Annotated in this window: 51 protein-coding genes and 1 tRNA gene (2 of these 52 cut by a window edge); 21 read left to right on the top strand and 31 right to left on the bottom strand. The window is 37.5% G+C overall.

The window, feature by feature from the left end; all coding sequences use genetic code 11:
- From HJC33_RS12340 to HJC33_RS12315, 6 genes are all read left to right on the top strand, one after another.
- A protein-coding gene (locus HJC33_RS12340) for a carboxymuconolactone decarboxylase family protein (RefSeq protein WP_246245548.1) crosses the window boundary here: on the top strand, positions 1-235 show its 3' portion. 35 nt of this gene lie to the left of the window's left edge; the window shows 235 of its 270 coding nt (coding positions 36-270); its start codon lies off the left edge, out of view; its stop codon occupies positions 233-235.
- Positions 236-385: 150 nt separating this feature from the next.
- Positions 386-781 (top strand): VOC family protein, encoded by a 396-nt coding sequence (locus HJC33_RS12335; protein ID WP_171659130.1) that lies wholly within the window; start codon positions 386-388, stop codon positions 779-781.
- A 16-nt stretch (positions 782-797) separates the two neighbouring features.
- Entirely contained in the window at positions 798-1,049 is a 252-nt protein-coding gene (locus tag HJC33_RS12330; RefSeq protein WP_216366698.1) for a DoxX family protein, read from the top strand.
- 260 nt (positions 1,050-1,309) lie between these two features.
- The gene (locus HJC33_RS12325; protein WP_171659129.1) at positions 1,310-2,701 is read left to right on the top strand and encodes an ankyrin repeat domain-containing protein; all 1,392 of its coding nucleotides are present in this window, start codon (positions 1,310-1,312) and stop codon (positions 2,699-2,701) included.
- A 21-nt stretch (positions 2,702-2,722) separates the two neighbouring features.
- The gene (locus tag HJC33_RS12320; protein ID WP_171659128.1) at positions 2,723-4,039 is read left to right on the top strand and encodes a serine hydrolase domain-containing protein; all 1,317 of its coding nucleotides are present in this window, start codon (positions 2,723-2,725) and stop codon (positions 4,037-4,039) included.
- A gap of 153 nt (positions 4,040-4,192) precedes the next feature.
- Positions 4,193-5,221 carry a bestrophin family protein gene (locus HJC33_RS12315; protein ID WP_246245547.1) on the top strand — a complete coding sequence of 343 codons (1,029 nt, stop codon included), beginning with the start codon at positions 4,193-4,195 and terminating at the stop codon, positions 5,219-5,221.
- 81 nt (positions 5,222-5,302) lie between these two features.
- On the opposite strand, the gene HJC33_RS12310 is transcribed toward HJC33_RS12315, so the two are convergent.
- From HJC33_RS12310 to HJC33_RS12300, 3 genes are all read right to left on the bottom strand, one after another.
- Positions 5,303-6,562: a cysteate-C-fatty acyltransferase gene (locus HJC33_RS12310; RefSeq protein WP_171659126.1), complete on the bottom strand. Its 1,260-nt coding sequence runs from the start codon at positions 6,560-6,562 to the stop codon at positions 5,303-5,305.
- A gap of 124 nt (positions 6,563-6,686) precedes the next feature.
- Complete coding sequence (locus HJC33_RS12305; protein ID WP_171659125.1) at positions 6,687-7,727, bottom strand: cysteate synthase; 1,041 nt, start codon at positions 7,725-7,727, stop codon at positions 6,687-6,689.
- Between the two features lie 72 nt (positions 7,728-7,799).
- Positions 7,800-9,938, bottom strand: coding sequence for a S9 family peptidase (locus HJC33_RS12300; protein WP_171659124.1), 2,139 nt, complete (start codon positions 9,936-9,938; stop codon positions 7,800-7,802).
- Positions 9,939-9,989: 51 nt separating this feature from the next.
- Between HJC33_RS12300 and HJC33_RS12295 the strand changes: the two genes are divergently transcribed.
- The gene (locus HJC33_RS12295; protein ID WP_171659123.1) at positions 9,990-10,316 is read left to right on the top strand and encodes a YbaB/EbfC family nucleoid-associated protein; all 327 of its coding nucleotides are present in this window, start codon (positions 9,990-9,992) and stop codon (positions 10,314-10,316) included.
- A 1-nt stretch (position 10,317) separates the two neighbouring features.
- On the opposite strand, the gene HJC33_RS12290 is transcribed toward HJC33_RS12295, so the two are convergent.
- Together HJC33_RS12290 and HJC33_RS12285 are read right to left on the bottom strand one after the other, a co-directional pair.
- A complete protein-coding gene (locus HJC33_RS12290; RefSeq protein ID WP_171659122.1) occupies positions 10,318-11,343 on the bottom strand; it encodes a threonine aldolase family protein in 1,026 nt (341 codons plus the stop codon).
- Positions 11,344-11,358: 15 nt separating this feature from the next.
- Complete coding sequence (locus HJC33_RS12285) at positions 11,359-13,761, bottom strand: zinc-dependent metalloprotease (protein ID WP_171659121.1); 2,403 nt, start codon at positions 13,759-13,761, stop codon at positions 11,359-11,361.
- An 85-nt stretch (positions 13,762-13,846) separates the two neighbouring features.
- Here HJC33_RS12285 and prfB point away from each other — a divergent pair.
- From prfB to HJC33_RS12265, 4 genes are all read left to right on the top strand, one after another.
- A protein-coding gene (gene prfB, locus HJC33_RS12280; protein ID WP_171659120.1) for a peptide chain release factor 2 occupies positions 13,847-14,942 on the top strand; the annotation gives its coding sequence in 2 pieces (ribosomal slippage) (positions 13,847-13,909 and positions 13,911-14,942; 1,095 coding nt in all).
- 10 nt (positions 14,943-14,952) lie between these two features.
- Positions 14,953-15,306 (top strand): arsenate reductase (glutaredoxin), encoded by a 354-nt coding sequence (gene arsC, locus HJC33_RS12275; protein WP_171659119.1) that lies wholly within the window; start codon positions 14,953-14,955, stop codon positions 15,304-15,306.
- An 86-nt stretch (positions 15,307-15,392) separates the two neighbouring features.
- Positions 15,393-15,893 carry a hypothetical protein gene (locus tag HJC33_RS12270; RefSeq protein WP_171659118.1) on the top strand — a complete coding sequence of 167 codons (501 nt, stop codon included), beginning with the start codon at positions 15,393-15,395 and terminating at the stop codon, positions 15,891-15,893.
- Positions 15,894-16,015: 122 nt separating this feature from the next.
- Positions 16,016-18,496 carry a TonB-dependent receptor gene (locus HJC33_RS12265; protein ID WP_171659117.1) on the top strand — a complete coding sequence of 827 codons (2,481 nt, stop codon included), beginning with the start codon at positions 16,016-16,018 and terminating at the stop codon, positions 18,494-18,496.
- Positions 18,497-18,537: 41 nt separating this feature from the next.
- Here HJC33_RS12265 and HJC33_RS12260 read toward each other — a convergent pair whose 3' ends face one another.
- Positions 18,538-18,711: a hypothetical protein gene (locus HJC33_RS12260; RefSeq protein WP_171659116.1), complete on the bottom strand. Its 174-nt coding sequence runs from the start codon at positions 18,709-18,711 to the stop codon at positions 18,538-18,540.
- 140 nt (positions 18,712-18,851) lie between these two features.
- Here HJC33_RS12260 and fumC point away from each other — a divergent pair, with 140 nt between their 5' ends.
- A complete protein-coding gene (gene fumC / locus HJC33_RS12255) occupies positions 18,852-20,249 on the top strand; it encodes a class II fumarate hydratase (RefSeq protein ID WP_171659115.1) in 1,398 nt (465 codons plus the stop codon).
- 76 nt (positions 20,250-20,325) lie between these two features.
- Here fumC and HJC33_RS12250 read toward each other — a convergent pair whose 3' ends face one another.
- Positions 20,326-21,213, bottom strand: coding sequence for a hypothetical protein (locus tag HJC33_RS12250; RefSeq protein WP_171659114.1), 888 nt, complete (start codon positions 21,211-21,213; stop codon positions 20,326-20,328).
- 167 nt (positions 21,214-21,380) lie between these two features.
- Here HJC33_RS12250 and HJC33_RS12245 point away from each other — a divergent pair, with 167 nt between their 5' ends.
- From HJC33_RS12245 to HJC33_RS12230, 4 genes are all read left to right on the top strand, one after another.
- On the top strand, positions 21,381-22,157 hold the full coding sequence (locus tag HJC33_RS12245; protein ID WP_171659113.1) for an MBL fold metallo-hydrolase: 777 nt from the start codon (positions 21,381-21,383) through the stop codon (positions 22,155-22,157).
- Positions 22,158-22,218: 61 nt separating this feature from the next.
- Entirely contained in the window at positions 22,219-22,902 is a 684-nt protein-coding gene (locus tag HJC33_RS12240; RefSeq protein WP_171659112.1) for a hypothetical protein, read from the top strand.
- 157 nt (positions 22,903-23,059) lie between these two features.
- The gene (locus HJC33_RS12235) at positions 23,060-24,265 is read left to right on the top strand and encodes a hypothetical protein (protein ID WP_171659111.1); all 1,206 of its coding nucleotides are present in this window, start codon (positions 23,060-23,062) and stop codon (positions 24,263-24,265) included.
- Between the two features lie 9 nt (positions 24,266-24,274).
- Positions 24,275-24,820: a DUF6705 family protein gene (locus HJC33_RS12230; RefSeq protein WP_171659110.1), complete on the top strand. Its 546-nt coding sequence runs from the start codon at positions 24,275-24,277 to the stop codon at positions 24,818-24,820.
- Between the two features lie 14 nt (positions 24,821-24,834).
- Here HJC33_RS12230 and ettA read toward each other — a convergent pair whose 3' ends face one another.
- The 3 genes from ettA to HJC33_RS12215 all read right to left on the bottom strand — a co-directional run bounded on the left by ettA (position 24,835) and on the right by HJC33_RS12215 (position 27,790).
- Positions 24,835-26,526, bottom strand: a complete 1,692-nt coding sequence (ettA, locus tag HJC33_RS12225; RefSeq protein WP_171659109.1) for an energy-dependent translational throttle protein EttA — start codon at positions 26,524-26,526, stop codon at positions 24,835-24,837.
- A 32-nt stretch (positions 26,527-26,558) separates the two neighbouring features.
- A complete protein-coding gene (locus HJC33_RS12220; RefSeq protein ID WP_171659108.1) occupies positions 26,559-26,741 on the bottom strand; it encodes a CAL67264 family membrane protein in 183 nt (60 codons plus the stop codon).
- Positions 26,742-26,806: 65 nt separating this feature from the next.
- On the bottom strand, positions 26,807-27,790 hold the full coding sequence (locus HJC33_RS12215) for a Gfo/Idh/MocA family protein (protein WP_171659107.1): 984 nt from the start codon (positions 27,788-27,790) through the stop codon (positions 26,807-26,809).
- A 66-nt stretch (positions 27,791-27,856) separates the two neighbouring features.
- On the opposite strand from HJC33_RS12215, the gene HJC33_RS12210 reads away from it, so the two are divergent.
- The gene (locus tag HJC33_RS12210; protein WP_171659106.1) at positions 27,857-29,485 is read left to right on the top strand and encodes an acyl-CoA carboxylase subunit beta; all 1,629 of its coding nucleotides are present in this window, start codon (positions 27,857-27,859) and stop codon (positions 29,483-29,485) included.
- Here the strand turns inward: HJC33_RS12210 and HJC33_RS12205 are convergent, their stop codons facing one another.
- The 15 genes from HJC33_RS12205 to HJC33_RS12135 form a co-directional block, all read right to left on the bottom strand.
- Positions 29,486-31,696 (bottom strand): TonB-dependent receptor plug domain-containing protein, encoded by a 2,211-nt coding sequence (locus HJC33_RS12205; RefSeq protein ID WP_171659105.1) that lies wholly within the window; start codon positions 31,694-31,696, stop codon positions 29,486-29,488. It abuts the gene before it with no gap.
- Between the two features lie 47 nt (positions 31,697-31,743).
- Complete coding sequence (locus HJC33_RS12200) at positions 31,744-33,543, bottom strand: carboxypeptidase-like regulatory domain-containing protein (protein ID WP_171659104.1); 1,800 nt, start codon at positions 33,541-33,543, stop codon at positions 31,744-31,746.
- A 126-nt stretch (positions 33,544-33,669) separates the two neighbouring features.
- On the bottom strand, positions 33,670-35,016 hold the full coding sequence (locus HJC33_RS12195) for a M24 family metallopeptidase (RefSeq protein ID WP_171659103.1): 1,347 nt from the start codon (positions 35,014-35,016) through the stop codon (positions 33,670-33,672).
- A 32-nt stretch (positions 35,017-35,048) separates the two neighbouring features.
- Positions 35,049-36,134 carry an AMP-binding protein gene (locus tag HJC33_RS12190; protein WP_171659102.1) on the bottom strand — a complete coding sequence of 362 codons (1,086 nt, stop codon included), beginning with the start codon at positions 36,132-36,134 and terminating at the stop codon, positions 35,049-35,051.
- Complete coding sequence (locus HJC33_RS12185; protein WP_171659101.1) at positions 36,112-37,050, bottom strand: CPBP family intramembrane glutamic endopeptidase; 939 nt, start codon at positions 37,048-37,050, stop codon at positions 36,112-36,114. The genes HJC33_RS12190 and HJC33_RS12185 overlap by 23 nt, the downstream gene beginning before the upstream one ends.
- Positions 37,041-38,093 (bottom strand): o-succinylbenzoate synthase, encoded by a 1,053-nt coding sequence (gene menC / locus HJC33_RS12180; RefSeq protein ID WP_171659100.1) that lies wholly within the window; start codon positions 38,091-38,093, stop codon positions 37,041-37,043. Before menC ends, HJC33_RS12185 begins: the two co-directional genes overlap by 10 nt.
- Before the next feature lie 67 nt (positions 38,094-38,160).
- On the bottom strand, positions 38,161-40,146 hold the full coding sequence (locus HJC33_RS12175) for a sensor histidine kinase (RefSeq protein WP_246245546.1): 1,986 nt from the start codon (positions 40,144-40,146) through the stop codon (positions 38,161-38,163).
- 505 nt (positions 40,147-40,651) lie between these two features.
- The gene (locus HJC33_RS12170) at positions 40,652-41,407 is read right to left on the bottom strand and encodes a LytR/AlgR family response regulator transcription factor (protein ID WP_171659099.1); all 756 of its coding nucleotides are present in this window, start codon (positions 41,405-41,407) and stop codon (positions 40,652-40,654) included.
- A 33-nt stretch (positions 41,408-41,440) separates the two neighbouring features.
- On the bottom strand, positions 41,441-42,349 hold the full coding sequence (gene menA / locus HJC33_RS12165; protein ID WP_171659098.1) for a 1,4-dihydroxy-2-naphthoate octaprenyltransferase: 909 nt from the start codon (positions 42,347-42,349) through the stop codon (positions 41,441-41,443).
- A gap of 1 nt (position 42,350) precedes the next feature.
- Positions 42,351-42,950 (bottom strand): SPOR domain-containing protein, encoded by a 600-nt coding sequence (locus tag HJC33_RS12160; RefSeq protein ID WP_171659097.1) that lies wholly within the window; start codon positions 42,948-42,950, stop codon positions 42,351-42,353.
- 140 nt (positions 42,951-43,090) lie between these two features.
- Entirely contained in the window at positions 43,091-43,945 is an 855-nt protein-coding gene (locus HJC33_RS12155; protein WP_171659096.1) for a CvfB family protein, read from the bottom strand.
- 76 nt (positions 43,946-44,021) lie between these two features.
- Positions 44,022-44,363: a DUF2853 family protein gene (locus tag HJC33_RS12150; protein ID WP_171659095.1), complete on the bottom strand. Its 342-nt coding sequence runs from the start codon at positions 44,361-44,363 to the stop codon at positions 44,022-44,024.
- Positions 44,364-44,400: 37 nt separating this feature from the next.
- Entirely contained in the window at positions 44,401-46,134 is a 1,734-nt protein-coding gene (gene menD, locus HJC33_RS12145) for a 2-succinyl-5-enolpyruvyl-6-hydroxy-3-cyclohexene-1-carboxylic-acid synthase (RefSeq protein ID WP_171659094.1), read from the bottom strand.
- A gap of 54 nt (positions 46,135-46,188) precedes the next feature.
- On the bottom strand, positions 46,189-47,193 hold the full coding sequence (locus tag HJC33_RS12140; protein WP_246245545.1) for an isochorismate synthase: 1,005 nt from the start codon (positions 47,191-47,193) through the stop codon (positions 46,189-46,191).
- A gap of 37 nt (positions 47,194-47,230) precedes the next feature.
- The gene (locus tag HJC33_RS12135; RefSeq protein WP_171659093.1) at positions 47,231-47,653 is read right to left on the bottom strand and encodes a PaaI family thioesterase; all 423 of its coding nucleotides are present in this window, start codon (positions 47,651-47,653) and stop codon (positions 47,231-47,233) included.
- A 60-nt stretch (positions 47,654-47,713) separates the two neighbouring features.
- On the opposite strand from HJC33_RS12135, the gene HJC33_RS12130 reads away from it, so the two are divergent.
- Entirely contained in the window at positions 47,714-48,352 is a 639-nt protein-coding gene (locus tag HJC33_RS12130) for an alpha/beta hydrolase (protein ID WP_171659092.1), read from the top strand.
- The gene (locus HJC33_RS12125) at positions 48,352-48,747 is read left to right on the top strand and encodes a VOC family protein (RefSeq protein WP_171659091.1); all 396 of its coding nucleotides are present in this window, start codon (positions 48,352-48,354) and stop codon (positions 48,745-48,747) included. The genes HJC33_RS12130 and HJC33_RS12125 overlap by 1 nt, the downstream gene beginning before the upstream one ends.
- Here the strand turns inward: HJC33_RS12125 and HJC33_RS12120 are convergent, their stop codons facing one another.
- The 3 genes from HJC33_RS12120 to HJC33_RS12110 form a co-directional block, all read right to left on the bottom strand.
- The gene (locus tag HJC33_RS12120) at positions 48,748-49,671 is read right to left on the bottom strand and encodes a hypothetical protein (protein ID WP_171659090.1); all 924 of its coding nucleotides are present in this window, start codon (positions 49,669-49,671) and stop codon (positions 48,748-48,750) included. It lies immediately after the preceding gene.
- An 83-nt stretch (positions 49,672-49,754) separates the two neighbouring features.
- Positions 49,755-51,011 carry an NAD(P)/FAD-dependent oxidoreductase gene (locus HJC33_RS12115; protein ID WP_171659089.1) on the bottom strand — a complete coding sequence of 419 codons (1,257 nt, stop codon included), beginning with the start codon at positions 51,009-51,011 and terminating at the stop codon, positions 49,755-49,757.
- 6 nt (positions 51,012-51,017) lie between these two features.
- On the bottom strand, positions 51,018-52,028 hold the full coding sequence (locus HJC33_RS12110) for a 4-hydroxyproline epimerase (protein WP_171659088.1): 1,011 nt from the start codon (positions 52,026-52,028) through the stop codon (positions 51,018-51,020).
- Positions 52,029-52,322: 294 nt separating this feature from the next.
- Between HJC33_RS12110 and HJC33_RS12105 the strand changes: the two genes are divergently transcribed.
- The gene (locus HJC33_RS12105; RefSeq protein ID WP_171659087.1) at positions 52,323-53,879 is read left to right on the top strand and encodes a M28 family peptidase; all 1,557 of its coding nucleotides are present in this window, start codon (positions 52,323-52,325) and stop codon (positions 53,877-53,879) included.
- Between the two features lie 50 nt (positions 53,880-53,929).
- Here the strand turns inward: HJC33_RS12105 and HJC33_RS12100 are convergent.
- A tRNA-His gene (locus HJC33_RS12100) sits at positions 53,930-54,006 on the bottom strand.
- Between the two features lie 487 nt (positions 54,007-54,493).
- Between HJC33_RS12100 and HJC33_RS12095 the strand changes: the two genes are divergently transcribed.
- Positions 54,494-56,392, top strand: a complete 1,899-nt coding sequence (locus HJC33_RS12095; RefSeq protein ID WP_246245544.1) for a tetratricopeptide repeat-containing sensor histidine kinase — start codon at positions 54,494-54,496, stop codon at positions 56,390-56,392.
- 3 nt (positions 56,393-56,395) lie between these two features.
- On the opposite strand, the gene bshB1 is transcribed toward HJC33_RS12095, so the two are convergent.
- Both bshB1 and HJC33_RS12085 read right to left on the bottom strand, forming a co-directional pair.
- Positions 56,396-57,118: a bacillithiol biosynthesis deacetylase BshB1 gene (gene bshB1, locus HJC33_RS12090; protein ID WP_171659085.1), complete on the bottom strand. Its 723-nt coding sequence runs from the start codon at positions 57,116-57,118 to the stop codon at positions 56,396-56,398.
- 9 nt (positions 57,119-57,127) lie between these two features.
- Positions 57,128-57,671, bottom strand: partial view of a trans-sulfuration enzyme family protein gene (locus HJC33_RS12085; RefSeq protein WP_171659084.1) — the final stretch only. Its footprint extends 626 nt past the window's final position; only the last 544 of its 1,170 coding nucleotides appear in the window; its start codon lies off the right edge, out of view — the gene reads right to left on this strand; it ends in the stop codon at positions 57,128-57,130.

The raw sequence follows: 57,671 nt of genomic DNA, 5'->3' as shown, positions 1-57,671 counted from the left end.
CCATTATACGGATAAGTCCATAAAAGAAATTGCTGTGGTTGCCGCTTTAACTGCAATGGGTACTGCCACACCTCAATTAAAGGTACACATCAATGCTGCACTAAATGTAGGCCTAACTCCAGAAGAAATATCAGAAATTATGATTTTAATGTCATTATATGCAGGATTCCCCGCTTCTTTAAATGGAACTTTTGCATTAAAAGAGGTTTTAGAGCAAAGAGGGTCGAAAAAATAGTATTTATAAAAATATGTCAAAAACATTAACGGTTCAGGTGTAAACTTGAACCGTTTTTGTGTTTAATTCTGTAAATTGAAATCATAAAGATGGTGAACACAATCCCAACACAAAACCTTTAACAACTATTGAAACAAAGACATACCTATTATGAGAGTCACCATTATAAGTATACCTGTTCTGGATCAAGAAAAGGCCCTTAAATTTTATACTGAAAAACTGGGATTTCTTAAGAAACATGACATTCCGTTGGGTGAAGGAAACAGATGGCTAACACTTGTTTCCAAAGAAGCACAAGATGGCCCTGAAATACTCTTGGAGCCTGCCCCTTTACATTTTGAGCCTGCGAAGGTCTATCAACAAGCACTGTCTGATGCAGGAATACCTTATACCCAGTTTGACGTTGACAATGTGGAAGAAGAGTATAACCGACTTACCAAAATTGGTGTAGAATTTAGTATGGAGCCAAAAGAAATGGGAACGGTAAAAGTTGCTGTTTTCAATGATACTTGTGGCAATAATATTCAACTCGTAGAAAATCTATAAATACCTTTCTTTGGAAATGTTCAGAAAGTTTATTGGGGAAATTACGTTCGCCGTGGGGTTACTCATCCCAGGTTATCGGCATCATAAGGCTTGGGCACTTATTGTTTTTCTCTTATTGATTTTGCCCGCTAATATTTATGCGGCAATGCACAACATAAATTATCAAACTGGGGCCTTGGATGGCAATGGACTGAGTTATCTATGGTTCAGAATACCATTGCAAGTGTTCTTTATCATTTGGATATATGTAAGTGCGATTCGATTTTAGCATGAAAATTATGATTTTTGAAAACGCCAATGGAGTTATTGAATTAAATGGACTCCCCTTGAAAAAGGTGAAAATCAACTACACTGCGTAGTCATTGATAAAGCAAATGGATGGAGTCTAATAGGCAGATTGGATTAATTTTCTTTAGTGGAAGTCTCACTATCATTTTGAACGAATTCCTAAAAGAAGCATAAAGATAATATTCTGAGCACCTCAAGAACGTTTAAAATGGCTATTTTCAAGGATTGACAATTCCTTGCATGAAAAAACTCATTTGCATTCTTACTATATTTCTATACTGTTCAAATATTGCTGCACAGGATATCTTCCGAACCGTTTGTAAGGGAAATTTGAGTAGATTGGACAGTTTGCTTCAAGACAATTCCATCAATATTTTGGATTCCAGAGGTAGAACGTTGCTGCATTGGTCCATCGGTTGCCAACAAAAGGAAGCATTCGACTATCTACTTAAAAAAGGCATTAACCTCAATCATAAGGACAATGACGGTAGAACCCCCATGTATGTTGCGGTGCTTCGAAATAATGAGGAATATTATGATGCTTTGGTCGATGCGCAACCCGATCATAGCTGGGTTGAACTATTTGGCTCCTCTTTGCTGGAAAGAGCCATCATAAACAGGAGTACTTTGTTTGTAAAAAAGCTTATCAATAGCGGAACAAACATAAATACTATAAACAAAAGGGGCAGCACACCTCTAGAAATTGCAAAGCGTACGGGCAATACTGAAATTTATGATCTACTTGTAACTGCTGGAGGCGACGAAAGTGAAATTAGAAGTTTCGCCATGAAGGGTGCATATATGGGACAACCCTTACCCAAAACAACTCCGCTATTATTTGCGCCAAATTTCATTTCTACAGAAGATGAAGAATTTGGTGCTATTTTCAATGCTTCTGGAACCGAGTTTTACTTTGCCGCTCACATCAATGGAAAATCTGAAATTAAATTTACCCAATTGGTTGGGAATGAATGGAGTGAACCTAAAACCATTCTATCCCATAAGACATACGGCTATAACGACCCTTTTTTATCCAATGATGAAAATAGACTCTATTTTATTTCAAAAAGAGCTTTGGATGGTCTAGGGGAACCGAAGGATGTAGACATTTGGTATGTACAAAAGCAAGAAAATGAATGGTCAGAACCAATCAATGTAGGTAAAAATATCAATTCAGAAAGAAATGAATATTACATTTCATTCACGAATGATGGAACAATGTATTTTGGTTCCAATGCCAACGCTCCTGAAGAACGAAAAAGGTCAGATTACGACATTTATTACAGTAAATTCATAAATGGTGAATTTCAAAAAGCAATTCCGCTTGGTAAATCAGTGAACACACCAGCCTATGAAGCGGACGTTTTTGTAGCACCGGATGAATCCTATATCATTTTCTGTTCCACACGTGAAAATGGTTTTGGACAAGGGGATTTGTACATAAGTTTCAAAAAACCTGATGATACTTGGACAAAAGCAGTTAGCATGGGCAACAAAATAAACACCTCTTTTTATGAATACTGCCCATTTGTGACCAAAGACGGCAAATATTTATTTTATACCAGTAATCAAGATATTTATTGGGTAAGTACTGAGGTATTGAAGGAATTGAAAGAAAACAATCGGAAATAAACTAAAGTTGAATATCGTGATATGAAAAACATACTTACACTATTGGGCATTTTAGCCTTTGGAAACCTAGCTTTCCCACAGGATATCGATTCTAATAAATTGGATACTTATTTGTCTTCTTTAGAAGTCAATGACAAATTTATGGGAAGTATAGCTGTGGCAAAAAATGGAAATATCATTTATTCAAAAGTCATTGGTTATTTGGATGTAGCAAATGAGGTTAAAGCAAATGAAAAAAGTAAATATCGAATTGGTTCCATATCGAAGACATTCACCACTGTTTTAGTTTTAAAAGCAGTTGAGGAAAATAAAATTAATTTGGAGCAAACCATTGATGAATACTTCCCTTCCATTAAAAACTCAGACAAAATAACCATTGAAGATTTACTTTATCACCGCAGCGGCATTCATAATTTCACCAATGACAGCGACTATATTAATTGGAATACGGAACCCAAATCTGAGCAAGAGATGGTAGCGATCATTGAAAAAGCCGGTATTGATTTTGAACCAGATAGTAAATCGGAATATAGCAACTCAAACTATGTACTGTTGACCTACATTCTTGAAAAAACATTTGATAAATCCTATGCTGAGTTATTGAAAGAGCACATTGCGAAACCTTTAGAACTTTCCGATACCTATATGGCAGGTAGAATAAATGTTGGAAATAAAGAGTGTAACTCCTACAGATATTTGGGAAATTGGAAACTTTCACCAGAAACCGATACTTCTATTCCCTTAGGAGCCGGTGGAATTCTCTCAACCCCCATTGATTTGGTCAAATTCAGTAATGCATTATTTTCGGGAAAGCTTCTAAATACCGAAAGTCTTGACCATATGAAATCCATCAAAGGTCAATTTGGAATGGGATTGTTTCAAATACCTTTTTATGATAAAATAGGTTATGGCCATACGGGGGGTATTGATGGATTTAATTCTGTTTTTTCCTTTTTCTCTGATGGAAACATTTCGTATGCGCTAACTTCCAACGGAAGTAACTTTAACATCAATGATATTTCCATTGCGGTTCTCAGTGCAGTTTATGGGAAACCTTTCACTATTCCAGAATTTTCAAACTATACCGTTGCCAATTCAGACATTGACCAGTATTTAGGGGTTTACACATCCTCACAAATTTCTTTGAAGATAACCATTACCAAAGAAGATGCAAACCTAATTGCCCAGGCTACAGGTCAACCATCTTTCCCGCTTGAAGCTACAGCAGAACATACATTTAAATTTGACCCCGCTGGAGTAGTCATGGAATTTCAACCGTCTTCAGAAAAAATGACTCTTAAACAAGGCGGTGGGGAATTTTTATTTTCCAAAGAATAGAAAATTATTAATTCCAGCACCTTTTGTTATCTTAGGCATGAGCAAACGATTGTAACACAATCTTATACCAAAAAAGTTAATTGCCGCAGTAGGTTTCCTGTGCGATATAAAAGGTTTTCTATGTATACTAAAAAGGTTTATAAAACCCTGGACATGGCAAAATGGACTCGTTATGAAACCATTTTGTTTTTTAGCATTGTTACCACTTTAGTGGCCTTGTATTACTTTCTTGAATTACAATGGATTAAAATACCTTGGACCCCATTGGCCTTAATCGGTACTGCCGTGGCTTTTGTAATAGGTTTTCAAAACAATGCATCTTACGGTAGAATTTGGGAGGCCAGAAAAATTTGGGGAGGCATTGTAAATACTTCCCGAACATTTGGAATGTTTGTCCAAGATATGGTGACCAATGAACATACTGCTACAAAATTATCCCAAGAAGAATTACATAATGAAATTAAAACACTCACTTATAGACATATAGCGTGGATGGCTGCATTGCGACATGCTATGCGAGCATCCAAACCTTGGGAAACGGTAGTGCATGAAAAAACCAATAAAGAATGGAGCAAAGTGGTAAGGCCTCCTGAATGGGATGCCAGTATTGAAGATGACCTAAGACCTTATCTCTCAAGCAACGATTTAGAATACGTAATGGAAAAAAGCAATAAACAAACAGCATTACTCTATCTTCAATCCCATCATCTAAGGGGATTGAAGGAAAAAGGGGCAATTTGGGAGTTTGCCTTTTTGCAATTGGAAGGTGTCTTGGAAGAATTGTTCACACTTCAAGGAAAATCAGAACGTATAAAGAATTTTCCCTATCCAAGACATTTTGCCACACTCAATCATTATTTTATGTGGGTTTTCATTTTGTTGCTGCCCTTTGCCATCATTCCACAATTTTCAGAAATAGGAATTGAAATAAGCAGTAAAAATTCATTGATTGGCGATTTGTTCATTTGGTTATCCGTTCCTTTCTATGTAATTGTAGCATGGGTCTTTCATACTATGGAAAGAATTGGAAGAACAGGGGAAAATCCTTTTGAAGGTTCCGCGAACGACGTTCCCATTTCTACCATAGCTCGTGGAATAGAAATAGATTTGCGTCAAAACCTTGGTGAATCAGCTGATGAGATTCCAGAACAGTTTCCAGTGATGTACCATACACAGATGTAGCAGAAAACAATTTTCTTGCCTGGAAGTATATTACTTAGAAGTTGTAATCAACAAAAGAAAATTTTATGGAGAGGTAAAAAATTATTCTCCCATAGCAGCTGCAACAGCAGCAGAAAGTCTCTTGTATGTTCCATTTTCCAATCGATCACGAATAGCTGAAAAGGCATCCAATGTCTCCGCGATATCTTTCATGGTATGCGTAGCCGTTGGAATCATTCGCAACAGAATCAATCCCTTTGGAATTACTGGGTACACTACAATTGAACAGAAAATACCATAATTTTCACGTAAATCTTTTACCAAAGCCATGGCTTCTGGAATGCTTCCATTCAGATATACGGGAGTTACACAGCTTGAAGTTGTTCCAATATCGAACCCTTTTTCCTTCAATCCATTTTGAAGGGCATTTACGTTCTCCCACAATTTAGCTTTCAATTCAGGCATGGTTCGCATCATGTGTAAACGTTTCAAGGCACCTTTTACGAAAACCATGGGAAGTGACTTCGCAAACATCTGGGACCTTAAATTATATTTAAGGTATTCTATTATTTCTTGGTCGGCGGCAACAAATGCACCAATACCGGCCATCGATTTTGCAAATGTGGCCAAGTAAACGTCAATATCGCCTTGTACTCCTTGCTCCTCTCCTGCTCCTGCTCCTGTTTTTCCTAAAGTTCCAAATCCGTGGGCATCATCCACCAACAATCTAAACTTAAACTTATTTTTAAGCGCAACGATTTCTTTAAGAATTCCTTGTTCTCCTCGCATTCCAAAAACACCTTCGGAAATTACAAGAATACCTCCTCCAGTTTCTTGAGCCATTTTAGTGGCACGCTCCAAGTTTTTCTCTAAACTTTCAACATCATTATGTTTGAAAGTAAATCTTTTTCCCATGTGTAGACGCACACCATCTATAATACAAGCGTGACAATCAACATCATAAACAATGATATCATCTTTGGAAACCAATGCATCTATTACGGACATGAAGCCCTGATAACCAAAATTTAATAAGTACGACGCTTCTTTTTGGGAGAACTCTGCCAATTCACGCTCCAATTGCTCATGATAGTCTGTATGTCCGCTCATCATACGAGCTCCCATAGGATAAGCCGCACCGTGCTCTAGGGCAGCTTCACCATCCACTTTTTTGATTTCGGGTAGATTTGCCAACCCCAAATAATCATTGATACTCCACGTAATGACCTCTTTTCCTTGAAATTTCATCCTATTGGAGATGGGTCCTTCCAATTTTGGGAATACAAAATAACCTTCTGCTTGGGAAGCCCATTTTCCCAAAGGCCCCTTATTCTCAATGATTCTATCAAACAAATCTCTCATCTACCCTAAATTTGATTCAAATGCAAAAATATAGATTTTTCACTAGTGCTCATAACTAAAATTGGATATAAAAAAACGACAATGAATTTCACTGTCGTTCAACGAGTTAGCACTTTATTAGTTATTATTTAATGTATTCAACCTTTTGTGGCTCTTCAGCATTCTTATTATCGAAGAATCCTTGGTTTTCCATCCATTCGTTGCTATAAACTTTACTCATGTATCGAGATCCATGATCTGGGAAAATAACTACTATATTACTGTCTTTGGTAAACTCTCCCTCGGTATTTAATTGATAAAGTGCCTGCATGGCCGCACCACTGGTATACCCTACGAACATACCTTCAGTATATGCTATTTTTCTGGCCATATGTGCACTTTCTCCATCGGTCACCTTAATATATCGGTCAATACAATTGAAGTCGGTTGCAGCTGGAATTAAATTCTTGCCAAGCCCTTCAATTCTGTATGGATAAATCTCGTTATGATCAAACTCTCCAGTCTCATGGTATTTTTTAAGTACGGAACCATAAGCATCCACACCAAGAATTTTAACCTTTGGGTTTTGCTCCTTCAAATATCTAGCTATACCTGAAATAGTCCCCCCTGTTCCGCTACAGGCTACCAAATGTGTAATGGTACCATTGGTCTGCTCCCAAATTTCGGGTCCAGTAGTTTGATAATGTGCCTCTATATTGAGCTCATTAAAATACTGGTTGATATAAATGGAATTCTCGGTTTCGCTATGCAGACGTTTTGCCACTTCGTAATAAGAACGAGGGTCATCCGCGCTAACATGAGCTGGACATATATAAACCTTGGCTCCCATGGAGCGAAGCATATCTATCTTATCTGGAGATGACTTAGAACTAACGGCCAGAATACAATCGTATCCCTTTACAATACTCACCATGGCCAAACTAAATCCAGTATTACCTGAAGTAGTTTCAATAATAGTACTCCCTGGCTTGAGGATACCTTTTTTTTCTGCTTGATCAATAATATAAGCCGCTATTCTATCCTTGGACGAATGTCCTGGGTTAAAGGCTTCAATTTTAGCATAAAAGTTTCCTGTAAGAGGGGCTGCAATTTTGTTTAGCTTAACTAAGGGGGTATTTCCAATTAAGTCAAGGATATTGCTGTAAGCATTTATCTGTTTCTTCATAACTGGTATTAGGTAAGGAATAAATCCGACCAACGGTAAGATTTCTTCGGCACAAAAATAGTATTTTTTATTTTAAGGTATCTTATTTTCTAGATCAAGAATAAAAGCATACTCTTTGGCCACTTCCTTGAGGGCCTCAAAACGACCTGATGCCCCTCCGTGTCCGGCCTCCATATTTGTATCCAAAAATAAGAGATTATCATCGGTTTTGTACTCTCTTAGCTTGGCAACCCACTTCGCAGGCTCCCAGTATTGTACTTGGGAATCATGGAGTCCGGTTGATACATACATATTAGGATAGTTTATAGCCTCTACATTGTCATACGGGGAATAAGATTTCATATAGTCATAGTATTCCTTTTCATTTGGATTTCCCCATTCATCATATTCTCCGGTAGTAAGTGGAATTGAGTCATCCAACATAGTAGTCACTACATCTACAAACGGTACTGAAGCTATAACTCCACGATATAGTTCAGGGGCCATATTTACCACAGCACCCATGAGTAATCCCCCTGCAGAACCTCCACTGGCATATAAATGCTCAGATGAAGTATATTTCTTTTCAATCAAGTGCTTGGAAGAATCAATAAAATCGGTAAATGTATTTTTCTTCTGCAAAAGTTTTCCATCTTCGTACCACGGTCTTCCCAAATATTCACCTCCTCTAATATGAGCAATGGCATAAATGAACCCTCTATCCAATAAACTCAATCTAATCGTGGAAAAATAAGGGTCAATGGTGTGGCCATAGGATCCATAGGCATATTGTAACAATGGACTTGTACCATCCAAAGGAGTGTCTTTATGATAAACCAATGAAATAGGAACTTTAGCGCCGTCTCTTGCTGTAGCCCATAAACGTTCTGTTTTATAATTGGATTTATCGAATGTTCCTCCCAAAACTTCCTGTTCTTTCAGGATTTTTTTGGTTTTGGTTTCCATATTGAAGTCAATAACAGCGTAGGGTGCGCCCATTTCGTTATAATAATAGCGCAGTTCCTTGGTGTCAAAATCCAAGTTCACCGAAGTTCCCGCTACATAGGTCTCACTAGCAAAAGGTAATTGATAACTTTCCGAACCATCCCATTTGGAAATTTTAAGCAGGTTCAATCCATTTTCCCGTTCTGAAAGCACATAGTAATCCTTGAAAATATCCAAATCTTCCAATAGAACATTTTCCCTGTGCGGAATAAATTCTTCCCAAAAATCAGCGTGTGTTTTATTTTCCGAAGTTTTCATCAATTTAAAGTTGGTGGCTCCATCCTTATTGGTAAGCACATAAAAGTCGCCATTATAATGCGCTATGGAATACTCCACCCCTCTTTCCCGTGGAGAAAACACTTTAAATTTTCCATCTGGGTCATCTGCAGCTAGAATTTGATACTCTGTGGTCAATGTACTGGCAGAACCTATGACAATATATTTTCTGGATTTAGTCTTATAAACAAAAGTTCGATACGTGTCATCGACCTCGTGAAAAATAAGAACATCTTCGTCAGCAGGTGTCCCCAGCTTATGCTTATAAATTTTATCTCCCCTTAAGGTAACAGGATCCTTTTTGGTATAGAAAAGGGTTTTGCCATCGTTGGCCCAAACAGCTCCACCTGTTGTATTTTCAATTTTATCAGGATAAATCTCCCCAGTCTTCAGGTTCTTAATTTGAATGGTGTATTGCCTTCTTGATACAGTATCAGTTGCAAAAGTGGCCATTGTGTTGTCTGGGCTCACAGAAATGCCTTTCAAATTATAGAAATCATGGCCTTTGGCCATTTCATTGCAATTGAACATGATTTGCTCCTCAGCGTCTAAATCACCCTCTTTTCGAGAGTGAATGGGATATTCCTTGCCCTCTTCATATCGAGTGATGTACCAATATCCGTCCAACTTATAAGGTACGGAAGAATCGTCTTCCTTTATTCTCGATTTTATCTCTTTAAAAAGATCTTCTTGAAATTGTTTGGTATGGGATGTCATCTGATGGTAATAATCGTTCTCAGCGTTGAGATAGTCAATTACCTCTTGATTTTCCTTGTCATTCATCCAATAATAATTGTCCACTCTAACATCTCCATGCTTTTCAAGCTTGGTTGGCTTCTTATTCGCTACTGGGGGTTGTATACTCATCGATGTTTCGTTTTGATTTTTACAAGAGCCTGCAAAAATAAGGCATAAGGCAAGAAAAAGGATACGGGTGGTAAGTGTTTTCATGAATTATTGTTTGCCGCAATTTATTACTTTTGAATTCAAAACAAGCGAATTATGTTTGGAGATTTAATGGGTATGATGGGTAAATTGAAAGAGACCCAAAAGAAAGTTGAAGCCACTAAAGAACGATTGAACACTGTTATGGTGGATGAGCAATCCCAAGATGGTTTATTGAAGGTGACGCTTACCGCCAATAGAGAAATCAAAACCATTAATATAGATGATTCTTTGCTTGAAGATAAGGAGCAACTTGAAGATTATCTTGTACTTACCCTAAATAAGGCAATTAAAAAAGCATCCCAAGTCAATGAAACGGAACTGGCTGCCGTAGCCAAGGAAGGAATGCCCAATATCCCAGGAATGGATTCTTTTTTTAAATAGGTTATCCTAAGTTTTTAAGGACTTTTAATAGGTGCTCGTGCATTTCATCTGTGTAATCTAGATGGGTGACAATACGCAATTTCCCTTGCCCCATGCCAATAATTGAGATTTGGTTTTCTTCCAAAAGTTTCAAGAAGTCTGCTGATTTTATTTTAGATTCATCCAACTCAAAAATAATGATGTTGGTTTCTATTGGCTCCACTTTTTTGATAAAATCAAGTTCAAGCAAAACCCTTCCAATTTCTTTAGCCTTTTGATGGTCTATAGCGAGTCTATCAATATGGTGTTCTAAAGCATAGATTCCCGCAGCGGCCAAAAAACCAGATTGCCGCATTCCACCACCCAATACTTTTCGAACGCGGATTGCACCATCGATCAGTTGTTTACTTCCCACCAATACAGAACCCACAGGACAGCCCAATCCTTTGCTCAAGCACACACTAATTGAGTCAAAAAGTGCTCCGTATGCTTTTGGGTCTTCCTTTTTGGCCACTAAAGCATTCCATAGCCGGGCACCATCCAAATGATAACTGAGTCTATTTTCTGTACAGACATTTTTAATCTTTTGTAGCTCTTCAAAACTCCAACAGGCTCCTCCCCCTTTGTTGGTTGTATTTTCTATACAGATCAAGGAAGTTAAAGGGCTGTGGTAGAAATCGGGAGGATTTATAGCTTCAAATACTTGCTGTGCCGTCATCATCCCTCGATGTCCATCAACCAGCTTACAGGAAACACCACTGTTAAAGCTAACTCCTCCCCCTTCATAATTGTATATATGGGCATATTTGTCACATATCAACTGCTGTCCTGGTTGGGTATGCAATTTTATAGCTGTTTGATTGGCCATAGTACCACTGGGAAAAAATAAGGCGGCTTGTTTGCCAAAGTAATCTGCCACTTTTTCTTCCAATGCATTTACACTAGGGTCATTTTTGAAGACATCATCCCCAACTTTGGCGCTCATCATAGCTTCCAACATCCCAGGGGTAGGTTTTGTTACGGTATCGCTGATAAGGTTTATTTGCATGAATTTTACACAGGATTAATACATACAGCCCATTCCAATGGGAGAACCATCAGGAATTTTAGGTGCCACAATAACTTTAAATTCTGAAGGTTTGTTTAAAAACGCATCTATTCTTCGAACCATTTCCACAGCAATGGCATTTTTACCATTGTTCAAGACATAGGATCTAATTTCCTTCAAACTTTCATTGGCAATGGCATTTACTTGAGGATGCACTTCTTTGTGTGCCGCAAGATTCATGATATGAAACAATACCCTAAAATTGATGGTATTTTGAACTTCATCATGGTATGCATCTTTATGCTTAAGTTCCAAGGTAAGCTCCAATGTTTCACCTAATACTTCTTTTAAGCCTATCTGATCTTTATCCAAACTTTTCTGTTGAATCAATCGGGAGGCTCGTTCTGGGTGCAACAAAAGCCCCAAGGTCATATCAGCCGCAGTTTCAACTGAAGATAGTGCATCAAAACTAACACCGGTTCTTCCCTTGAAAGACTCCCGGCTACGTCCATAACCAATGGCCCTTGGTGGGAAAAGTTCCAATTTTTCCTTTGGAATGGCAACTACTGATGCATCCAGCGTTTTTAATATAGTTTTTAGTGCATTTTCTTGTGATGCTACACTGATGGGGGAAACCGTTCGCTGTCCGTCTCCTTTGATGGCGTAATTGTAATCTAACCCTCCAATCAATTTGGCGGTAGCTTCTGTTTGGTACCGATGAAAAAAGTATAGCGGCGCAAAAACATCCTCAAGCACCGAATTGGGTTCTCCTGTACGGATATTATCTATGGAAAAATTGTTGATAGCCACCTTTCTAATCTGTAGCATCTTATCCAATTCCTGACTCGCATTTTTACCGTTGTCCCATAAATGTCCCAGCGCATGGGCACCTCCTTTTGGTCTTGCGTCTTGATCGGAAATATAGCGCAATCCATCATTTTGGGCTTTTTCCAAAATAGCATTCAGTCCTTCTTTTTCCTCTGCTTCATTAGAAAAGTTCTCATAGGAATATGCTACCGTAACCTTGTCCCATTCTCCAATACCAGTATCATATGCATTTTTAAAGTTGATGACATTTCCTTCCAATTCAAATTGTGGGTGTGGATAATCCATTACAGATGCCCTGTTATTGGTACTTGCCGCAAAATTATGTGCAAACCCCAACGTATGGCCAATTTCATGGGCTGATAATTGACGTATTCTGGCCAGTGCCATTTCCAACATAGGCTGATAATTATCATCTATTTCTGCAAAAGGTTTGTTCATCAAGGCTTGGGCAATCAAGAAATCCTGACGAATACGAAGACTGCCCAAACTTACGTGCCCTTTGATAATCTCTCCAGTTCTGGGATCCGTAATACTGCTTCCATAACTCCATCCCCTTGTCGATCGGTGTACCCACTGAATTACATTATAACGTACATCCAATGGATCTGCATCATCTGGCAATATCTTCAACTGAAAAGCATCTTTATACCCGATAGCTTCAAAAGCTTGGTTCCACCATCTTCCTCCTTCCAATAATGCAGATCTCACCGGCTCTGGTGTTCCGTTGTCCAAATAATAGATGATAGGTTCTACAGCTTCACTAACTTCAGCATTGGGGTTTTTCTTTTCTAAGCGATGACGCGTTACATATCTTTTCAGAATAGGTTCTTGTACAGGAGTGGCGTAATCGTAATAGGAAAACGGATAAGAGCCACAACGAGGATCAAAAACCCGTTTTTTATAATTGTCATCAGGTAATTCTATTAAGGAATGGTGTTGCGCCACTGTTACCAAATTTGGTACTGGAGTGACCGATTTTATCCAATCCCCAGTAGGGTTACCTTTAAAGGTAAGGGTAACATCAAACTCCACATTTTTTGGAAAAGCTTTTGTGCGGTCAAAAGCCAAAGCACTTTTGGATTTATCCAAACTGTAAGATCCTTGTTTCCTGCTTTTCAATCTACTGGATACTCCATGGGCGTCCCGCATTAAAAAATCGGTAACATCAATAAGGTAATTTCCTTTCGACTCTTCTTCTATCTTAAAGCCATGCAGTACAGATTTTGCAAAGGCTTGTTCTACTGATTTTCGTTCTAAATCATTATCCGTTAAAGCTCTAAAACGTAAATTTGGTTGTACCAGCAATAGTTTTTGTCCAGCCCTCTTAAAATAAACAACAGCTTCATTGCCCAATTGCCCCCTATCCAAACCAATATCATTGCTTCCAATTCCACTACTTAATGAGTAGACATACAAAAACTCTTTTTCAAGTTCGTTGACCTCAAGAAAAATCTTGTCTGTCTTATCATCATAATAAAAATTGAAATACCCATTGAACTTTTGATAGTCCTTGGTCTTATCAAAATTTTGAGCATTCAATAAAAACGAGAAAAAGAAAATTGGCAGCGAGTAGAGTAGTCGTTTTTTCATATCCAAATTTGATTAAGCTTAAATTTATATAATTTTCGTTGCCCCACTGCACCGAAATACTATTTTTGCTTGAAATTTTGATTGTATGGTTACCACAGATCAGCAAAAAGATCTTATTGAACGCCTAGGTGCGTTAAGGAGGTATCTTTGACATTGATGCCAAACTTATTGAAATAGAGAACGAAGAGGAGAAAACTCTTGCGCCAGGATTTTGGGACAACCCTCAAGAAGCCCAAAAACAAATGCAGGTTCTAAAATCCAAAAAAAAGTGGGTTGAAGAATTCAACGAAGCCAAAACCTTAATTGGTGATTTAGAAGTGTTGATTGAATTTCAACAACTTGGAGAGGTCGATGAAGCTGAAGTTGAAGAAAAATTTAGCCAATCACTCGAATTGATTGAAAAGCTTGAGTTTAAAAACATGCTTTCTGATGAAGGTGATGAACTGACGGCCGTACTGCAGATTACCGCTGGAGCTGGCGGGACTGAAAGTTGTGACTGGGCTTCCATGTTGATGCGTATGTACATGATGTGGAGTGAAAAAAATGGGTACAAGGTCAAAGAGCTCAATTACCAAGAAGGAGATGTAGCTGGTATCAAAACCGTGACCTTGGAAATTGAAGGTGAATATGCCTTTGGCTGGCTCAAAGGGGAAAATGGAGTTCATCGATTGGTTCGCATCTCTCCTTTTGATAGCAATGCCAAACGCCACACTTCATTTGCTTCAGTTTATGTTTATCCCCTAGTGGATGACACCATAGAAATTGAAGTAAATCCTTCTGATATAGAAATTACAACTGCCCGATCGAGTGGTGCAGGTGGACAGAACGTAAACAAAGTGGAGACCAAAGTGCAATTGGTACACAAACCTACAGGCATTCAAATTTCATGTTCAGATTCGAGATCACAGCACGATAATAGAGCCACAGCGATGAAAATGTTGAAATCACAGTTGTATGAAATCGAGCTGAGAAAGAAACAAGAGGCCAGAGCAGAAATTGAATCTTCAAAAATGAAGATTGAATGGGGTTCCCAAATCAGAAATTATGTGATGCATCCGTACAAATTGGTGAAAGATGTGCGCACAAGTGAAGAGACAGGGAATGTAGATGCTGTAATGGATGGGGAAATCAGTCAGTTCTTAAAGGCCTATCTGATGATGATGGGACAACGCGAAGAATAAATTAAGACAGATGATCAAAATATACCATAATCCTAGATGCAGAAAATCCAGAGAAGGTCTGGAAATTTTGGAAAAATCTGGACAAACGTTTGAAGTGGTCCGATATTTGGAAGAAATTCCATCAGAAGAGGAGTTGAAATCAGTTATTCAATCCCTTGGCATTGCTCCAGAAGATTTGCTTCGAAAAAACGAAGCTGTTTGGAAAGAGAATTTTAAAGGAAAACATCTTTCAGATGAGGAAATTGTTCAAGCTATGCTTGAGCATCCAAAACTTATTGAAAGACCCATAGTTGTTAAAGGTGATAAAGCTGTAATTGGTCGGCCTGCTGAAAAAATTAGCGCTTTACTATCTGATAACGATTAAATTATGTGGGATTTATTGAGTTTTGTACCTTGTAACATGCTATTTGAGGACTATAAATCAGCTTCTTAGACCTTAACTAAATACACATGAAGAAAACACAAACCATTTTTATTTTAGCCTTTTTCTTGGGAGTTCTAGGAGCAGGTGAACTTTATGCACAATACGGATATGGAAATCCCTATGGCTACGGAGGAAGGTACGGCAACAGATATGGGAGACAACGAAGCATTGTTCCACAAACCCCAGATACGCCCAAAGAGCCTGAAAAATTGACCGCAGAACAAATAGTGGATCAACAGATGCCATCCATTACAGAGGCTTTGACACTCAATCCTTTTGAAGAAGCTGTTGTGAGGACCACATTGATAAAATCTGTTCAGCAGCGTATAGAAATCCAAATATTGGAGTTGCAAGGGGCACAATTACAGGATGCCGTTGAGAAAATCAAAAACCGGCAAAATGAAGAACTGGAATTAGGTCTCCCAGCAGAAAAATATAAAGCCTTTTTAGAGCTACAGGAAAATCAGTTCAATACCAAAAAGGTCAAGAAGAAAGAGAAAAAGAAGAAAAAGAAATCCAAAGAATAATATCCACTTCAAAAGGATTAACAATTTTTTAAGTCCATTGACGGGGTCAAGTGTGTTGTTGGCAGATATAATTTTCCTATCCTCCCATTTTCATTTCAAATTTGCCATACAAAATCCAAACTATGCACAAAATCTTTGCCCCGTTGCTTTTATTGGCAATTTCATCAATCAATGCACAAAGACAACCCAATCAGAGTTCAATAAAAATTTCGGGGAAAGTAGTTGACCAAGATACGGGGCAACCGTTAGAGTATGCCACTTTTGTGATGCAAAGCACAAATGATTTAAGCAAAGTAACCGGTGGCATTACTGATTTGGATGGCACATTTAATGTTGAAGTATCTCCAGGAAAATACAATATAAGAGTTGAGTATATTTCATATACCACCTATACCCTGAATGATCAAATTTATAGGTCAGCTACAAATTTGGGCGTCATAAAACTTGCTCCAGATGTTGCCCAATTAAAAGAAGTGGAGGTTATTGGCGAAAAGACCACCGTTGAGGTTAGATTGGACAAAAAAATATACAATATCGGTAAAGATATTACCACAAGTGGAGGAAATGTAAGTGATGCCCTTAATAATATTCCATCTGTGGATGTGGACATAGAAGGGGCCATTAGTTTAAGAGGAAATGAGAATGTACGGATATTAATTAATGGAAAACCCTCTGCAATGGCCGGATTTGGCTCTACTGATGCTTTAAGGCAACTACCAGCCGATGCCATTGAAAAAGTAGAGGTCATCACAAGTCCATCTGCCAGATATGATGCTGAAGGAACTGCAGGTATTCTGAACATCGTTCTAAAAAAGGAAAAGACCCTTGGGGTAAACGGTTCCATCAATACTACTGTTGGCTACCCTTTTAATGCACGGGCAACCACCAATTTCAACCTTCGGACAGAAAAATTCAACATTTTTAACACCCTTGGGTATTTTCATAGAGAAGCACCGGGCAGTGGTTATTTTGACAACACTTATTCTGAAGGAGAATTTGACAGGATTATTGAAGACCGAGATATCAGTCGTAATGATGACGGTTTGAATGTAAATATCGGTATGGAATATTTCCTAACTGAAAAATCATCGGTAACCGGAAGTTTTTTCTACCGGTTTTCTGATGAAAATGATTTGACTGAAAATGATAGTCAACGCTTTTCAGATGAAGCACTATCCAGCCGTACATTTAGGAGCGAAGACCAAAATGAGAACGACAACAGTTATCAGGTTTCCCTTAATTATACCAATAACATTAATGATGATGGCCATAAACTAACGGCAGATTTTCAATATTCCTATGATGATGAATCTATTCTGACCGTGATTCAGGAAAACAATACGGTTCCCAATACTGAATTGCTGGCGTTGGAAAACATCACAGAGGCACAAACCCAAGACGATATTCTTGGTCAAATCGATTATGTACTTCCCATGGGCAATGCGCAATTTGAAGCGGGTTATCGTGGAACTTTTGAAAAAGAGGTCAATGATTACCAATTGGACACTCTCAACCAAAATACCGGGAATTTTGTGACCAATCTAGATTTGACCAATATTTTCACCTATCACGAAAATGTAAACGCGCTCTACACACAATACGGGAATAAATTGGGGGAATTTTCCTTTTTGGCTGGATTACGTATGGAAAACACCCAATTGAAAGGTGAAGTAGACTCAGAAATTGATAGTGAGGCATTGGAAGAGATTTTGGGAGAAGATGTTGATGTGAATTTCGATAAGAACTATCTGGGTCTTTTCCCCACATTAAACTTGGTCTATGAAATTTCTGAAACCCAAAATATTTCCATTGGTTATAACCGAAGAATCAATAGGCCAAGGGGATGGTTTATCAATCCCTTCCCTTCCAGATCTAGTAGAACCAATATTTTTCAAGGAAATCCAGATTTAGACCCTGCTTATGCCAATGCGTTTGATATTGGCTATTTGAAACGTTGGCAAAAGCTCACCTTTACTTCATCTGTATATTATCAAAAAGAAACCAATTCCTTTGAAAGGGTTCAAGAAGAAACAGGAGAAGTCACTGCAGATGGTGTTAGAATTATTCGTTCCATTCCCATCAATCTATCCACCAATGAAAGAATTGGTGCCGAAGCTGGAATGTTATATAATCCAGCAAAATGGTTAAGAATCAATACAAGCTTTAATTTCTTCAGGTTCAGTTCTGAAGGAACATTCAATAATGTAGATTATGGTGCTGACAATAGTAGCTGGTTTGCCCGATTCAGCTCTAAATTTACCTTACCGAAAAAAATAAACCTTCAGGCAAATTCTTTCTACAGAGGACCAAGGCAAAATGCCCAAACAGAAACCAAAGGCATATTTTCCATGAATTTAGCCATGAGCAAGGACTTGTTCAAAGAAAAAGCCACATTGTCATTTAATGTGAGTGATTTGTTCAACTCTAGAAAACGTGTGTCTTATACAGAAACTGATTTCTTTACTTCAGATAGTGAATTTCAATGGAGAAAACGACAGATCAACCTTTCATTTATCTACAGATTTAACCAACCTAAGGATAGAAAACGTGGAGGTGATAGGTTTGATGATGGAGGGGACGAAGGAGAGTTTGGTAAGTCCTAAATCCTTTTTATATAACTAAAAAGAGGCCAATGGCCTCTTTTTTATTCACTAAGCTTGGCTCTCTTGGCCTCGCGTTTTTCTTTAATCATTTCCCTAAGGTTACCAACCAACCAATAAGGTACTACAAAAGTCAATAAGAAAATCATTAACCAGAATCCTATGGTCAAAATGGTTAAAAAAGCTAAGAATCCTAAATATTGGTCAAATTCAAACATTATTTTGTCTTTTGTTGAGCAAAGATACTTTCTTCTTATCAAAAAAAACAAATCTTGGATTAAAAAATGTTCAATACAACAAAAGTCATGTAAAATTGTCTTTACGAAGGCCTAAATTTGTGTATTCTAAAAATTTGATAATGAGCTTCAGAATTGAAAAAGATACCATGGGGGAGGTAAAAGTACCCTCTGACAAATACTGGGGAGCGCAAACTGAGCGTTCCAGAAACAACTTTAAAATTGGAACACCTGCGTCCATGCCCTTGGATGTGGTATATGGTTTTGCCTATTTGAAAAAAGCCGCCGCCTATGCCAACCACGAACTTGGAGTTCTTGCTGTTGCTAAACGGGATCTTATTGCCCAAGTATGTGATGAAATATTAGATGGAAAACATGATGGTCAGTTTCCTTTGGTAATCTGGCAAACCGGTTCTGGAACCCAAAGTAATATGAACGTCAACGAGGTAATTGCCAACAGAGCACATGAAATTGCCGGTAAAACAATTGGGGAAGGCGAAAAAACCATTCAACCCAACGACGATGTGAACAAAAGTCAATCGTCCAACGATACTTTTCCTACTGGAATGCATATTGCCGCCTATAAAAAAATTGTAGAAGTAACCATTCCAGGGGTAAAGCAACTTAGAGATACTTTGGTCAAAAAATCAGAAGAATTTAAAGATGTGGTTAAAATTGGACGCACCCACTTAATGGATGCCACTCCCCTAACCCTTGGACAAGAATTCTCAGGTTATGTTTCCCAACTGGATCATGGATTAAAAGCTCTTCAAAATACATTAGATCATCTAAGCGAACTTGCTTTGGGAGGTACAGCAGTAGGTACGGGTTTGAACACCCCAAAAGGATACGATGTTCTTGTTGCTAAATATATAGCGGAGTTTACCGGACTTCCTTTTGTTACTGCAGCAAATAAGTTTGAAGCTTTAGCGGCACATGATGCCATTGTTGAAAGTCATGGGGCATTGAAACAGTTGGCAGTTTCTTTGAACAAAATTGCGAATGACATTAGAATGATGGCTTCCGGTCCCCGTTCCGGTATTGGTGAAATCATAATTCCTGCCAATGAACCGGGAAGTTCCATTATGCCCGGAAAAGTAAACCCAACACAGTGTGAAGCCATGACCATGGTCTGCGCACAAGTTATGGGCAATGATGTTGCCGTGGGAGTTGGTGGAACGCAGGGACATTATGAATTGAATGTTTTTAAACCTATGATGGCGGCCAACATACTACAATCTGCACAACTATTAGGAGATGCCTGTGTAAGCTTTGAAGTAAACTGCGCTGTAGGTATTGCCCCTAATCATGAAGTGATCAAAACTCTTTTGAACAATTCTTTGATGCTGGTCACTGCACTAAATACCAAAATAGGATATTATAAGGCCGCAGAGATTGCCAATACAGCTCATAAAAATGGAACGACACTTAAAGAGGAAGCTGTTAATTTAGGTTATGTTACCCCAGAAGAATATGATGAATGGGTAAAACCTGAAGATATGGTGGGAAGTCTTAAATAGTGCTTGGAACTATTCTCAACGGAAAAAGCCCGATTCAATGAAGAACCGGGCTTTTAAGTTATATGGATAGTGTATATTATTTCAAGGTGAACTTAGAAGTTCCCAATAATTTCAACTTGTTATCATAAACATTCACCATGTAATTTCCTTTTTGGAAATCACTTGCTGGTTTATTGATGTAATCACATACATCCAAAGAACTGTTTTCGTAATAGAAGTTAGTTCCCTTGCTATAAGAGATAGATGCACCTTCTTCGCTTGTTTTAGAGAAGCTATCTCCCAACACATTACCTTGTGGGTCAAGAACTTCAATAAAGAATTCTCTATCACCTGCTTCAGCGATTACGTTATCAGCAACTGTGAAGCAGACTTTAAATTTATCAGTAGATTTAGCTCTAGAAGTAGAAACCAATTTCCCACTGTTTCTTTCTCTAATAGCATCAACAGAGAAACTGGAAAGACTCAATGCAGATCCTTTTTCTACGGCGTCAGCCAATTGTGTGTTCTGTACAATCAATGAATCGTTGAAAACAGTTTGTTTTTCCAACTCAACAAAAGTACTGTCTCTTTGCATGGCCAACAAAGTATTGGATTGTGTCAAAGAGTCCACTTGCTTCATCAATTTTTCTCTTTCAGCTTTAAGAACGCTTACTTGTCTTCTGTATCTGGAAAGTGTGGCGATATCCGCTTTCATAGCTTGAACAGAGTCGATGTACTTTGCAATGTTATCTCTAGCAGCTACTAATTCTTCATTAGTTGCATTGCTTTCCAAAATTGCCTTGTCGTACTCAGCTTTAAGATTGTTCAAATCATTAACAACAACTTCCTTTTCTTGTGTAAGGGCATCTGTTGTCTTCTTTTTATCTTGGTAAAGGCTTACAGTGTAGATAATAGTCCCCAAAAGAACTACACCAAGCAAACCAGCAATTACCTTTAATCCGTTGTTATTTTTTGTTTCACTCATAACTTCTTAAATTAATTGATTCCCGTTTAAGTTTTCTTTGATCAATTGTGTTTGGTTTATATACGCTGTAAGTTTTAGTTTGGATTTCAGAATATTAAATAATGTAAAAAAAACACTAGAAATCTTTAGGAACCCTTAACTTTAAAGGAATAGCAAAACTTAGATTCATGAAAAATTTATTTCTACCTATAGTTTTTTCTCTTGCAGTTGCAATGGGCTGTAAAGAAACCAAAGCTCAAAAAACATTAAAAGAAAAAGAATCAGAATCAGTTTCCTCTTTAAAAATTATACCCATAGAACATGCCACTGCAATTCTTGAATGGAATGATATTACCATATATATTGATCCTGTAGGTGGGAAAGCTGCTTTTGAAGGTCAAAAAAATCCAGATTTAATTTTGATCACGGATATCCATGGTGATCATTTTAATTTGGAGACCTTAGAGGAACTGAACACCGAAAAAGCGAAAATAATTGTTCCCCAAGCTGTAGCTGATAAAATGCCGGCTACGTTTACGCCACAAATAGATATATTGGACAACGGAAGTTCCAAAGAACGATATGGAATAAATGTGGAAGCTATACCCATGTACAATTTACGGGAAGAAGCCTTAAATTTTCATGTGAAAGGAAGAGGTAATGGTTATGTACTTACTATTGATGGTAAGCGCATCTATTTTTCAGGGGATACCGAAGACATTCCTGAAATGCGAGCTCTTAAAAACATTGACAAGGCTTTTGTTTGTATGAACCTTCCCTATACCATGACCGTAGAGAGTGCTGCCGATGCTGTTTTAGAATTTCAACCCAAAGAAGTATATCCTTATCATTTTAGGGGAAGACCTGAAGTAAGCGATGTAAAAAAATTCAAGGAAATCGTAAATAAGGAAAATTCCAATATAAAAGTGGTGCAACTGGACTGGTACCCTAATGATGATTTTTAATCTCATAAAATATTGACAACATATTGACGTTTAGGATAAAGACCAAATCAATACTTAACCAATGAATCCTAAATCTTATGCCCTACTGGCAATAGCACTAGTCTTTGGAGCTCAATTATCTTTTTCAAATCAGTGTGATAATTTTTACGCAAAAGTCACTTATGCATTGAGCCATTCCAAAAAGGCAATGACAGCAACAAACTTTGAGCATCAAATGTATTATGCTGAAAGGGCTATGACCGCACTTGAAAAATCAGAAACATTCATGAGTGAATGTGGTTGTGCAAAATCTGAAGACAAAACTTTGGATGCGATTGAAAGTTTGGCCAGAGCCACAGACCCCAATGATTGGGATGCAGGTAGATATTATACCAAAAAATCCATAGGAATTATAAACGAGTTGATTACTATTTTGGATGAATGCACCATAGGTGCGTCTGAACCCATTGTTATTGAAGATAACGCAGATACTACTTTGGAACATGAAGCCCATGCCGAAGATGAAACCGACCAAAAATCTATGGAGAAAGAAATGGTGGAAGTTTTTGAGAAACATGCCCAAAATAAGCTTCATACTGCAGAAAAAGCCATTGAACAATTGGTAGCATTATCCAAAACCAGAGGAATGGCCTCAAAACAAAACAATAATGATTCCGATACTTTGGAATCCCATCAGAAAGCCTATTTGGAAAAGGCAAAAAAACTTCTTGAGGAGGGGCTTAATCGGTTGAATACATCAAATTGATTTTAACAGTAAAAAATATCTAACCTAGTTCGTTGCCTTTAAAAACTCACACCATCGGAATAATAGATTACTCTTCAATTTATTAATGTAAAAATTTAAATTATCTGAAAGTTTTTTCTTTCTTTTTGCTTTTATTTGTTCATATAATTCATCTTATATGAAAAAACTAAGAAGCTTAGGTGCATTTATTGTTCTCGGATTTATTGGTTGCCTATTTTCATGTTCTGAAAAAGAAGAATATATAACTCCCTTGGATGCCAAAGCTAGCATAATTGAATATGCTAAAACCAACCAAATCTTAGGTGCAAAAAAAATATTATGGGATTATGCACATTTAATGGATCTAGCAGATGGAAAAGAGTACATTGATGTCCCCTTGGAATCGAATAACCGATCAAAACATGAGAGGGCCGTCTTTACATTTAATGGTTCAGAACTAACACATAAATCTTTATGGATTTTTGAATCCAAAATTAAAGATTTTGATATGTCAGATTACGCAATAGGATTCCATGAAATGTTAGCAGATTTCGATGGGAACATATATTACAATGATTTTAAAAACGAAAAACAATTAATTCAGTATGAGGATGGGACTCAGGCAAGTGGTAGAGAATTAAATGCGCTGACTGGTAAAGAATGTTTTTTCGTTGAGGACTGTCCATGGACCAATCCAGCCTGTAATATTTGTCATTTGGGCCAAAATATGACAATAGTGATAATCCCTGTTTTTCCTTATACATCCCCTCCCCCCAACCCATGTAAACAAATGGACAAATTGGGGGACGATACAAACATATTTAATGCTCTGATAGATTTAAAAGCAAAGGTATCGGCCGACAGAGAATATGGTAGGGCAATTTATTACAATGATCCTATTGGTTTTTCTCCATATTTAACTGGTGCTCCGGGTGGCGCCGGCATTTCTATAACCGTAACCTCAAAAATTGATGGGTTTATGCACAGTCATTATACTGGGTTACTTTCTATTTTTTCGGGTTCGGATGTTAAAGCTGTATATGATCTTTACAAAGCCAATAAAATCAAGAACTGGAAAACCTTTGTATTTATGGTGGTTACTGGGGGCACAACATATGCTATAAAAATCGATAATATCAATGATTTTAATAGTTTTGGTAATAATTTTTTAAGTTCCGCTGATAAATTTAATTTTTTTGAGCAATTATTTGATTCAAAAGTTAACACCACTAATAGTAATTTACAGAATGAAATAGGATTTGCTAACCTTATCAAAGGTTCGGGATTGAAATTATTCAAGGGAAATCCGATAAATTTCTCAACTTGGACCGGAATAACCACAAATAATGCCGGAACTGGTATAATTAATGATAACTGTAACTAAAAACTCCAAATGAAAGGAAGATTGTTTTTTTTGACAACGACTCTGGTTCTGTTCTGTGCCAGTTTACATGCACAAAGGAAAGTGATAAAAACAGAAAAAGGTGAATATCAAAAAGATAGTAGGCTTAATAAATATTTAGGAAGCTGGGAATATAGGAATGATAATGATGTTTTTATAGTTAGATTGTTTGCTGCAAAAATAGAAGGGCCTAATGGCCTTACAATGGATGTAATCAAAGGTTGCTATAATTTTACCCAAAACAAATTGGAGTACAATGATATTCTTCAAAATTGCGATTTGAAGAAAAATAGATTGGTTGGTAGCATTAAGCACGATGCAAAGGACATACTGAATCTAATTTATTGGGATGATAAAAAAAGACAAAAAGGGACAGCTAAAATAAATTTTTTGTCCAATAAGCAATCCCGTATTAAATGGAGTTTGGGACTTTATGAGGGAGAGAAACTACAGATTATCACAGATGAAAGTGAACGAATCTTTTTTGGAACTGATTTTGCCGTTCCTACAGATGTAATAATGGAACGAATTGACTAATTATTTATTAATTACTAACGAATAAGCTTTTTGTATTTGATACGCTTGGGCATAATATCTGTTCCCAAGCGTTTCTTTTTATTTTCTTCATAGTCAGAGAAGGATCCTTCAAAGAAATACACCTGTGAATCCCCTTCAAAAGCAAGAATATGGGTGCAAATTCTATCCAAAAACCATCTGTCGTGAGAAATAATTACGGCACAACCAGCAAAATTCTCCAAGCCCTCTTCCAACGCTCGTAGCGTGTTCACATCCAAATCGTTGGTAGGCTCATCCAATAATAGCACATTACCTTCTTCTTTGAGTGTCATGGCCAAATGCAGTCGGTTACGTTCACCACCAGATAACATACTCACTTTTTTGTTCTGTTCACTTCCTGAGAAATTAAATCTGCTTAGGTAGGCACGTGAATTTACCTGCTTCCCTCCCATCATCACCAATTCCTGTCCATCACTAAAATTCTCCCAAATGGTTTTTTCTGGGTCAATATTGGAATGACTTTGGTCTACATAAGCGATTTTTGCAGTTTCTCCAACTTCAAATTCTCCCTTATCCGGACTTTCTTCTTCCATGACCATCCTAAAAATGGTAGTCTTACCGGCTCCGTTAGGCCCAATAATCCCTACAATTCCAGCTTGAGGAAGTTTAAAATTCAAATCTTCGTAGAGTAATTTATCTCCAAAAGCTTTGCTTATACCTTTGGCCTCAATGACATTGGTCCCCAATCTAGGTCCATTTGGAATATAAATCTCCAATTTTTCCTCCAACTGTTTTTGATCTTGGCTCAAAAGTTTGTCATAGTTCTTTAAACGGGCCTTTTGTTTGGCCTGTCTTCCTTTGGCGCCTTGTCGAACCCAATCTAACTCACGCTCAAGGGTTTTTTGACGTTTGGAAGCTTGTTTGCTCTCCAATGCCAATCGTTTTGCCTTTTGATCCAGCCAACTTGAATAATTCCCTTTCCAAGGAATTCCTTCACCGCGATCCAACTCCAAAATCCATCCGGCAACATTATCTAAAAAGTATCTATCGTGCGTTACTGCAATTACAGTTCCCTTGTATTGTGCCAAATGGTGTTCCAACCAATGTACTGATTCCGCATCCAAATGGTTGGTAGGTTCATCCAATAATAAAACATCTGGTTCTTGTAATAACAATCGACATAAAGCAACTCTTCTGCGCTCACCTCCAGATAGAACTCCTATTTTTTTGTCCGCTTCGGGCGTGCGCAATGCATCCATGGCAATTTCCAATTTGGTGTCCAATTCCCAAGCATTGGAAGCATCAATTTGGTCTTGCAGTGCGGCCTGCTTGTCCATGAGTTTTTGCATCTTATCTGCATCCTCATACACCTCGGGCAAACCAAACATGTCATTGATTTTATTGTATTCATCCAAAACAGATACAATTTCCGCAACACCTTCCTTCACTACCTCTAGAACTGTTTTTTCTTCATCCAATTGAGGTTCTTGTTCCAGATACCCAACGGAATATCCTGGTGAAAAGACTACATCACCTTGATAGTTTTTATCCACCCCAGCAATAATTTTCAGCAAAGTGGATTTACCAGAACCATTAAGTCCCAATATTCCAATTTTTGCACCATAAAAAAAACTGAGATAAATATTCTTAAGTACTGGAGTGTTTGCCGTTTTAAAGGTCTTGGTAACCCCAGACATTGAAAAAATGACTTTTTTATCGTCTGACATTTGGTGATTGTTTTAGTTAAATAAGTGGAAAGCTACACTCTACCTTTCAGAGCATTGAAAACCCAAGCTATAGCAAAAAAGCCAATTCCTACTGCGCCGAATCCATATCCGGCCACTTCATCATATTTAAAGACTCCCAGCGCTATCATTCCTATGCCCACAAAAATCATAATCCATGTGGCCCATGCCAATACTGTATTCTTGTTCATTCCCATTGCAATCGTTCTGTAGAAATCCAAATATCGTAAAAAATGGAATAATCCAAATACAAGCTTGTAGTTTATTCCTCAAATGGAAAGCGAATTCCGCATTTTTCACGAACTGTCTCTAACAACTCGGCTAAATCCAAACTATTTTGATGTGACCACAGGTTACTTTGTAACTTTTTGTTTTTCAAACAACTATGAATTTCTTCAATTTCATATACAAATCCGTTGCCTTGTACAGGAAGATCAAAATCTTTAGTTTCTTCATCTTTTATCAAAGAACAACCATTTGCTACATGCCAAATGGGATGTATGAAAAGTTCTCCTTTTGTCCCAGATATTTCTGCTTCCATTTTTGAATGACTGTTGATGCCACTATAAAGAACGGCTTGAGCATTTTCATATTGAAAAATCATCGAGGTCTGTATTTCTGTCCCATTCATGTGAAAGTTTGACCGTGCGAGAATTTCTTTTGGCTTTCCAAGAATCAAATATGCCAAGAAAATGGGGTAAATGCCTATGTCCAATAAAGAGCCTGAAGCCAAGTTTGGGTTTAATAATCTAGATTCTTCCCCTCTGTCCATTCCATAAAAGGCAAAATCTGCATGTAGATATGCTACATCTCCAATTATACCTTCATCAATTAATTGTTTTGCTTTTACTATGGAAGGATTAAACCTAGACCATAATCCTTCCATCAAAAAAACTTGATGTTTTTGTGCAGATTCCACCATTTCCACAACCTCTTTTCGGGTTATTCCAATGGGTTTTTCACAAAGCACATGTTTTCCAGATTCCATAGCCCTAATGGTCAACGCTTTATGAAAATTATGTGGTGTGGCTATATAAACAATGTCTACTCCATCCGTTTCAAAAAGGTCTTGATAACTCCCAAAACTCTTTTCAATATTGAACTCCTTGGCAAAAGCTTCTGCTTTTTCCAAAGACCTAGATGCCACAGCGGTAACTACAGCATCATCAACCAATTGCAGGTCAGATACAAATTTTCTCGCAATTCTTCCAGGGCCAATAATGCCCCATTTAATTTTACCTTCCATATGAAATCAAAAGTAATGATTATAACTCCTTATCTTTATCCTGCCTGAAGAAATTGATGTATTACTATGGATTTAAACTTCAACAAAAACGAAGATCATAATAAGCTACAGCTTTCCGATTTGAGGAAGAAATTTGCCAAAGTAAAAATGGGTGGTGGCAAATCCCGGATTGAAAAGCATCATTCCAAAGGAAAGATGACTGCCCGTGAACGCATAGCATATTTGTTGGATGAAGATAGTACTGCAATAGAAATTGGTGCCTTTGCCGGAGAGGGAATGTATAAGGAGCACGGAGGGTGTCCATCTGGTGGGGTCGTTGTTAAAATTGGTAAAGTAAAGGGTAAGCAGTGCATTGTTGTTGCCAATGATGCCACCGTAAAGGCTGGTGCTTGGTTTCCTATCACCGGTAAGAAAAATTTAAGGGCCCAAGAAATTTCCATTGAGAACAAACTTCCCATTATTTATTTGGTTGATAGTGCCGGGGTCTACCTTCCCATGCAAGATGAAATTTTTCCCGACAAGGAGCATTTTGGACGAATATTTCGAAATAATGCTATTATGAGTAGTATGGGCATTACACAAATCTCTGCTGTTATGGGGAGTTGCGTTGCCGGTGGAGCTTATTTGCCCATAATGAGTGATGAAGCTCTGATTGTTGACAAAACTGGTAGTATTTTCTTGGCTGGCAGCTATTTGGTGAAGGCAGCCATTGGAGAAAGTATTGACAACGAAACTCTTGGTGGGGCCACCACACATTCTGAAATTAGTGGTGTAACCGATTACAAAGCCAAAGATGACAAGGATGCTTTGGATAAAATCAAAAATATTGTTGGTAAAATCGGTGACTTTGAAAAAGCAGGATTTAACAGGATAGCGTCTCAAGAACCTCTTGAAAATCCTGAAGAAATTTATGGTATTCTTCCTCGTTCCCGTAGTGATCAATATGACACAGTGGAAATCATTAAACGTTTAGTGGATAATTCTGATTTTGAACAATACAAAGAAGGGTATGGCAAAACCATTTTAACCGGATATGCCCGAATTGATGGATGGGCCGTTGGAATTGTGGCCAATCAGCGTAAGGTGGTCAAGACCAAAAAGGGTGAAATGCAGTTTGGTGGGGTCATTTATTCTGATTCTGCAGACAAGGCAACCCGATTTATCGCCAATTGCAACCAAAAGAAAATACCGTTGGTTTTTCTTCAAGATGTTACCGGTTTCATGGTTGGGAGTAAAAGTGAACATGGGGGCATCATTAAAGATGGTGCCAAAATGGTAAATGCTGTGAGCAACTCAGTGGTCCCAAAATTTACCATTGTAATTGGCAACAGTTACGGGGCTGGAAATTATGCCATGTGTGGAAAAGCCTATGACCCTAGATTGATTGCTGCATGGCCAAGTGCAGAACTGGCGGTAATGAGTGGTAACTCCGCAGCAAAAGTACTCTTACAAATTGAAAAAGCCTCGTTGGAAAAGAACGGAAAGCCATTGGACCCTGAAAAGGAAAAAGCCCTATTTGATAAAATCAAACAGCGTTACGACCATCAAATTTCACCATATTATGCTGCTGCCAGGTTATGGACCGACGCTATCATAGATCCATTGGACACTCGAAAATGGATTTCAATGGGTATTGAAGCTGCAAACCATGCTCCATTGGAAAAAAAGTTTAATATGGGTGTACTACAAGTTTAATTATTGAACTGTAAACTTTGCAAGTTGTTGTTCTTCATCAACTTCTTGCAATCGTACCAAAAATTCCTCTTCGCGTTGATCAAGGCTACCAAAATTATACTGAACGGTGCATTTGATGAATGTTGGAGCCTTGTTTCCAGATGTTCGGTTTCCTCCGTAAGAAACGTTTAACAGCCAATCTCCTTTGGTGTCCGCACCAAAAATCTCAAATTGCTCTCCAGAGAAACCATGCTGAAGTTCATCCAAAATTCTGTTTCTATCTGCAAGCTCTGTATGTTCCCAATTGAAAAACCTTTTTTGAGGGTTCACAAACTGCACAATGAAATCAGCATCTGAATCGTTCCATTCTAATACCAACCTCGCATTATAGGTGAGATTGTTATGATACTTAGGGTCTACCTTTGAGATATCTAAATCCTTCCGTTGTGTATTGATCAAATTCCGAATCTCGGTTCCTGCGATTTTTTCTAGTCCAATAAAATTGAGGGAAGTATTTATTTGTCCCGTAAGAATTCCATTGAGTATCTCTAGAGCTTCTTGGTAATTTTCATTAGCCCTTTCGGCCAATGCCAAATCCAAATAAGATTGTATTCTATTAGGAAACCGTTCTACCATGCTGTGCGCTGCCAATAAGGCCTTATTATGGTTTCCATTTCCAGAACTCTTCAAAAACATACCTCTTAATTCTTCGTACTTGGGTTCTCTTTTTTCTAAGATATTGGAAAGAATTCTTTCCGCTATTTCAGGACTGGATGCGTAAAAGAATTCATAGACGTCCAATAAATATCCAGAGTCTTTCCAATATGTTTCTCTTTGATTCAAATAGATATTATAAGCCTCTTGAAGATTTTTTCCTTTCTTGAGTTCTTTAAGGTACGGCGTAACCAAAGTTTTGGAACTCACCTTTATTTTGCCATCATAAATGTTATTTTGTAAACGTGCCAAGTCCTTTGGCCCATCTGAAGAACCATCAACGGTTGCTGTTTTGGTTGTGATCATCAATACACCATTTGCTCCCATACTGCCATAGCGGTTGGTAGCCGCCAAACCTTTTAGAACCGTGATCTTTGCAATGTTTTTGGGGTCAATGAATCGTGCATTGTTTATAACTGTTATTGGGGCGGCATCATTATTATATGCTGTCGGGCTTACAAAGCTTGCTGTTTTAGTTTGACTCATAGGTACACCGTCAATGACAATCAAACCATAATTATTACCAAGAATGGAATTACTAGGTCTCATGGTCACTTGGCTCAAATCATCGTTCTGTCCTAAGCGAACACCAGAGAACTTGCCTTGTACTGCATTGTTGGCCGTGTAAGATACATCTGCAATATCCTTATCTGTTATGGATTGTACTGCATACCCAATCTTATCCTTATTTTCAAGACCGTATGCGGTTGTAACAAGCTCTTGTTCTTCTTTCCCCTCCGCAGCTACAATAACTTCATTCAGTGCAACGGCATCATTATCCTCAAAAATAAAATTGACATTCAACTCGTCATCAAGTATATGTTCTTTAGCCTTTCCCATGACCGAAACAACAAGGGTATCGCTAGGATTGGCATAAATTTTAAAGGTTCCATCGGAATTTGACCGAACTGGGCTCTCATCTGTTCCTTTAATATAAACAGTAGCGTTCGACAAACCTTGAGTTCCATTATAAATCGTGCCTAAGTACTCTTTAAATCCTTCTTTTGGGTTTTGAATATTTCTATTATCTAAAAGATTGATGACATTTGCATTATTGACTATTGCCAATAGGTTAATCATGGACTTATCGTAATCCTTTTTACCATTGATCAAAAATAATTCGCCTGAGAAATTGGGAGTGGCAGCACCCATATTTTGATGACCATCGGTAAAAAGAAGCACTTCTCCATTATCCGTGTAATCGCCTAAAGCTTCATAAGAAGTGGCCCCATCGTAAGAGGTCTCTTTTAGCCTTTTTTGAATGGAATTCCAGTCACCATCTGTAACGATGAAGTTATCTTTTGACAATATCTTGTCGCTAAAGGTCAATATAGTGACATCTGCATCTTGAATGGTCTTAAAATATGCATCCAAAAAATAGAACTCCCTATCCAAATCTCTGTCCTGCATGGAATAGGAAGCATCCCAGCAAATAGTGACTTGTTTATTTTGGGCGTTAACAACAATTATCGCCAGTACAATAGTCAAAAAGGCCAATATTTTATCCAGTCTTTTCATATTATTTTTGGTTAGCAATTTTTAAAGGTTTATAAATAATACATGTATTAGTTTATAGCAATAAATTTTGTACTATTTACACTCAATAATTGTTGATTTAAATTTCTTTCTCCTAATCTGAATATCTTTATTGTTCTTTTTTGGGCTTTGGTATTGTAATTATGATACGCGGTAACTTTTAGATAAGTAGGTGTAAGACTTTTGTTTCCCAAATATTTTATATTGACATTCCAAGTTCCTGCATTATCATATATTAAATATTCCTCACAAGAAAAACCATGCTTTTTTTCATCTCGTATTCTTTTAGGGTTCTCTTGTAGAGAATGTTTCCAAGTGTAATATTGCATATTTGGATTCACAAATTGAAGTTCAAATTCCGCTTCACCGTTATTCCATTCAAAAACAAGACGAGTACCGTTAAAGTCATCATCCTCTACCTTTACAATGCTTTTTTTATCACTAAATAATGAACCATTAAGGGTCAGCAGATTATTAAATTCCCTTTTCATCAAAGGAGTGAATACTTCGGATTCTTCAAAGAAGGATTCTTGAACCAAATAATTATAGCGTGCAAAGAGCGTGGCAGCGTTTTCAGCTTTATCGGCATATTGGTAACTCTTTGCCAGGTTAAAGTAAGATTGTGCATAATGGGGCCTTAATATGAATACTTCCTTATTCATCTCAATTGCTTCTTGAAAATCACCAGATTCTTCCAACATATAGGACAAAGCTTTTAAAATTGTAGGATCTGTTGCATATCTATTTTTTATAACACTCTTAATTTCATTGGACAATTGACTGTCTTTTAGTGTACCATTAAAAAAAGAAAAGGCATCCAAATAAAAATAAGGTGACCCTGAGTACTTTTTTTCAAGTCTGCGAAAGGTCATCTCAGCTTGGTTTATCTCCTTGCTTGCCTTGAGTTCGCCTAAATAACTGGGAAGTTTTGTTGTTTGAATCAGTTCTTCATCAAAAAAATTGTTTCGCAACTTGGCTTGATCAAATGGCTTTTGTGTTCCTGGCTCTCGTGGAGTAAAGTTTCCAGATTTTGTGTTGATCACAATTACACCTCCCACTCCTAAAGTACCATATCGTCCAACACCTGCCAATGACTCTATGATAGCAATACGTTTGATGTTGGAAGCATTAATAAAAGTAGGTGCATCCGTATAAATGATTCCGTCCACATCAAAAATAGCCGGTACCGGATTCATCATAGATTGAAGTGTTCTTGGTAAAAAGACCATAGGTATGGTCAAATCAGTTGGCCTTCTATTTCTTCTTGCTAAAGAGCCTCCACCAGGTCTAAGTGTTCCGGGTCTATAAACTTGTATGCCAGGAACCAAAGTTTGGAGACCATCTACAAAATCTGCTCCGGAATTCCGTAACTGCTCCCCATCTATCATTCGCATACGATAGCCAACACGTTCCTTATCCAATAATCCAAAAGATGATTTGATAAGGTTTTCATTGGTGTTATATTCAAATAATAATTCTTTTTGTGATTTACGTTTTTTCTTGGTCACTGTCACCCCTTCCAACTCCTCTATTTTATCGAACATTTCAATATTCAAAAATTCGGTGACATCTTCTATCACAATTTCTATGGTGCTTTTGCCAACATAACTATATTCCAGTGTTTGGCCTTCATCCACTTGAATTTCATAGCGTCCTTCTGCATCAGTTTTTACTCCATTCTCACTCTCCTTAACGATAATGTTTACATTTTTCAATGGAACCAAACCATCAGTAACAATACCTTTTATGGTTTTTATCTGAGCTTGTGAAAAAGTCACTTGAAGACACAACAAAACTCCCGAAAGGGTAAGAAAAAGAATACGATTCATTTGAACTAGATTTTCTAAAAAAGATTAATACTTGATTGATGAACTGGAATTTAAAAACTCCAACGCCCTCTTAAGTTACTCATTTTTTTATAGTTAAGTTCAAACAAATACTATTTCTACGGGATTTTAATTCATAATATGCTTTTTTGTTCTTGGTATGAGCAGTAGTTCTGTTTGTCGGCCATTTACATATCTAAACCCTTCTTCCCCATAAAAACCAGCTTCTTCCAACATCACGCGTATGTCACGTTTCCATTCTGGAATATGCACTGTTGTATTCAATTCAATTGCATATACTGTATTTGGATTCAAAGGGTAGTTTTCTCCATCATCTTTCATTACACCTCCTTGGGCGTCCCACATTCCAATAGTTGTACCTGCAGAATGGCCATAAGTACCCAATGGATGGGTATAAATGGAAGGACGGAGTCCGTCATCCTTGGCATCTTGAAGCGCTTTAGCCAAAATTTGATTGCCAGTTCTACCTTTGATCATATTGGTCGTTAAGAAATCCTGAACTCTATTTCCATCTTTTAAAGCATTGACTAAAAAATCGGGAGCTTTTGTCTCTTCTGGTTTGAGGACATAGGCTAATTCCTGACAATCCGTATTGAGACGTAGATAGGTAATTCCGAAGTCACAATGCACCAAATCACCCGGTTGAATTACCATATCGTCCGGCCTTCCAGAAAAAGAGTACAAATGACCTACCAATTCTTCGCTGGCACGCTGTACATCCACTGTAGGATGGAACCAAGTCTCCAAACCTAAATCTGTTACTTTTTGTCGCATCCACCATTCCACCTCTGTAGTAGTGGTAATTCCTGGTGTTATCACTTTTTCAGAAAAAGCTTCAGCAATGATATCATGGGTAATGTCAACCAATTGATCGTAGAGAATCATTTCCCTTTGGGTTCTGGTCTCAATCCACCGCACAGCAAGTTGTTCTGCAGATATAACCTTTGACTGATACTTTTTTGGAAGGTTGCTCATGAACTCATCATAATCCGTTTTATCCAAACCATCCGCTATGTTGTGGTCTTTGGAAAAATTAAGTCCTATTTTCTTCGGATTTCGTTCTTCAATAAGCTCCATTAAACGTTTCCATTGATTGGGCTCCTTCCCTTTGTCCCAAGCAGAAACTATACTTTTACCAACATTATATCGTGCTACCGCTAATTTATCAATAGTATTTTTCTCCTTATTCCGATAAAAAAGGAGTATTGTCCTTCTTCTTGCATTTAACCAAGTGGCCGGCAACATGGTCTTGAGTACAGGATCCTCATTGTATTCCCGGGAAATGAGAATCCACATATCTATATCCGTTTTGTCCATCAGTTCCGGAAGCAGTACATTGAAGCGTTCCTCCAAAATTTCATCAACAACACGAGCACGTTCATGTTCTGGAAGGATTTGTTGGGATTGAATGTGGCTGAAAATGAATAATGCAGATAAAAGTAAAAGTTTCTTCATACAGGGTTTATTTTCCCTGAATTTACAAAACTTTAGAGTATTTGTTCCAGTGTTTTCCCCCTTTGAATTTTTCCAGACGCAGTCTCAACAAAAGAATCCACTAAAAATATTTCCTTCGGAATTTCATACTTAGTAATACCACTCAATGATTTGATGGATTGCAGTAACTCCTCTGTATTGGCGTCCTTATCTTCAACTAAAAGGATAAGCTTTTGCCCTAGAGAGGTATCCGGCAATCCTGCCACAAAAAAACGGGACCGTATAAGCTTAGATAACTTTTCCTCAATCTGTTCAGGAATCAGCTTTATGCCTCCAGAATTGATAATGGAGTCATATCGGCCCAACCATTTAAAATGTGTGGTATCAATCAATGCTACAATATCATTGGTGACAACGCTATTTTCAGTAACCATGGGAGCATCGATGACCAAACAGTCCCTATCATCTCTTGCTACGGAAACATTAGGAAGCAATTCAAAACCAGCTTCAATCATCTCCTTTTCAGTTTTGGTAATTCTCTTTACTGCAATATGGGTAATGGTCTCCGTCATACCATAGGTTTCATATACGGCTGTTGACAACCCTGCAAGTTTGATTCTTAAACTGGTATCCACTGGTGCGCCACCAACAATGAGTGTTTTAACCCGATTTAAATACGTTATGGAGTTTTGTGCCTGCAAAGGAACCATCGCGACAAAATCGTAATCTCTGTCATTTTCTTGCAAGGGCGTAGATGAAGGCGCAATATAATCCAAGTCAAGACCTAGCACCATGGCCCTGACCAACATCATTTTTCCTGCTATTCCCGTGCATGGAAGACATAAAAGAGTAGAACTTGAAGGTTTCAAATTAAAATAAGTTCCTGTGGCCAAGGCCGAATTGACCATATGTTCCTTTTTTAACTCGATTTTTTTTGGTTTGCCCGTTGAACCTGAGGTAAAAACTTCCAAAGTAGGTTTTGGAGTAGCCCAATCCAGTAAAAAATTACCAATATGCGCTTCAAAAAATTCCCCTTCCTTTATCAAACTGTAGCCAACTTCCAATATATCCTCCAAGCTGTAATGAACTCCATTCAGCTTAAAATTAGGATGTATGCTATGCCAGGTCTGATTCGCCATTGGAGAGTGCTGCAAATTCTTCTTGGGTCATGACCTTTCCAAACAATTTTTCCTTCCAGTTTTTCCAACCATATTTTTTTGAAAAGATGAGAAGTAAGATGGGATAAACCACAAATACAGGAATCAAAACATCCCAACCCAAGGCCGGTTCAGATATATCTTTATAAATGGAATGGGTTTGAAAAGCTGTCCAATCCGCTGTTACCAAGAGTGCTGTGATCAAATTATTGGCCGCATGAAATCCCAACGCCAATTCCAAACCTTCATCCAGCAAGGTTAAAATGCCAAGAAAAAAACCGGTCCCAATATAATAAACAAGAATACCGTAACCCAATTTCTCTACTTCAGGATTGGCAATATGCATAATACCAAACAACACTGATGTAACTATTAGCGGTATCCATCTATTACCAGTCCAAATACCCAATCCTTGCATCATATGACCTCGGAACAAATATTCTTCAAAACTGGTCTGCATGGGAATCAAAATAATGGCAATAATGGCCAGGGCCAAAAATTTAGGCCAATCAAAATTGAGCACATAGTCATCAGGAGAAAAATAAATGTCGATACCTGTCAATAAAATTGTAATCCCACCCCAAAAGATAAAAGCGAAAAAGATTCGTTTCCAATCAATTTTCTTTCGGGAAGTAGTTAAACTGGTTATAGACTGTTGATGTACCAAATAAGTCCACCCTAAAACTACCCAGAGTCCAACTGCTAAAGGAAGCAACAAAATAATCAATACTAAATTAGAACCTAATTGTTCTATGATCTGTTGCATGGCATCTTCCACACTTACTGGTGAAGTCACCGTGGTAATATAATTTAAAACCATAAAGCTTATAAAGGCCAGTGGAATCACTAAATATTTCCAAAGTCCAATCTTGCCCTTATATCCTTGTTCTATATACATAACTGTTTTATTAAATCGGTTTTCCAGTGTTTGTGCCCTCTATAATACAGATTTCCTCCACTAACTTCCAAAGGACTGTCCAAATTATTGGTAAAAAGACTTCCTGTACCTAATCCTTGAGGCATTTTATTCTTTAGGGTATAGGTCCATTGGGCTATGGCATTCAATCCGATATTACTTTCCAGGGCACTGGTAATCCACCAACCAATGTTATATTGCTCTGCTAGTTGTATCCATTCCAGACTTCCATTATAGCCTCCTACCAAACTAGGTTTTAAGATAATATATTGTGGTCGTATGGATTGTAATAATTGTTCTTTATCCTGCTTAGAGAATACACCAATCAATTCTTCATCCAAAGCAATTGGCAAAGGTGTAGCACTACAAAGGTCTGCCATTTGTTGCCATTGGTTGGGTTGAATAGGTTGTTCTATGGAATGTATTTGAAAATCTGAAAGCTGTTGCAATTTACCCAAAGCTTCATTGGGAGCAAAAGCTCCATTGGCATCTACACGGAGTTCTATTTCCTCTGGGGAGTACTTTTTTCTGATGGACTTTAAAATGGTCAACTCTTTATCAAAATCAATGGCACCAATCTTCATTTTGATGCATTGGAAACCGTCCTCCAGCTTTTTTTTCAGTTGCGAAAGCATAAAGGCCTCATCTCCCATCCAAATCAAACCATTAATGGATATTGGTGCCTTACTTTGGGTGAATTCTGAAGGGAACAATTCAAATGGATGACTGGATCGCAACGACAAGAAAGCCTGTTCAACACCAAATTGTATGGAAGGAAACGCTATTAACTCTTCTAAAATTTTCTCTTTTCCAAAATGAATGTTCTCGCAGACCCAAGCCAACTTTTCTGGATAATCCGGCACATCATCAACACTAAGTCCCCGAAGGATTCCGCATTCTCCTATCCCCCACTGCTTTTCTTCCTGCAAGATTATAAACCAAGTCTCCTTTTGGGTTAGTATGCCTCTGGAAGTGCCGCTAGGTCTTTTAAAGTTTAGGGTATATTTTTTGAAAGAAGCTTTCATGTGTTTGGTTTCAAATTTAGTCTTTTTGAAACCAATTGGGAAAGTAAATTAAAAGGCTGTTTAGCGCTTAACTAAAGTTAAACCAAAAGCGAACTCCTTCGCTTTGCTTGTCTATATTGAGTTTGGACTGTAGTTGGTTTACCAATCTGTTCATTAAACGGATACCCATGGAAGAATGCGCTCTTTCGTCCGCATCATCAGGAAGTCCAACACCATTATCAGTATACTCAAAAAAGCCTTGTTCCCCATTTTTACTTAAATGGATATAGATTTTACCGTTCTCATCATTTTCTGGAAACGCATATTTGAAGGAGTTGGAAACCAATTCATTTAAAATCAAACCAAATGGTATGGCTCGGTCAATGTCCAATTCAGTTCCCTCAGCATCTATGGTGATACTGATGTTGTGTCCGCCTTTTTTATAAACAGATTGCACACTGTTGATGAGACTTTCAATATAGCCCTGCATTTCAATGACAGATAAATCGTCGTTCTGATACAGCTTTTGATGAATCAAAGCCATCGCCTTCACCCTACTCTTTCCTTCTTCCAAGGCTACAATAGCAGCTTTGCTACGCGTATTTTTAGTTTGAAGACTTAGCAGACTGGACACCATTTGAAGATTGTTCTTTACCCTATGGTGAATCTCTTTCAACAAAGAATCCTTTTCAACCAGAGCATTTTCAATAATATGTTTTTGATCTGCAATAAGGCGCTGATTTTTTATACTTTTTAAATAGGCATAAACCAATCCTGCAAAACCTAAAAGTGTAAATATTAAGGAAATGAATACCAAATTGATACGCTCGTCCTTCGCCTTCATTTCGCTACGGGCCAATTCATTGATTTTTTTTTGCTCATCGATCAACCGTTGTGAATTTTCCAAATCTTCGTTGGCCACAATGGTCACCAATTGTTGTTTTATTATTGAAGATTGTTTCTGGGCCAAAGAATCTTTTATGCGCTCATTACGTTTAAAATAAATCGACGCATTTTTATAGTTTTCTACCTTATCATAATACGCCGCAAGCAAGCTGTTTCTTTTAATATTTTGAAGCATGGTCATATGCTCGAAATCTATGTCAAGATTCCTTTTGGCCAACGTAAAGTTTTCAAACTGTAGATTGGCATCCGCTAAATAGAGTGTATTTTCAACAACCTCACTCTGATGGGAATTTTTAGAAGAAGTATCTAAAATCTCAATGCTACTTTCCAAAAGAGGAATAGCAGTTTCATACTCCCCTAGCATCACATGACATTTGGCAATATTTCCCTCAATTTCTGCTTTGAGGAGATCGCTTTCAAAGAGTTGTTCTTCCGTTTTTTGTATTGAAATATCATTGATGAATACATCCAAATAAGCTTTGGCCTTTTTGAGCTCGCTCAATGCAGTTGGAGCCGAATTATCCAATCTTAGATAGTTTCCTACTTTACTATGGTATTTGGCAAGGCCATAAGAATCATTGTCAGCAATGGTTGGTTTTACCTCCATGATATATTGATTCCTTGCTTTTCTATACAACCCTAAATTGCTATAGATATCATAGAATGCAACATTGTCCGTTAAGCCCAGTTCTCGTTTTTCTTTTCTGATTTCAATCTGTTTGTCGAACAATTGAAGGTTTGCATAGTTGTCATCCAAAACATCCAAAACAACCTTTCTGGAATCTGAGTCCAAAGAATCCAACACCCTGTGCAACTCATTGGCCAAAGTGGTACTTTTGTCAAACTCGCCAAGGTCATTGTACAATTGGGCCTGCATTACTTTATAAAGTCGCGTAGCTGAAGAATCATTGGTCTTCTGGGCATTGGAAAGATATATTTTAATGGTATCCAACCAATCGTAAGCTGAATTGGTGGTATACCTGTTAACAGAACCAAAGAACATATCAAACCTATCAGGGGCACCCTGAATATCCTGAAATTCTTTGAGGGGGTTCTGTTCTTCCTCTGCGGTTGTTTGAGCAGAGGCGTGGGATATAACCACAAAACTTAGTGTAATAAAAAGTAGTCTGACGTAACGTTCCATTAATTTACCCAATAGTACTTTCAAAATTATTTTGAAATGCTATGATTTTTGTGCCCTTTATTTTCTTTTACCCCTTACTATAGAAAACCAACCAAATGGTCAGCAACGTTATTATTAATGTATGGGGTTGTATAAAGAACGTTAGTTTGGCATCAAAATTAAATCCAATAAGAAAGAGTTGTTCACTATTGTTGTGAAACCCTCAATTTCTGTTGTGAAAAGCATTCCATCGTATGCAAAAACACCATTTATCGATGTTCTGTGCATTTCATGGATTTAGATGTTTGACATAATAACCAAAAACAAAAAGGTCTTGCTGTTAAACAAGACCCTTTTACGAGAACACTATATGAAAATGAAAAAATTACTTTCTGAAATAATTACACTGCTAAAGTACAGGCGACTTCGGCCAGTAGAAAAATATTGTTGTGAATCTTACAAAATATGTGGTCATTGATCACTTTGGATAAGCGACATAAAAAAAGGTGCCTTTTTAGACACCTTTCTATAATTTATATCTTCTCATGAATCAACTGTTCATAGAAGAAATAATGAACTCCTTGAAGTCTTTTGAGATTGGAATCAAATTATTATTGATCATAATATCTTTGGAATTGATGGCATCAATATGGTCTACATTAACAATGTAGGATTTATGTGCTCTGTAAAATTTGTTCTTCGGTAATTTCTCCAAGTAATCCTTTAAAGGGGAGCGAACCAAAAACTTTTTATCAACTGTATTTACCTCAAGATATACATTATCAGCTTTGATGAATTGGATGTCACCAAACTGAATTCGATAGTACAAATGTTGCTTTTTTACAAAGATGGAATCTTTAAGAACTGAGTTTGAAGTAAAAGTATCTCCTTCGTTCCCTGTAATTTCATTACTCTTCTCTTTCTTATTGTAATTGAAATTAGAGAGCGCAATTTCTATTGAGGTGTATAGATCCTGTTGTTCAAAAGGTTTTACCAAGTAACCATCTGGTTTTACAGTCTTGGCATTTTCAACTGTTGCTCTATCTGAATTTGAAGTGACAAAAATAAATGGAATGTTGTAGACATCCCTAATGTGTTTCCCTAGATCAATTCCAGTCTTGTCCGAGGCCAAGATGATATTTATAAGCACTAGGTCAACATGATTATTTTTAAGTACGTCCACTGCCTGTTCGTATACAATTACATTATCCACAATCTCATACCCAATCTCTTCCAGCATGGATTGCATATCGTCTGCAATAATAACGTTATCCTCTACAATTAATATTTTGATCGGATGTTCCAAATTAATTTAAGTTTAGTGGGTTGTGCATCAAAATTACAAAAAATTATTAACTGCTATGTAGAACAGCAAGGCCAAGAGAAATGTACTCAAAGCCAGTTTTTTCAACTCTCCGTCCAGTTCTTTGGGTACTTTAGTGACCACAACTTTTCTCAAATGAAAGGCAATTGGTAAAAATGCGAGCATGTAATAAGTTCTCCATATTGGTATTTTTTCCAACCATGTAAAAATCAAAAAACAAAGAAAAGCAACGGTCAAAATGATATAGTGGTATCGCTTTCCGTTTTCATATCCCATTTTAACCACCAAGGTGTTTTTTCCAGATTTTTTATCCGAAGAGACATCGCGAAGATTGTTCAAATTCAAAACGCCGACACATAAAAACCCAATTGCAATTGCCGGTAAAATGGAGTTCCAATCCAAGGCCTTTGTATATAAAAACATGCTCCCCAATACCCCCAGCAATCCAAAAAATAGAAATACAAACAAATCTCCCAATCCTTGGTATCCATAGGGGTTGGTTCCCATGGTATATCTAATTGCAGCCCAAATGCTCAAGATACCCAACACCAAAAAAAGAAGGAAAAAGGGTAAGTTCTCACTCCCGAAGGCCCTATATAAAAGCCAAATTGCCAACAGCAATGTAATTGCAATGGAAATCCAAATTCCTTTTTTTAGAGATGACCGGGTCAACAGTCCGCTTTGCAATGCTCTTGCCGGACCAATTCTCTCTTCATTATCAGTTCCCTTGACTCCATCTCCATAGTCATTGGCAAAATTGGAGGTAACCTGAAACCCTACTGTGGTCAACAGGGCAAAAATGAAAATAGTTAAATCAAAAAAGCCATGAAGTCTGGCCAATGCAGTCCCCACAATAATTCCAGATAATGAAAGGGGAAGTGTTCGAAGTCTAGCTGCCTGAATCCAGGCCTTTATATTTCCCAAATTAATACGGGTCTTCTATTTTAACTCTTTTACCATCTTGATAGGAAGCAACGAAAGCATCAGAAAAGCCCATATTCACCAACTGTTTTCTAAATGACTGCGCTTCGGCCAATGTTTCAAAATTACCAAGGGAATAAGCATAAAATGGATTGGTTTTTACAAAGAGTGTATTGGTTAATGCTTCGGATGCTAAGGTCATATTATTGTCCACAAACGATTTGACCTGCACTGAATAGATTTTTTCCTTGTCTAAAAATTCTTTTGCCAAATAAAATTCCCTCACCAAACTCAATTCCTCATTTTGTTCTTTCAAATTATCTATTCGCGTTTTGATGGCATCCAAACTATCTATTGAAACCAAGAGGTTATTCTGGTTTTCAAAGGATTTTTTGCTGCTTAGGCCCGCCGTAAAAGAAGTAATGGCCAAAACACCAATTACAAAAAGCCCCGTAATGCCCAAAAGAACATTCCGTTGCAGCTTTACTTTTCGCAGGTCTTTATTCTTAAATTTGATTTGGTCTAAAAGTCGTTCATTAATTATTTGGGCCTTATCAATATCCTTATGAAGGTCCAACAAATCACTTTCTTCAATAAAAGGCATATTAAAGTGGGTTATTAAGTTCAAAAATATGCTAAGAGCATAACTGTCAAATAGTTAATACAATGTTACACAAATGTAAAATTTTTGTTGAAAGAAAAAAACTAAGCCGTATCAATTTAATAAAATGGATATCAACAATTTTACAACCTATTTTGTTGATTCGGTTGCACCAAACGGATACCATCATCCTCAATACTGATTTTTCGTTGCCGATAAAGGATACCTACCCCTTTTTTAAACGCTTTTTTGCTCAAATGAAGCTGTAGTTTAATTTCTTCTGGAGAGGACTTATCGTGCAACGGTAAAAAACCACCATTCTCATTAAGCAGAATTAAAATGGCTTCGGCAGTAGGTTCCAGCATTTTGGCTCCTATGGGTCGCAAGGAAACATCAATTTTGTGATCCGACCTCACATTCTTGATATATCCCTTTAACCTGTCCCCTATTTTAATGGGCTGAAATACATCACTTTCAAATACCAAGCCTTTGTATTTATTTTCAATGATAACCTCCCAACCTAAAGGGGTCTTTCTATAAACCAACAGATTTACTTCATGATTGGTTTCATATTCAACTTCTTCATTCGACAGGAATCTATCTATTCTACTTGATGCTGTTAAACGGAATGTTTTTTCATCCATAAAACAGTGCACCACATATTGTTGCCCCTCTTCCATTCGCGTTCCCTGTTCCCTAAAGGGAACCAATAAATGTTTTTCCAATCCCCAGTCCAAAAAAGCGCCATACTCTCCAACTTCAGCCACTTTCAAAAAGGCAAAGTGGTTACGTGTTATTAGAGGCTGCAAAGTTGTGGCAATTGGTCTTTCCTCATTATCTAAATAACAAAAGACCTCTATATCCTGGTCAACTTGACAATCCTCAGGAACATATTTGTTGGGCAAAAGCACCTCTGTACCTTCATCATCACCCAAAAACAGCCCTATGCTTGTGCTCCTTAAAATCCTAAGAGTATTATAGTTTCCCAATTCTATCATTTGGCAAAGGTAGATTGAAATTATGGGTATAAAAAAAGCCGCCCAAATGGACAGCCTTTTTTAAAGTCCTTTTATTTTAACTATAAATGGATTCTTTTCCGAAGTGTTTTGCCAGCATGTAATAAATTACAGCTCTATGTTTGTTCTTGTCAGACCTACCATATTTATCGATTACTGTATTGATGGCTTCCATTAGGGCTGGTGAATCGTCCAAGCCCAATTTTTTCATCAAAAAATTGTTTTTCACGGTTTGCAGTTCTTTATCATCTGAACCAGAAACCTTGGAGGCATCCAAATTATAAATGGCAGGACCTAGCCCAATAGCAACTTTGGTAAGTAAATCCATGTCAGGAGCTTCACCAAATTTATCTTTGATGTCCGCTGCATATTTTACGATCAATTCATCTCTTTTACTCATAATAGATAGTGTTCTTTGTGATTTATACTTAGTGCTTCTAAGATATGAAATCGAAATAGTCGAGCAAAATCTTGTCGTTTATTTGACGAGGGGTTTTTATTTCCAGAATTTTTGCTTTTGAAGATTTTACATAAAACTGCTTCAAACAATCATTCAATTGCTGCTCATTTTCGGCTTGGGAATACTCCAGCCCATACATTTTGGCCAAATGTTTTGCCGTGTGGTCATGCTTGGTTTCGAAAAAGGTAGAAAATTCTTCAGTCGCTTCGCTGCCGGGCAAAATTCTGAAAATACCTCCTCCAGCATTATTGATCAAAATAATCCTGAAATCTGATTTCAGATAATCATTCCAAAGTGCATTGCTATCATAAAAGAAACTTAAATCCCCAGTAATCAACAAAGTTGGTTCTTCATTATGAACGGATGCTCCAATAGCTGTGGATGTACTGCCATCTATTCCACTGGTTCCTCGATTACAGAACACTTTCAACGATGCATCCATTGGAAACAATTGACAATATCTTACCGTTGAACTATTGGCCAGATGTACTAGGTAACCCTCCGGTATGGTTTTTAATATCTGATCAAAAACAACAAAGTCAGAAAATGGAATCTTTTTTACATAAGCCGCTCTTCGCAATTCATATTGTTCCTTGGTTTGCCGCCAATGCAACTTGTACTCGCTTTGCATATTTTCAGGCTCTATAAGAGTTTCAATGAACTGGCTAGGATTTGTCTTGATGTGTTTTGAAAGACAATAAAAAGTATCGTAAGCTTTTTTAGGGTCTATATGCCAATGTTCATTAGGTTGGTAGGTTCGTAAAAAAGCTTTGATTTTTTTTGAAACAATCATTCCCCCAAAAGTGATGAGCAAATCTGGCTGTAATGCTTGAAAAAGCTTTTCTTTTTTGTTTGACTTTTCAATTGGCGCGATAATGCTATCTATACTTGGGAAAAATTCAGGGTGGTGAAGGTTTGAAGTCGTCTCAGTAAAAACCAAAGTATCACCGTCTTTTGCAAAAAGGTCCAGTAACTCCTGCGAAACAGTATCTGGTTGATTTACCCCAACCAAAACCATCTTTCGGTTACTTTCTTTCCAAAGTTTTCTTAGTGCTGACCAATCGGTTTTTTGATTTTCAACAACCAATGGGGCAGATTCAGCAATATTGATAAGAGGAGCATCCACTGTTCCATAAAGAGGTTCCTCAAAGGGAATGTTGATATGTACAGGGGCATTTTCAGAGAAGGCAACCGTAAGTGCTTTTTCCAATTCCTTTTCATTATAACGCTGAACAGCTTCTTGATTTTCCTGCAGTAACTGGTTCCCAAAGATTTCAATTTGGTCCGCAGCATGGGAAATATCCTGTTTTAAATTGGCAGAATACCCAATATGTTTTTCCAATGCATTTTCTTGGCGGATGGTTTGTCCGTCCCCAACATCAATCCTGTAGCTTGGTCTATCCGCAGAAATTACAAGCAATGGAATATCACTATAAAATGCTTCCGCTATCGCTGGGTAATAATTCAACAAAGCACTCCCAGATGTACAGACTACCGCAACCGGCTCTCCAAGCTGTTGTGCCATGCCCATGGCAAAAAAAGCAGCGCAACGCTCGTCAACTATACTATAACAATTGAAAAAAGGGTTTTTGGAAAAACTTATGGTCAAGGGTGCATTTCTTGAACCAGGCGATATCACTATATTTTTAACTCCTTTGGACTTAAAAAAAAGAACCAATGTTTGTGCAGCAGGAATATTGGAGTACATCATGACCTACAAAAATACGTTCCAAATTGATATTCCCCTAAATTCAGCAGTCCCAAATTAGATGATGTTTAACATGGTCCTGCTTTTATTCTGGGTCTCAACCCATTCGCTTTCTGGTTCAGAATCAACGGTAATGCCGCCACCCACAAAAATGGAGGCGTTTTCCTGATTAAGTTCCATACACCTTAGATTTACAAATAATGAAACTTCATTGACAGCTCTTAAATTGAGCTCCCCTAAAAAGCCGGTGTAAAAACTACGATCATAATTTTCTTGAGAAAGGATAAATGCTTTTGCTTTTTGGGTTGGAATACCGCAAACCGCAGGCGTGGGATGCAATGCCTCAATAATTTGTTTTATTCCCATTTTGGATGGCAAGCTTGCGGTAACCTTGGAACGCAAATGCCAAAGATTCCCTGCTTTTACGGATTCGGTTTCACTAATTTCAAGTTCATCCACAATGCCTCCCAATTTTTCCCGGATATAATCCGAAACCATTTGTTGTTCCTCAACTTCCTTGGTTCCCCATGCAGGTAGCTCACTATCTATATTGGGTAAAGTGGCGGCCAATGACATGGTCGTTAATTGATTATTATTGATTTGCACCAAAGTTTCAGGCGTGGCTCCACACCACATTCCTACTTTAGGATGATAAAATAAGTAGCAAAAAGCATTGGAATATTGTGCCAAAAGGTTCTTGAAAATATTGATAGGGTCTTTAGTCAGTTTGACTTCCAGTTTTCTGGATAAAACCACTTTCTTCAATTCTCCCTTTTTTATGGCTTCCACTCCACTCTTAACAAGTTCAAGATGATCAAACTTGCCTTCATCGCTAACCGTTGACGTAATTTTTGAAGTCGACTCTTGTTCCAAAAAGGTTGTGGTCAAAATTTCATCAGGATGGATTAATACTGCTTCACTTTTTGAACTAAAAGGCGCAAATACAAAGCCTCTTTCTTCAAAAGTAATGGTCGCGTACAACTTATCGTCCGATTGAAAAAGTCCAGTGATTTGCTCTTCTCCTGGTTTTCTATAAACTGAAAAGGGTAACTTTTTTTTCAATTGTGCTTCTATTTTATTGAGAAGCGTCTGAAAATCTTTATGTTCTGGGTAAGGCAATCGTAGTCAATTTACAGTTGGAAATCAGGTTTCCTTCCTCATTCGTAATTCTAATCTCCCACAATTGGGTCGTGCGGCCTTTGTGTAGTATTGATGCCTTTGCATAGACAAATCCATCCTTGACCGACTTCACATGATTGGCCGCTATTTCAATGCCGCGCACATAAAACTCTTTTCCGTCCAAAAAAATATAGGAAGCGGCACTGCCCACACTTTCTGCCAGTGCCACCGAAGCACCTCCATGAAGCACTCCATCTGGTTGATGCACGCGAGGTGTTACTGGCATTTTGGCCAGTAAAAAATTCTCTCCTACGTCAATGTAGGTTATATCCAAAGTTTCCATCAATGTTCCTTTGCAAATTGCATTGCAAACTGATAGAATTTTCTCTTTATGCGCTTCCATGCTTCTATTTTTTTGTAAAATTACACAAAGCTATGGCAAACCACTAAAGTACCTATATGTATGCGTGAAAACACGGTGAAATATTCCACGGAGAATACCTACCTCACACAAAATTCAATTACTGAAAAGACTAAAAATGTTTGGATAATTCTTCATGGCATGGGCTATTTGAGCAAATACTTTGTAAAGTATTTTGCTACTTTGAACAGCGATGAAAACTACCTGATAGTACCCCAGGCACCATCCAAATATTATTTGAAAGATGAATTTAAATATGTGGGAGCCAGTTGGTTGACAAAAGAAAGTACAGCTATGGAAATTCAAAATGTAATGCAGTATTTGGATGCTGTATATGAAGCCGAAGAAATACCTTCAGGCATAAATTTGATACTTTTTGGATTTTCTCAAGGGGTTTCTATTGCTGCACGATGGTTTACTCGAAAAAAAATCAAATGCAAATCGCTTATTCTTTATGCTGGGGGGATCCCCAATGAATTGAAAAAAGAGGATTTTGACTTTATTGACTGGGATTTTACTTCCGTTACATTAATCTACGGCGACAAAGACATCTATATAACTCCAGAGCGGTTGCAGCAAGAATATACTAAGATAGATTTGCTGTTTGAAGGAAAGGCAAGGGTCATCAACTTTGAAGGAGGGCACGAAGTAAAACCCGAAATTATCCAATCTTTGGCATAATGGCAAACAGTAAAAAATCCATAGCCCATATAACATTGGTCGTTCGTGACTATGATGAAGCGATTGAATTCTATACCCAAAAACTAAATTTTAAATTAGTACAGGATGTTGATTTGGGTAATGGAAAACGATGGGTACTTGTGGCTCCAAAAACTTCGGAATGTGCCTTGCTTTTGGGAAAGGCTGCCAACGAGGAACAAATGGCTGCAATTGGCAATCAAACTGGTGGAAGGGTATTTCTCTTCTTACATACAGACGACTTTTGGGCAGACTATGAATCCATGAAAAATAAAGGCGTGGAGTTTACCGAAAAACCCAGAAAAGAGGAATACGGTACAGTAGTGGTTTTTAAAGATCTTTATGGAAATTTATGGGACCTATTGCAGCTTAACTAATTAATTGGACTCTGTTTTAGCTTCTTCTTCAGGGTAGTACGTTAGCGAACGGGAAGTATAGCTATTGTCTGGAGTTACAATTTTTCTTACCCAATTTTTATTCTTGTTATTGTCAAACTGAAAAATGTACTCTTCAACAGATTCAGTATTTTCAGTCTTGGTAACTACTTTTCCCAAAATCCCGTCCTTGTAATACATGATTTTTTTAGTATCAGACACAAACTTCTTGTTTATCATGTCATAGGAAAATAGCTCTTGCGAGATAAGTTTACCCTGTACGTTAAAAATTTCCTCTGTGGCCTTATTGGACATGCCGTCTATATATTCTTTGGTCAAAACAATCTTGAGAGGGCCTTTTGATGTTTTCTTTTCTGAAGTTCTGATGGATTTTTCAATGACTCCATTTATAAAAATGCTTTTGGTAAGCTCATTCTTATAGGGAGCGTATTCAAAAGTAGTTTCGTCAACTCCATCAGCATTTGATGTAATTATTTTTGTCAACCTTCCTGTTTCATCAAACTGATATTCCTGTTGTTCCAGAAATTCTTTATCGTAGGAAATGATTTTTTCTGATATTTTTCGATTAGGAACCGTATCGATGGAATAAAAGTTTGCCATAGATGTGGATGCATCCAAAACATTGTTCTTATAACTTTCCATCCTTTTCTCTACCAATTCTCCTCCATCATATTTATAATAGGTGATGTCTTGGTCAGAATCATTGTATTGGGTCACTGTCTTGGTCAAAAAACCATCCTTGGTAAATTCGAAAAGTTCCTTGCCATAATCCGTACTTACCAAACAAGATTTAACCTTACCGTTCAAGTCAAAATCTTGGAGTTTAAGTATTTGAATCTCTTGGGAACGAAGCCCAGTTACTGTCCAAAGTGAAAAAACTAAAAGTGGAATGTAGTTTTTTATCATAGGGCAAAATTACTTCTAAATGGTTCAACTAGAAAATTACTAGCATACACCATGCCTAAATTAACCAAAAGAAAACACAATTATTAGAATTTGCGGTCAGGAGCAAATGGAGTAAGGTCAAGGGACGATTTATTTCCAGAAACCAATTCGGCGACCAATTTTCCCGTTACCGGTCCCAAACTCCAACCCATCATAGCATGACCAGAAGCAATGGTTAGGTTATTGAAACCTTTAGATTTTCCTATATAAGGCAATCCATCTGGAGAAACTGGACGTAATCCACATTGTGCTTTATTTTTATCCTCCTCTGGAATTTGAAGTCCTTCATAAAAATTTTCTGCCCCTCTTGCTATGGCTTCCACCCGCTCTTTTCTGATATGGCCATTGATTCCAGAAAACTCCATGGTTCCAGCAAATCGGGTAAATCCATCCATAGGTGTAACCGCCATTTTAGCTTCCATTAATATGGCTGGCATGGATATTTTTGTTTCTGAAGGTACATTAATGGCATAGCCTTTACCCGCTTGAAGTGGTAATTTCTGGTTCAGCTTTTTGCACATTTGTGAAGTCCAAGACCCTGCTGCTAAAACAACTTCATCAGGTTGATAGTGGTTCTTATCTGTTTGGATTTGAACAATTTTATCCTTTTGAATCTCTACTTCCTGTACCTCTTCATTTTTTCGGATTTGAACTCCCGCTTGAACCAAGTATTGCAGCAAACGTTCCATAAATTGAGTTGGCGTGCTATGTCTATCGCAATCATAATGAAAAGCGCCTTTTGCATTGAATGCAATGTTCGGTTCCACCTCTGCAAGTCCTTCTATATCCAAATGATTGACACCCAAGCCCAATTCTTTGGCTTTTTCGGCAACCTTTAATTCATGATCTCGTTCGTTTTCTGTTTGATAAACCATTAGGAGCCCCTTATTTTCAAAATGAAAACTACCTAAATCTCCAGAAGCATGAATCTCTTCGTACAAATCTCTACCCAAAAGATTAATGTCTCGGATAATTGGCATGGCTCGCTCCACCTTGGCCTTTGTTGAGGATTTCTTAAAATACCATGCCCATCGTATAAAATCCAGGTCAAATCTCGGTTTCATATAAAAAGGACTTGATGAATCAAACATATATTTGATTCCTTTGGAAATCATTCCAGGGGCTGCCAACGGCACAATATGACTAGGGGTGAGATAACCTGCATTGACAAAAGAAGCTCCAGAGGTAATATCACTTTTGTCCACTACTGTCACTTCATGTCCTTCTTTTCGTAAATAATAGGCAGTTGAAAGTCCAACTATACCTCCACCTATCACCAAAACTCTTTTACTGCTATCCATACTTAATTATATTACCTGAAATCCGTGTGCGTAAGGATCGTCTTGATCATCAATTGTTATTGTATTTCTGCCATAAATTTTGGCCCAACCCTGAATGCTTGGCACTATGGCTTTTTTTCCTACCAGCTCGGCCTCTTCCTCAACTTTGCCAATAAATTTAGAACCAATATAACTTTCATGCACAAAAGTTTCACCTTGTTTCAGCTGACCTTTAGCATTAAGTTGTGCCATACGTGCGGAAGTCCCTGTGCCACAAGGAGAACGGTCAATTGCCTTATCTCCATAAAATACAGCATTGCGACCAGAAGAAGTTGCATCTAAAGGTTCACCAGTCCAAAGAATATGAGACACATGATTGATATTTGGATTTTCTGGATGAACAAATTCTTTTGGGTACTTTGCATTGATTTTATCGCGAATCTCTTTTGAAAAACCAATCAATTCGCCTGCAGTAAACTTGTCAACACCTTCAAAATTTTCTTGTGGATCAATAATTGCATAGAAATTTCCGCCGTAGGCCACATCAAAATGTAAATCTCCCAACCCTGATGATTTTACGAAGAGGTTTTCCGCAGCTAAATAACTCTTCACGTTGGTGAGCCTAATCCATTCCACTTTGTCATTTGGTTTATGGTATTCAATTTCTACCAGCCCTGCAGGCGCCTCCATTTTAACTTTTCCCGGAATTTTGGGTTGAATCAATCCTTCTTCCAATGCCATGGTCATTGTGCCTATTGTACCATGCCCACACATAGGAAGGCAACCACTGGTCTCAATAAAAAGTACGGCAATATCATTATCTGGGTCATGTGGTGGATATAAAATACTACCACTCATCATATCATGACCACGGGGCTCAAACATGAGTCCTGTTCTGATCCAATCAAACTCTCTCATAAAGTGCTGTCGTTTTTCCTCCATGGAATTACCTATCAATTTTGGACCACCTTCAACAACGAGTCTTACTGGATTCCCACAGGTGTGTGCATCAATACACTTAAAAGTATGAACTGCCATAAAAATAGAATCTACATTAAAGTATAACTCACAAATTTAAAGCAATAGTTTCCGTTTAGTTTCTTAAAAATTAGCACAAACTACATATATATTACCCCCAAATTCATTCAGAATTATTTTTTACAGCTAATTTTTGAACAAGTGAAAGGTTGCATATCATAGAATAAGAATAGTAATCTTTAGATTTCATGAAACTAATCAACAAATGGGCAAATCCCTAAAACAGTACCAAAACCAACATCAAGTTCATTCTGTTTACTTATTTTTGGCCAAATATCATAGTAAACAGTTATAATGAAGAACATCATTTTAGTGGCCTCTCTACTGGCTTTTTCCTGTAACTCTTCCCAAAAAACAGTTTCTGAACAATCACAATCCAAAAAAGAAATTGATCCGGTTACATACGCCAAGACTATAACGCAAGACGATCTTAAAGAACATCTATACACCTATGCTTCTGATGATTTTGAAGGAAGGGAAACCGGAAAACCTGGACAAAAGAAGGCTGTTGATTATTTGAAAGCACATTATATGAAGCTAGGTATACCAGCCGCCAAAAATGATGGGAATTATTTTCAACCTGTTCCTTTGGAGGTTGCCCAAGTTCCCGAAGGAAGCATTACTATCAATAATACCGAATTCCCATTAGGTGAAGATATACTAACATTCTCCTCTGCAACTGGTAATTACGTAGAAATTGTGTATGCTAGCTACGGTATTGAAGATGGTGACTATTCTGATTATACCGGATTGGATGTAAATGGCAAATTGGTTTTGGTCAAAGCAGGTGAACCTATTGATAAAAACGGTAATTATTTGCTGTCTGGCACTAGTGAAAAGTCAGTTTGGAGCAATATGTCCGAAGCATTACAAAAGAAGATGGAGTTGGCCACAACCAAAGGAGCCATAGGTGTTCTATTTTTTGATACCACAAACTTTCCAAGATACAAAAGGTATTTTGAATATATGAAAACCAATAATAGTGGTAGAATGGAATTGGTAGATGAAAGTGATGAACATTTTATGGTTTTATTGAATGAGAAAGCCGCTACTGCCATAAAAAAAGATATTGCAGAAGACCATGCTTCCAAAATAATGTCCATCGAGCTAAATCTGAATATCAACAGCGCCAACGAGAAAATAAGTTCGGAAAATGTGGTAGCTGTGCTAAAGGGTTCAGAAAAACCAGAAGAATATGTTATTATTTCTTCACACCTTGATCATATTGGAGTCACAGCCGATGGTCAAATAAACAATGGCGCAGATGACGATGGTTCTGGAAGCGTTGCCCTATTGGAAATTGCCGAAGCGTTCAAAAAAGCGGTAGAAGCCGGTGAAGGCCCAAAGCGCTCCATTGTATTTTTACATGTCACTGGTGAAGAAAAGGGATTACTAGGTTCAAGGTACTACACCGACATTGACCCTATTTTTCCCCTATCACAAACTGTGGCCGATCTTAATATAGATATGATAGGTAGAATTGACCCTAAAAGAACCGGAGATAGAAACTATGTCTATTTGATTGGCTCTGATAAGTTGAGTACGGAACTTCACAATCTTTCCGAGGAAATCAACAAAAAGTATGCAAATCTAGAATTGGATTATAAGTACAATGATGAAAATGACCCCAATAGGTTTTATTATAGGAGTGATCATTACAATTTTGCCAAAAACAATATCCCGATCATCTTTTATTTTAATGGGACGCATGCTGACTATCATCAACCTGGTGACACACCTGATAAAATAAACTACGATTTGCTGGAAAACCGAACCAGACTTATCTTCCATACAGCTTGGGAAGTGGCCAATCGTGAGAATAAAGTTGTGGTGGACAAAGCTGTCAAATAATATCAAAAAAAACTTGAAATTAAAAAAGCCCATCAACTGATGGGCTTTTTTGGGGTGGAAGACCGGGTTCGAACCGGCGACCTCTGGAACCACAATCCAGCGCTCTAACCAACTGAGCTACAACCACCATTTTAAGTACTCCTGCATAAAATACATCTGTAAATTTAAATCAGGCGGGTGCAAAAATACCTCTTTGTAATGATTCAACCAAGAGAAATTAAAATTTAGCCATAATCATTCCTTAAAAATTTAGAAATGATTTGTATTCCAACAATCGTATCAACCCCAATATCAATTTTATAGCGCTAAAAATATCGACTAAATGTATGATTTGTCAGATAAAACACACATTTTCTGGCGTTTCACAACATTTAATTCCACAAAAACTACATCAAAGGTATTTTTAACCATTGTAGATTTTAAATCTTATGCCCAAAAAAACCTCTTATGCATCCTACAAAAAACTACTTATTAAAGTAGTTCTCCCATTTTGTATATTACTTTTAGCTTTACCTGCCAAAGCACAAATATCTAAAAATGATAGTTTAGCATACCGATTAAAAAGGCTACAATCAACTAATCACTTTAACCCCAAAGACACAACCCATATAAAATTGCTTATTGATTTGGCTGCTTCCTATCGTTTTGTGAACAATGATAGTATGTATTCCATCTCAGAACAAGTTTTAAAATACAGCAAGGCTATCGATTTTCAAAAAGGGGAAGTAAAGGCTCTTTATGCAATGGGCAATTATTATTCTGATAATGGAAATCGTAAAAAGTCAATGTTGACTTTTAATAAAGCTCTAAATCTTGCAAAAGAAATTGCCTGTAGAGAAAGTCAATTGGATATCATAAATACTCTAGCCCAAAACTATAGTTATGTAGGAGATTATGCAACAGCGCTAAATTTAAACTTAGAAGGAATTGATTTGGCACAAAAAATGGGCAATAAGGAATTGCTTTCTATTCTTAATGAAAATATTGCAATGCTGTATGCTGAGCAAAAAGATTTTAAGAATGCCTTGATGTTTTATGATACTGTTCAAAAAATAAATCGGGAGCTTAATGATGAAATTGTCAATGCAGAGACTGAAAGTAATATGGCCTCACTTTATAAGGATGCTAAGAACTTTAAGTATGCCATGTTCAATATCAACAAGAGCATCAATACATTTGAAAAGAATAAAATTTATGACTGGCTTGCCTATGCTTACCAAGTAAAAGGAAGCATTTATCTAGAACAAGAAAAATATCAGTGGGCCTTATATTGGTTTGACCAGAGTAGCATGATCCATGAACAGCATTTAGATGATGACAGGGAAAAAATACAATTGTTCGATGGGATGTCCAAAGTTTACCTTGGTCTTGAGAAGAATGACCTTTCCATGAAATATGCATTGGAAGGCTTAGAATTGTCCAAGAAAATAAAGTCATTACAAGGACAAATAGACTGCTCGGAAACTTTGTACAAACTATATAAGGCAAAAGAAGATCATGTCACTTCATTAGCCTATTTGGAAATCTTCAAAAAACTTTCAGATTCATTATTCCGTGACAAAAACAAACAAAGTTTGTCCTTATTGGAAACCAAATTGGAATATGAGACTGAAAAACAAGAATTGATAAAGGTCAATAAAACAGCATTGGCCAAACAACGCAACTACATTTATTTCTCAATAATCATTTTAGTCATCCTAAGTATCATCATTTTTGTAGTTCGCCGTAGTGAGAACATTCAGAAAAAGTTGAACAAGGAACTACAAGAAAAGTCTGAAGCTGTTATTGAACGTGAGGCGCAATTGAATGAAATCAACAAAACGAAGACCAAGTTGTTTTCTATCATAGGCCATGATCTAAGAGGTCCTATTGGAGCTTTGCAAGGCATGCTTAAACTTTTTACGGAAGGAGAGGTCAGCAAAGACGAGTTTCTATCTTTTATTCCAAAATTTAAAACAGATGTTGACCATATTTCATTTACACTCAACAATTTACTGTCCTGGGGACAAACGCAACTTAATGGAGTGGTTACTAAAGCGAAAAGTATTTCTTTGGAAAAATTAGTGACCAACAATATTAATTTACTTTCTGAAATAGCGGCAACCAAGACTATCAAAATCATCAATCAATTGCCAGAGAACCCAATGATCTGGGCCGATCAAAACCAAATAGATATTGTTATCCGAAACTTATTGAGCAATGCCATCAAATTCACCCAAGAAAATGGACTTATCTCCATTGAAGCTGAAGAAAAGGATGATATGTGGCAAATTATGGTTCGTGATACCGGAGTAGGTATGGATGATGAGATGCAGCAAAAGATTTTTGAAGATACCAATGTAACCACCTATGGTACCAATAATGAAAGAGGTACTGGTCTCGGATTATCCTTGTGCAAGGAAATGGTATTGAAAAACAAAGGTGAAATCTGGGTGGAAAGTATATTGCGTAAAGGCACCACCTTCTATTTCACTGTTCCCAAGGCTCAAAAAAAATATCAGAGGGCCAGTTAATCCTTAAATTAAAGCATCTAGGTTGTCTACGGCTACATAACGTTCCACAGTAAAACCTTCAGCATACTCCACTCCTACCAATCTTCCTAGATCGCGAGCTCTATAATTTACACTATCCAAAAAGTTTTTACTACTGATGGGGGTTTCCGGGTCTTTACTCTTAGGGTCATAAAATTGTGAAGCATAGGCTTCAATCGCTTTGGTTTTTTTATCAATAAATCCAGAAACGTCCACTACAAAATCTGGCTCCAGATTTTTCCATTGGATAAAATGATAGACTACTTTGGGTCGCCATGGGTTTTGCCATTCATTTTCTCCTTCCATTTTTGTGTCTATTTTGATGAGACCACTCAAAAAACAAGCATCGCTTACCAATTTACTGCCCTTGGGGTGATCAATATGTCTATCATCCACAGCATTGCAAAGCACAACATCTGGGCGGTACTTTCTAATAATTTTTATCAGTTCCAATTGATGTACTTTGTCGTTCACAAAGAAACCATCGGCGAATTCCATGTTTTCCCGCACAGCAACACCCAATATCTTGGCAGCAGCGGCGGATTCTTTATCCCTAATCTCTGCAGAACCACGAGTACCTAATTCCCCTCGGGTCAAATCAACAATCCCTACTTTTTTTCCTCTGGAAACTTCTTTCGCAATGGTCCCTCCTGCTCCAAGTTCGGCATCATCCGGATGGGCTCCAAAAACTAATATATCTAATTTCATCTTTTTAATTTAGACAGGTATGGTCATGGATTTAACCTTGTTGATGGCCTGTTCTATATCCGCAATTAAATCTTCAATTTCTTCTATCCCAAGTGAAAATCTTATCAATGTATCCCTTATGTCCTGTTTCTCCCTATCTTCTGGAGTCATTAATGCATGGGATGTCTTGGAAGGAGAAAGCATTGTACTCTCAATTCCTGCTAAACTCATGGAAGGTTTAATTAGTTTTAGGTGTTTAAAAAACTGCGATACATCAATATCCTCCTTCAATTCAAAAGAAAGCATTCCTCCAAAACCTTTCATTTGCGATTTTGCCAATTGATGATTCGGATGGGATTCCAATCCTGGGTAATTAACTCGATTCACATCTGGGTTGTTGTATAGATATGTTGCCATTTTAAGGGCGTTATCATTCTGTGTCTTAACCCTAATTCCCATAGTTTTTACACTTCTTTCCAACAACCAGACCGTATAGTCACTTAAACTTCCTCCAAAACAAATGGCAGTTTGAAAAACCTTATCCATATTCTCTTGGGTTGAAACAACTACCCCT

It is taken from the genome of Flagellimonas amphidinii (assembly GCF_013090115.1).
Classification (GTDB): Bacteria; Bacteroidota; Bacteroidia; order Flavobacteriales; family Flavobacteriaceae; genus Flagellimonas; species Flagellimonas amphidinii.
The sequence above is the reverse complement of the archived record's forward strand: the minus strand, read 5'-3'. Positions and strand labels throughout refer to the sequence as shown.

Excerpts from the sequence above, each read along its gene's own strand:
- HJC33_RS12270 (WP_171659118.1), top strand. The coding sequence starts at position 15,393 with ATGAAGAAAACACAAACCATTTTTATTTTAGCCTTTTTCTTGGGAGTT.
- HJC33_RS12325 (WP_171659129.1), top strand. The coding sequence starts at position 1,310 with ATGAAAAAACTCATTTGCATTCTTACTATATTTCTATACTGTTCAAAT.
- HJC33_RS12105 (WP_171659087.1), top strand. The coding sequence starts at position 52,323 with ATGAAGAACATCATTTTAGTGGCCTCTCTACTGGCTTTTTCCTGTAAC.
- ettA (WP_171659109.1), bottom strand. The coding sequence starts at position 26,526 with ATGTCAGACGATAAAAAAGTCATTTTTTCAATGTCTGGGGTTACCAAG.
- menC (WP_171659100.1), bottom strand. The coding sequence starts at position 38,093 with ATGAAAGCTTCTTTCAAAAAATATACCCTAAACTTTAAAAGACCTAGC.
- HJC33_RS12125 (WP_171659091.1), top strand. The coding sequence starts at position 48,352 with ATGGCAAACAGTAAAAAATCCATAGCCCATATAACATTGGTCGTTCGT.
- HJC33_RS12330 (WP_216366698.1), top strand. The coding sequence starts at position 798 with ATGTTCAGAAAGTTTATTGGGGAAATTACGTTCGCCGTGGGGTTACTC.
- HJC33_RS12240 (WP_171659112.1), top strand. The coding sequence starts at position 22,219 with ATGAATCCTAAATCTTATGCCCTACTGGCAATAGCACTAGTCTTTGGA.
- HJC33_RS12110 (WP_171659088.1), bottom strand. The coding sequence starts at position 52,028 with ATGGCAGTTCATACTTTTAAGTGTATTGATGCACACACCTGTGGGAAT.
- HJC33_RS12250 (WP_171659114.1), bottom strand. The coding sequence starts at position 21,213 with ATGAGTGAAACAAAAAATAACAACGGATTAAAGGTAATTGCTGGTTTG.
- HJC33_RS12195 (WP_171659103.1), bottom strand. The coding sequence starts at position 35,016 with ATGAAGAAACTTTTACTTTTATCTGCATTATTCATTTTCAGCCACATT.
- HJC33_RS12205 (WP_171659105.1), bottom strand. The coding sequence starts at position 31,696 with ATGAAAAGACTGGATAAAATATTGGCCTTTTTGACTATTGTACTGGCG.
- arsC (WP_171659119.1), top strand. The coding sequence starts at position 14,953 with ATGATCAAAATATACCATAATCCTAGATGCAGAAAATCCAGAGAAGGT.
- HJC33_RS12115 (WP_171659089.1), bottom strand. The coding sequence starts at position 51,011 with ATGGATAGCAGTAAAAGAGTTTTGGTGATAGGTGGAGGTATAGTTGGA.
- HJC33_RS12220 (WP_171659108.1), bottom strand. The coding sequence starts at position 26,741 with ATGGGAATGAACAAGAATACAGTATTGGCATGGGCCACATGGATTATG.
- fumC (WP_171659115.1), top strand. The coding sequence starts at position 18,852 with ATGAGCTTCAGAATTGAAAAAGATACCATGGGGGAGGTAAAAGTACCC.
- HJC33_RS12245 (WP_171659113.1), top strand. The coding sequence starts at position 21,381 with ATGAAAAATTTATTTCTACCTATAGTTTTTTCTCTTGCAGTTGCAATG.
- HJC33_RS12190 (WP_171659102.1), bottom strand. The coding sequence starts at position 36,134 with ATGGCGAATCAGACCTGGCATAGCATACATCCTAATTTTAAGCTGAAT.
- HJC33_RS12185 (WP_171659101.1), bottom strand. The coding sequence starts at position 37,050 with ATGTATATAGAACAAGGATATAAGGGCAAGATTGGACTTTGGAAATAT.
- HJC33_RS12300 (WP_171659124.1), bottom strand. The coding sequence starts at position 9,938 with ATGAAAACACTTACCACCCGTATCCTTTTTCTTGCCTTATGCCTTATT.
- HJC33_RS12335 (WP_171659130.1), top strand. The coding sequence starts at position 386 with ATGAGAGTCACCATTATAAGTATACCTGTTCTGGATCAAGAAAAGGCC.
- HJC33_RS12160 (WP_171659097.1), bottom strand. The coding sequence starts at position 42,950 with ATGCCTTTTATTGAAGAAAGTGATTTGTTGGACCTTCATAAGGATATT.
- HJC33_RS12295 (WP_171659123.1), top strand. The coding sequence starts at position 9,990 with ATGTTTGGAGATTTAATGGGTATGATGGGTAAATTGAAAGAGACCCAA.
- HJC33_RS12260 (WP_171659116.1), bottom strand. The coding sequence starts at position 18,711 with ATGTTTGAATTTGACCAATATTTAGGATTCTTAGCTTTTTTAACCATT.
- HJC33_RS12200 (WP_171659104.1), bottom strand. The coding sequence starts at position 33,543 with ATGAATCGTATTCTTTTTCTTACCCTTTCGGGAGTTTTGTTGTGTCTT.
- HJC33_RS12210 (WP_171659106.1), top strand. The coding sequence starts at position 27,857 with ATGGATTTAAACTTCAACAAAAACGAAGATCATAATAAGCTACAGCTT.
- HJC33_RS12310 (WP_171659126.1), bottom strand. The coding sequence starts at position 6,562 with ATGAGAGATTTGTTTGATAGAATCATTGAGAATAAGGGGCCTTTGGGA.
- HJC33_RS12290 (WP_171659122.1), bottom strand. The coding sequence starts at position 11,343 with ATGCAAATAAACCTTATCAGCGATACCGTAACAAAACCTACCCCTGGG.
- bshB1 (WP_171659085.1), bottom strand. The coding sequence starts at position 57,118 with ATGAAATTAGATATATTAGTTTTTGGAGCCCATCCGGATGATGCCGAA.
- HJC33_RS12130 (WP_171659092.1), top strand. The coding sequence starts at position 47,714 with ATGCGTGAAAACACGGTGAAATATTCCACGGAGAATACCTACCTCACA.
- HJC33_RS12320 (WP_171659128.1), top strand. The coding sequence starts at position 2,723 with ATGAAAAACATACTTACACTATTGGGCATTTTAGCCTTTGGAAACCTA.
- HJC33_RS12265 (WP_171659117.1), top strand. The coding sequence starts at position 16,016 with ATGCACAAAATCTTTGCCCCGTTGCTTTTATTGGCAATTTCATCAATC.
- HJC33_RS12230 (WP_171659110.1), top strand. The coding sequence starts at position 24,275 with ATGAAAGGAAGATTGTTTTTTTTGACAACGACTCTGGTTCTGTTCTGT.
- HJC33_RS12120 (WP_171659090.1), bottom strand. The coding sequence starts at position 49,671 with ATGATAAAAAACTACATTCCACTTTTAGTTTTTTCACTTTGGACAGTA.
- HJC33_RS12155 (WP_171659096.1), bottom strand. The coding sequence starts at position 43,945 with ATGATAGAATTGGGAAACTATAATACTCTTAGGATTTTAAGGAGCACA.
- HJC33_RS12285 (WP_171659121.1), bottom strand. The coding sequence starts at position 13,761 with ATGAAAAAACGACTACTCTACTCGCTGCCAATTTTCTTTTTCTCGTTT.
- HJC33_RS12315 (WP_246245547.1), top strand. The coding sequence starts at position 4,193 with ATGGCAAAATGGACTCGTTATGAAACCATTTTGTTTTTTAGCATTGTT.
- HJC33_RS12135 (WP_171659093.1), bottom strand. The coding sequence starts at position 47,653 with ATGGAAGCGCATAAAGAGAAAATTCTATCAGTTTGCAATGCAATTTGC.
- menD (WP_171659094.1), bottom strand. The coding sequence starts at position 46,134 with ATGATGTACTCCAATATTCCTGCTGCACAAACATTGGTTCTTTTTTTT.
- HJC33_RS12235 (WP_171659111.1), top strand. The coding sequence starts at position 23,060 with ATGAAAAAACTAAGAAGCTTAGGTGCATTTATTGTTCTCGGATTTATT.
- HJC33_RS12215 (WP_171659107.1), bottom strand. The coding sequence starts at position 27,790 with ATGGAAGGTAAAATTAAATGGGGCATTATTGGCCCTGGAAGAATTGCG.
- HJC33_RS12305 (WP_171659125.1), bottom strand. The coding sequence starts at position 7,727 with ATGAAGAAACAGATAAATGCTTACAGCAATATCCTTGACTTAATTGGA.
- HJC33_RS12150 (WP_171659095.1), bottom strand. The coding sequence starts at position 44,363 with ATGAGTAAAAGAGATGAATTGATCGTAAAATATGCAGCGGACATCAAA.